Raw genomic sequence first — 57671 nt, 5'->3', positions numbered from 1 at the left:
GCTGTTCATTTGGCCTAGTTTTATCGTGGTTGTCTTTTTGGCATAGGGGGCAAAGTCTTTCTCATAAGCGTTGTTTTTGGCGCAAATGACGTATACCTCCACGCCTTTTTGATTGGCTTCTTTTGCGATATTTATGGGAAATTTCCCTTCGCCCGCTATTATGCCGAGTTTTTCTTTATTCGTCATCCTGGCTGCCGCTGTGATGAAATTTCATTCTGGCGGGCGTTATGCCGCGTTTCGTATTCTCGCAGAAGGTTATAAGTTCCATAACCTCGGGCGTGGGATTTGACTTCTTTAACAATTCCAAAGATTCTTTTAAGGTCCTGTTGGAGAGGAACAATTCCTTATAAGCCATCTTTATGGCGCGTATCGCCTCTTTGCTGAAACCGTTTCTCACCAAGCCTACGGTGTTTAATCCTACAAGTTTGGCTCTGCCGCCCGTAGCTCTGCAGAAAGGCGGCATATCCAAAGGAAGGCCGCTTAAACCCGATACCATCGCGTATTTGCCCACCCTTACGAATTGATGGGCCGCCACCATGCCGGAAAGTATCGCCCCGTCGTCTACCTGTACATGGCCAGCTATGCCCACGCTGTTGACAAGTATTATATTGTTGCCCAAAGTGCAGTCGTGCGCGACGTGCGAGTTCGCCATTAAAAGGCAGTTGTTGCCGATTTTCGTCGGGTGGTCAAGCGAGGTGGAACGGTGTATAGTTACGCATTCGCGTATTTTGTTGCCGTCGCCCATTATTACCATGCTGTCTATCCCGTTATAGGAAAGATCCTGTGGTTTTACGCCGATGAATGCGCTGGCTATAATATCATTATTCTTGCCCATTACGGTGTTTTCTATCACGCAGAAAGGCCCGATTTTGGTATTATCGCCTATGGTAACGTTTTTTCCTATTATAGTATACGGGCCGACCTCGACATTATTGCCGAGCTTCGCCTCAGCGTCTATGATTGCCGTCGGATGTATTTTAGCGGGTTGCATATTCTTTATTTCTCTCCTAGAATAAAATTTAACTGGGCTTCGGAACACAGGCCCTTGTCGGTGTAGGCCTCGGCGTAAAGTTTAGTCACTTTGCCCAGCCTCAGTACTTCTATGGCGATTTTTACCGTGTCGCCCGGCTCTACCTGGCTGCGGAATTTGGCGTAATCTATACTCATAAGAAAACCCACCTTCCCTTTAAAACGCTCGCTCTGCATTATCGCCGTAGCGCCGATTTGCGACATTATTTCAAGTATCAATACCCCCGGAACTACCGGATGAGTGGGGAAATGCCCCTTAAAAAAATCCTCCTCGCCGGTAAACTTCCTGGATCCTGATATGTACTTCTCATCGTCTAAAATGTAAGTTTCGTCCAAAAGCAAAAAAGGATCGCGGTGCGGCAAATACTGCTCCGATTCTTTCTTGCTTATTACCCGTATTACGGGCTTTTTTAATACAAATTCTAACTTCCCTGCCATTATTCCTCACACTGCTTTAATAACATCTTAGCAAATTCTACATTAGTTTTATGGCCCCCGCAATGACATACAATATGCATCGGCCCCAATATTTTGCCCGTCAATTTTAAATCGCCGAACAAATCTAATATTTTATGGCGGACCATTTCGTCGTTAAATCTTAAAGGTACGGAGAATCCGTCCTTTTTTATCACCACACAGTTGTCTATCCGCCCGCCTTTGGCCAAACCGTTGGCTTGCAGAAAGGCTATTTCCTCTTCAAAACCGAATGTCCTGGCCGGGGCTATCTCTTTAAGATAGCCTTCTTCGCTGTATTCAAAAGTGTATTCCTGCCTGTTTACAAGCGGGTGATTTCTCAAATACAAGAAGGTTACCGTCAGTTTCTGCGCGGGTTTGGCGATATATAAAATATCGCCTTCTTTATATTCTATATCTTTATTAAGCGTAAGAACAGAAGCCTCTTGCTCCAATTCCCTAAAGCCCGCTTCCGCAATAGCTTGCGCGTAAGGCAGGGAAGATCCGTCCATTATCGGCGGTTCCGGCCCGTCCATTTCCACCGTCATATCCGTTATGCCCAGACCATTAGCCGCGCTTAATACGTGTTCCACAGTGTGGACTTGCTGTTTGCCGTTGCTTAAGTTGGTGCCGCGCATAGTGGAACTTACTTTTTCTGCCAAGGCAAGGATAGGTTCAGCGTCTTTAACGTCCGTCCTCAAAAACTTTATTCCGCCTTCCTGGGAGGGCTTAAAGGTCATCGAGCACGGCTCGCCCGTATGCAGGCCTATGCCTTTTATTGTTATTGGTTTGATTATGGTTTTTCTTTTCATCTTTGCTTCCTTAGAAAAGTTTAAATTTTTTCTTTAAGTTTGTTATCTCTTTATATAGTTCCGGCAGTTTCTTGAAGATTACGTTAAGCCTCATAAAATCGCCGTAGGGCATGGAGGGGGAGCCCATTATCTTTTCGCCCGCTTTTATGTTGCTTATTATTCCGGTTTGCGGGCCGACCACTACGCCGTCGCCCAATTTCAGATGGCCAGATACACCCGCCTGGCCCGCCAAAACTACGCCGTTGCCAAGCTCCGTAGAGCCCGCTATCCCCACTTGCGATACTATAATGCAGCTCATGCCAGTCTTTACATTGTGGCCGATTTGCACCAAATTGTCTATTTTGGTGTTGGCGCCGATTATCGTATGGTTTATCTTCGCGCGGTCTATGGTGGTATTGGCGCCGATTTCCACATCGTCTTCCAAAATGACGTTTCCAAGCTGCGGTATCTTTTCGTGCTTGCCGTTAAATACATAGCCGAATCCGTCGGAGCCTATAACGCAGCCCGGCTGTAAAATTACTTTGTTTTTCAATACGCATTCTTCCCGTATCGTTACATTGGGGTAGATTAAGCAGCCTTGCCCTATCTGAACTTTTTTGCCGATGTATACGTTGGGATATATTATGGTGTTATCGCCGATTGCGGCGTCATCTTCCACTACGGTATTTGCGCCTATAAAGACGTTTTGCCCTATCTTGGCACTGGGGGAAACCACGGCTCTTTCGTGAATGCCGGGTTTGATGTCTTTGTTAAGGGTGGAAACCTCCCTCATCACCAAGGTAAAAGCCCATTCGGGATTGTCGGCGTAGATTATATTGCCGCCAAACGGAATTTCCTTATCTTTGGCCGATTTGGGCAAAATCAAAGCGCCTAATTTTAAATCTTTAAAAGTTTCGGGCTTGTCTATATTATTGCTGTAAGAAATTGCGCCCTCACGTATACTGTCCAAACCGCAGATGCCGGAAGGTACGAAATTCTCGTCCCCTTTAAGTTCGCTTTTGCTCAGTTCGGCTATTTGTTTTAAGGTAAGGTTCATAACAGGTCTCCGTTTTCTTTCGTGTATTTTTTATTATAGCTTTTCATCCATTTTATAAACTCCGGCGTTATATCCAAAGGTTTGCCGAAGATTAAATCTTTTTTGTCCACCACTATGCCTATATTTCGGACGGTGGCGTATTCTTTTATCCCGCTGTATATCTGCTTTAGTATTTGCTGGACTATATAATCCTGCCGGGAGAGTATTTCCTCTTTGGAAAGCTCCCTGTAATTCAGCAGGAAGGCCTCTTTTTCTATTATCGCTTTTTTTGTATCCTCTATCGCGCTTTTGAGTTGTTTAATCTTTAGCGGGATATTAAGAGGGCTGTCCACCTGGGTGGCTGAGGAGCAGAAAAGCAAATTCTTGCATATTTCCTCTATTTTGTCGGCCTTGACCGAGGGATATGTTTTATCGCCCAGCGCCGGGATATACTGGATATTTTGATAATACGGGGTATAATAAAGCAGTTCCTGTCTCAAATCCGCCAGTTTATTTTTAAGCTCCTGCAGCTGGCTTTGCATTTGTACATATTCAAGTTGCTTAGTTTCCAAATCTATCTTTATGTTGCGTCTGGCTTTTATGGTCCAAGGGTTATTATTGAAGGCTTCTTCTATGTCTATATATACAGCCAAAGTACCGGGCGGGATATCGTTTTCTTCCTGGTTGGCACCGTCTAATTTTAGGCCGAAGTGTCCTTCTTCCCACAGTTTGGCGGGGGTGGCGTTTTGGGTAATGGTATTGCTTTGCTCTTGCGCTTGTTCCAGGGCTTCCTGCGCTTCGGATATGCCCAAAGCATTATCCACCGGTGTTTGCAAAGCCGCTGCTTGCGGGTCCTGTACCGGCGCAAGCGTCTGCGGTGTTTGGTCGCCCGAAGATGAACCCTCCGGCATTTGGGAATTGGAGTCAAAATTGCCCGCGGGCCTGCTCTCGCTAGGCGACATTACCGGTATCTGCACTATTGCGGTAGTATCGTATTTTTCCAAAGGAATGGAACTTGCGCCAGGCAGCTGTTCAAGAGATTGAGCCGTTTCCTGCGAAACTTTCTCGCCCTGAGGCACAACGCCGCTTTGCTGCGCTTGGAGAGTTGCTGTCAGCAATAAAAATACGGCCGAAAATATCAAATGCTTTTTCATCATTCCTTAAATTTAGTTAAGCAGATTTAATCTGCCTGGACAAGACCCTAAAACAAATTTGCCATGGAGAAGTAGATATAGCCTCTCTTTTCGCCTGGTTTATGATTGAGTCCGTAACCCCAGTCTATCCTTATCGGCAAGGACGGCGTTACCAGCCTCAAGCCCAAGCCTACGCCCATCTTGAATTGGTCTTCGGCGGTGCCTGTCTGGAATTTTATGTCGTTGAAATCCATCCAAGAGTTCCCTATATCAAAGAAAGCTGCTATCTGCGCTATTGTTCTGCGCCCTTCCCTGGCCAGCGGGAATTTAAGCTCCACATTGCCTATATAGTAAAGTTCGCCGCCGGTGGCCGGCCCGATTTGACCGGTGGTATCATAACCCCTTACGGTATCGGCGCCGCCCAAAAATACTCTTTCATAAGCGGGCACTTCGTCTGTCCTGCCGTAGGGTTTTACCAAGCCCGCGCGGTTGCCTATCATAAGTACTATCGGATAATCTTTGCCGATATTTATTAAAGTCTTATTGTATGAGGATTTAAATGTAAGCCTGTATATATCCAAATCGCCGAACATCGGCCCGCCGGAGAGATCTACCGCGAGGGAGTTCCTCATGCCGCTTGTGGCGTCCCAAATATTGTCGCGCGTGTCTATCGCAAAGCTTGCCCCCAAGGTGGAAACATTTGTCGTACCCTGTTCCAGCTCGTTTTTGTATTGCTCTTCTATATCGTAGATATTGATGTTTTCAAAAGTATAGGAGAAATTAAGCTGGTAAATATCGTCGTTGAATCTCGGCCCGATATTGAGCCTGCCGCCCTTGCGTTTTTCGGTATAGGCGGAGCTTGTGCTTCTGTAAGAGCGGTACCTTCTGGTGTTGAAAACGTCCACGCCGAAACTTATCGGTTTTTCGCCTATCCACGGGGTGGACCAACTTAGGGTGTAATCCAATATCCTGCTGCCGAACAATGCTCTTAAAGAGAGTCGCTGCGCTTTGCCAAACAAGTTAAGATGGTTTAATGATACATCGCCGTAAAGACCGTCTAAAGAGGACATCGCTATACCCGCCGTAAACATTCCCGGGCGGCCCTCCACCACGTTATAGGCGACGTCCACTTTGCTTATGTCGTTTGTGGGCGTTATGTCTATTTGCGCGTCGTTTAAAAAGCCGAGGTTCATAAGTTTGTTTTGGCTTCGTCTTACTTTGTCGTAATTAAAAATTTCGCCTTCTTTTATAGTTAACTCTCTGGCAAAGACATAGGTTTTTGTCTGTTCGTTGCCGGTGATGTCTATATGGTCGATGTAGACGCGGTTGTTTTCCAATATGTCAAAATTTATATTTAGTTCGCCTGTTTCCTCGTCCAAATTCTTTTGAGGTGTAATATCGGCGCGTAAGTATCCTTTATTGGCGTATTTCTCCTGCAAATCCCTTACGGTGATATCGAATTTCTGCTGATTGAATTTTTTGCCTTTCTTGTAGAATACCACTTCTTCCAGTTCGGGCGTGGTGTATACGGTATTGCCCTCAAAAGTGGTATCGCCGAAAACGACGTCGTGTCCTTCGGTCACTTTGTAAATTAGGGTGACTTCGCTTTTGTCTTCGTTAAATTCCGTGGAAAAATCGTCTATTTTAAAATCGAAATAGCCCAAATTCCTGGCATAAGTTATCGCTTTGTATTGGTCTTGCGCCAAGTTCTGCCCTTTGAATACTTTTTTGGGGCGGTTGGACATTTTTTTTATAAACTTTTTGGCGGGAATGTCGTTTAAACCTTCAACTATTACTTCTTTAACCCTTGTTCTGGAGCCTTCGTCAAGATTGATTGTTACCGTGACGGTATTTGTGTCTTTGTCTTCCGATACCGAGAAAGTCGCTTTTGTATTGGTGTAGCCTTTAGCTGCGTAAGCGGCTTCTATCTTGGCCATATCCGATTCCAGTTTTGACTCGCTGTACGGATCTTTTACTTTAAGCGCCATGGCGTTCTGTATGGCCGTTTTGGAGAGGGCCTTCCTGCCGACATAATTTATTTTGTCGACGATAGGCTTTTCCGTCACTATAACCGTAAGCGTATGGCAGGGATACATTTGTTTATCTTCTTTGTCTTTTTTCTGCCCTTCGGTTTGCTCTATGGAGATTTCCATATTATCGAAATTACCCAAGGCCATAAGGGCGGATACGTCTTCCTGAATGGAGCCTTTGTAATATAGCTGGCCTTCTTTAGCTGATATATTTTTGGTTATGGTCTTTTTATTGATGTTTACAAGGCCGTCTGCCGTTATTTTGCATATCATCCAAGGGCCGTTGGGGTCGGTTTTTGATTCCTGTTCCGTACTTTCTTGGTTTTGTTCAGCCTGAGTTTCGCCGGGAAGGCCAAGAGTTTCGGCGTATTCTTCCGGGCTGACATAGTTATCTCTGGTAAAATTCAAAGGGCTTCTTTTGATTCCCTGGTCTATGCCAAGGCCCTGCGCCGCACAAATTGCGGGTAGTAATGATAATAAAGTTAAAAGTGGTATTGGTCTTAAATGTTTAAACATATAAATATTATATCATTACTTAGGCTTAGCGTTATATAATTTGGATAGCGGAAAATATATCTCGGTAAATATTGCCTTTTGGCTATGTATATCTCTGCATGGATAAAAAAGGATGCAGCCCGGGTAAAGGCTGCATCTTTTGTAGGCCGTTTTTATGTATCGCCGTCTTATAGGAAACGGCGAAGATCGTTTGTTTTGTAGCTGTATTTATCACACGATTTATTTCTTGGCCGGTTCTTCTTTTGCGGACTTTTCGTCTGCCTGCGAGGGAGGCGGAACCAAATCCCCGGCACGAGCCGGCCCGCCTTTGGGCCCTTTTAGGCAGGGACAGTCGCAGTCATTTCTTTTCATCTGAGGGCGTCTGTCTTTGCGGCGGTCGTCTTTGCGGTCAAACTTCTTGCCTTTTTGCCTGTCGGGTGGCCCGAAAAGAGTCGGCTTTTCGCCGGAAAGTATCTTCTTCGTTACCTCATCGATATGCTTTTCCTTTTCTTTAGGGTCATTGGCTTTGTTGAGTTTCTCTTTAGTTTTTGCGAGCCTTTCCTCAGAATCGGCAACCAATTCCTCCAGGAATTTTATGTGCCTGTCATAATTGGCGGAAACCTTTTCCTTAATTTGTTCCTCGATGGCGGCTTTCTTCTTTTTATTCTTTTCACTCTTGTAATTTTCTACAAGCTGGTTCATTTCTTTGAACTCTTTCCTGCGCTCTTCCCTGTTCTGCATAGGCTGGGCGGAAAGGATACCTGCTCCAAATACAACTGCTAATGTTGCTATGAATACTCTTTTCATTTTGCTCTCCTTTATAAGCTGTCAATGTAGTCTGCCAGATTGTAGACTTCGTCTTCAAGCGTATATACGCTGTCGTACATATTGTCTATATACTGCAGCGACGCTTGACTGCGGCGCTGGGAATATATATTGGCCACTTCATAAGTTCCCAAGGCCATTACCAGCATAACCGCCGCCGCGCCGAGCGGGGCCAAAAGTCTGAATCTGAAGTTAAAACCCAAAAAGGAAAATAAAGAGCTCTTCTTTCGCTTAAAAGCGCTTAAATCCGGTATGGGCAGATATTCCGGTGCCTTAAGCTGCGGCAAAGCCGCGTTTATCAACGAAGAGGTTTGAACAATCCGCTGACATTCTTTGCAGTCTTTTAAATGCTTGAGGAACATCGCTTCGCGCTCTTGCGGCAGTTCGCCGTAGGCGTAAAGGAGTGCGTCTTGCTGCATTTTATTTTCGTGTTTATACGGCATATTCCTCTCCCATAAATTCCTGCAATTTCTTTATTGCTCTGTTCATCCTGGCAAGTACCGTCCCAAGCGGGCAAGATAAAGTTTGCGCTATCTCTTTGAAACTTAAATACTGCCTTAATAATATTACTTCCTTTTGGGCTTGCGGCAATTTGTCTATGAAGGACGAGATCTCCTCCAGCGAGATGTTTGAAAGCGCCTTGGCTTCCGTATTGTCCGAAGAATCGGCCCTTTCGCCCGTTTCATCTTCTTCCAAGCTTACGGTTTTAGAGGCTTTACGGAAATAATCCGTAATTTTGTTTCTCGCTATTGTAAAGAGCCACGCCTTAAATTTGCCTTTCTCTTTATATTTGTTTATTTCCGTCAGCGCTTTGAGCATCGTATCTTGGAAAATATCGCCCGCCGCGCCTTCGTCTTTTACGCTGTAAAAGATATAAGAATATAAAGAGTCCTTATACTTCTCTATGATAAGTCCGAAGTCTTCCGTATTTCCGTTCTTGACATTGTAAATAACCATATCTTCGTGTATCATAGGCCCTCACTAATAGAACGCAAAACAAAGCGGGATTATTGCATATTCTTTTAACAACTAAAAACTTCCCTTTATTTGGATATATTTTGTAATAAAAAGCCGTTTTGGGCAATAAAAAACCCCGCCGTTAAGCGGGGTTTAAAAAGTTAAGAACATTATATCGCGGGTTTTACCACTTTGCCCGACTTCATGCATTTGGAGCAAACATAAGCGGTTTGCGTTTTACCGTCCAAAACGAGTTTCTGTTTATGGAGATTCGGTTTGAAAGTTCTTTTGGTTTTCAAATGGGAATGGCTGTAAGAACCGCCGCTTACAGATTGTTTCCCGCAGATTTCGCATTTGTATGACATATTTTCTTCTTCCTGGCTTATAAATTTGTTTACTATATTGTACTAAAAAACCGTTTTAAAGTAAATCCGTTTTAGAATATCGCCGAAATTTTGCTCTTGAGTATCCGCCAGGATTTGGCGCAATGTTCCTTCAGTCTGCCCCATACGGTATTTTCATAGACTTTCTTTTGTGGCATGGGTACAATATAGCCGTTTTTACGCATCATCTGCATCAAGTAGTTTGACGGTATGGCGAAATTGATATTTTGTATGTCGGTGCCTTTTAGGCTGGAAAGAGCCATCGCTATGACTCTGCCGTCTTTGTCAAATACCGGCGAACCTGACGATGAGGGGGAGATCGGCGCGCTTATTTGCAGCCAAATGACGCCCTTGCTTACCCTTCTTATCTGGGATATAAGTCCGTCTGTAACGGTGTTTTGCAGTCTTCTGGGGTTTCCTATTACTATAATGGGGTCGCCCGCTTTTACATAGTCGGCATTTTTGAACTGTACATATGGCAGATTGCGGTTGTTTATTTTAAGCAGGGCTAAATCTATTTCTTTGTTAGGGCTTTTGTCTATTACGATGGCCTCTTCGGAAACTACACCGTTCTTAAAGGTAAGATTTATAAAGGCGGCGTTTTCAACGACATGCCCGGCCGTGGCTATAAGTCCGTCGGAATTGGCGATAAAGCCCGTTCCGCTGTATGTCGAGCCGTCTTCCTTAAGTACGTTTACCGATACTATGGCATTGCCGTACATTTCCGCTATTTCGGCGGGCGTTTTTTGTGCGTTTGTGACGGCGGCCGACAATAAGAATAATAAGACGATGTATTTCCTCATAAAAGTACCGCACGCAAACTGCGTTTGTGCAAAGAAAGCCGAGGATGGGACTCGAACCCACAACCTACGGTTTACAAAACCGTTGCTCAACCATTGAGCTACCTCGGCGTTAACTGACTAGTTAAAATTATAACAATTTTTACTTTCTATGCCAAGGAAAGGCCGCCCTTCTTCCCGGACTTTTTTACTTGGCAAAAGAAAACTCTTTTACTCAAAGCAGTTTTAAAAACGGCAGGATTTGCTGTAAATTTCAAACCGTTTCTTTATGTCCTGCGGTTTTACCTGAGCCAGTTTCTTTATGCTGAAGCTTTCTATCGCGAAAGAAGCCAAAACCGTTCCGTAGGCTAAGGCTTTCTTTATATGCTTTATATTATTCCAATTTTTTACCGAAGCCAAATATCCCACGAATCCCCCGCCAAAGCTATCGCCCGCGCCGGTGGTGTCAACCGGTTCTTCGATAAGGAACGGCGGAACCTGGAACATAGCGTCTTTGGTCAGCAGCAAAGCGCCGTTGGGCCCGAGTTTTATAACAACTACCTTCGGCCCCATTTTAAGTATCGCTTTGCCCGCCTTTATAAGATTGTATATGCCGGTAAGCTGGCGCGATTCGGCCTCGTTTACGAAAACGATGTCTATCGACTTTAACAGCTTAAGCAGCTGCGCTTTATTGTTTTTTATCCACAAATTCATGGTGTCGCAGGCGATAAGGCGCGGCTTCTTGACTTGTTTTAATACGTCAAGCTGCAGCTTGGGCGAGATATTTGCAAGGAACAAAGCTTCGGGTTGTGTATCGGCGGGTTTTAAAGCCGGGGCGAAATCGGCAAAGACATTTAAATCTGTGGAGATAGTAGTCGCGTTTTTGAAATCCTTGTCGTATTCGGCGGCCCAAGTAAAGGTTTTGCCGTCTCTAACCTCTATGCCGGAGGTGTCTACCCCGCGGTCGTGGAAGGGTTTGATGTGCTTTTTCGTGAAGTCGCTTCCGACCACCGCTATTACTTTGGGTTTGGCAAAGAAGCTTGCCGCTATCGACGAATAACTGGCCGATCCGCCCAAAACATTCTTAACCGACGATTTGTGCGTTTTTATATTGTCGAAAGCCATCGAGCCGACTATTATTACCTTACTTTTGTTCTTTTCCATTTTAGTCCTTATAGAACAACTTTATTTTGTTCTCGCCGTTGATTTTATCTGAATAAGATTTAAGCAGATCCTGCGCTTTTACCTGGATCGCGGCCAATTGCAGAGCAGCTTGCGCGGTATCGGCGTCGGAGCTTAATTTTTTAGCGGCCTCTTTATCCGAAGCAAAGACCTTGTCAGTTTCTTCTTTCAACAGTTTTTCTTCCTGCGGGGTTACCTTCGCCGCGAGGATTAAAGTATTTTGGAATTTGGAGGCTAACTTCTCTTTTTTAAGCTGCGCCTCATATTCGGCGGGGTTTAAATGGAATTGGTTCCTTACCACCCAAATATAAGCGTTTTTATTGAAGCCGTTGCCGTCGTTGAACGCGGGGGAGTTTTTTATTTCGTAGCCTATTTCCAAATCCGATACGCCAATGCCGAACTTTTCGGCCGCCTGCGCCATGGTCTCCTGGGTTATCATAGCTTGCAGGACCTGCTGTCTAATGGCCTTTTCGGTGTCTTCGGTATAATCTTCTTGGTTTCTGGCTTCCTGCGATACCAACTCGACATTTCTCAAAAAGTCTTTATATTTTATCGGTTCTCCGTCGACTTTGGCTACCGCCGCGTTGGGGCCGTATTCTTCCATAAACACGCCCGCGCCGACAAATCCCAAGCTGCCGACAAAAAATAAAATGGTTATGATCAATATGGGGTTTTTGTACTTGTTGAGAATGGAAATCATTTATTTATCTCCTTTTTTATTGTCTTTCTTTTCGTGTTTTTCCTGCTTTTCAATCTTTTCCGTTTTAGCGGGTTTATTTTGCGGTTCGTCGGCGGCTATTTCCTCCTCATCAAGAGAAGCCTCTTCCTCTCCTACTACTTGTATAGTCGCGCTGACTTTTGCCCCGCCTTCTATCAAAATGCTCTTTGATCGTATGTTACCGGTAATTTTGGCGTCGGCTAAAATTTCCACGCTGTCGGCCACGATGTCGCCCGTCATTTTCCCTATTACCACTACGCCCTGTGCGGTAATGTCGCCTTTTACCGTTCCGCTTTTGCTTATCGTAACGTATTTGGCGTTATCTACATTGCCTTCCAAAGCGCCGTCTATTCTTAAAGATCCCTGTAAATCCAATGTCCCCTGGAATTGGCATTGTTCGCTTATTACGGAAACATATTCTCCCGTTTTATCGTCTTTGCTTAAAAAACCCATAACTCCTCCGAAATAAATTAAAAATATGATCTGGGATTGACGGGAGTACCGTCTTTCCAAACTTCATAATGCAAATGCACGCCAGTAGAGCGGCCGGTCGTACCCATATTGGCTATGAACTGCCCTCTTTTTACCACATCGCCGGCTTTTACTTTAATATCTGCCAAGTGGCCGTAAAGCGTTGAATAGCCGAATCCGTGGTCTACAAGTACCGCCTGGCCGTAGCCCTGCGCCCAGCCCGCGTGTCTTACCACTCCGTCGGCAGTCACTCTGATTCTGGAGTTCGGCTTGCCCGCGAAGTCCAGCCCCTTGTGGAATGACGCTATAAAAGAGCCGAACGGCGAAAGCCTGTATCCGAAGCCTGAAGTTATAACCGCGTCCGTCGCCGGTTTGATTGACGGCGTGGAGTCGCTTATATTCTTTTGGTTGGCGTAGAACCAGGCTATCTCCTGGAAGCTTGCCAAACGCGCCTGCGCCAGCTCGGTGGTGTCTTTAAGATATTGGTTTATTTGTTCTTCGTCAATATCTTTGGCTTCTTTGGCGAGCATTTCCTTAAAATTGATTTCTTCGCTTCCTTCAAACGGTCTGTTTACGTGTTTGCCGCCTTTCATTCCGAGCATTTGGCGCATCTGTTCATCCGTTTTTTGGGACATTTCGATATACTTTCTGTTTCTTGAAAGTTCTTCGGCTATCATAGCGAATTTTGTCTTCATTACCTTGTTGTCGGCTTTTACGATTTCGTAATCTATATTTTTAGAAGCTATAAATACGGCATATACCGTTACGGCCAGCCAAGCCAACAGTATTAAAATCAGCAAAAGCGGATATACGGAAAATTTTATTCCCGAGCCGAAACGCGGCATAAGGACTATTTCCATACGCTCAAACAACAGCCTTGAGATTGAAGATTGACTTTTTCTCACAATTTTAATTCTATCATTTTTGGCCCGTTTTATAACTTAAATAATAAACATAGTGCAAAGGAATTAAATAAAAACTATAATAGAGTTATGAAAAAACTGTTAATATTAACCTTTGCTGTATTAGCTTTCGCGGCTTGCGCCAAAGAAAGTTCCCAACAGCAGCCGGTCCAGACCGATAATACGGTCGCGCAAGCTCCGGCTGCCTATACTTTGCCCGCCGTTTTAGGCGGAGAGGATTTCGTCTTGGAAAAAGAGAATCCTTCCAAACCGATATTGGTCGCTTCGATGGCGGGTTTTTGCAGCTATTGCAAAAAAATGCTGCCTTTGATTGACGAAATGGCCGGCAAATATAAAGACAAAAACGTCGATATCGTTATAGCTTTCGTGGATCCCGCCAATGACCAACTTAAAGAAATGGACGTGGTAAAAAACGCCAAGAACGCGAAAATCCACTATAATGCCGCGCATTTCGGGCAGGATATGGGCGTAACCGGTTTCCCGACGATGTTCTTTATCGGCACAAACGGCGAAACCAAGAAATGGATCGGCGCCGATCCGGCCTATATAGAGTTGATGTCGGCGACCATAGACGAATCTTTAAAATAAGGAGTTGAGCTTAACAAAAAGCCTCCGCAAAAGCGGGGGCTTTTTTATTTTCAGAAAATCCCGGCCCGGCGGGGGGAGTTTTCAAATCTGGTCGCAAGTTCCGCGGGGAATTTATATTTGCAAATCGGGCTCTTCCATACAGAGATAGACATAAGTTCCGGGAAAGGCTTTTTTTAATGCCGGCGCCAAAGTTTCGTAAACCTGTTTACGAAGGGCTTTGGGATAGCGCATTTTCCCGTCGAAATCCAACAGGAATTCACCGTCCAGTATGGTATTGCTTTTAAATCTGCTTTCTATGCATTTTTTAAGTTCCCTGCTAAAGCGCAGGGTGCCGATGCTTATCCAGGCTATGCTTTCTGCGGGTACGGTGTTTTTTATCTTCTCTATTACCGAAAGATAATTCGCCCGCCAGCCTTCGTGGATAATTACGGGATCGAAGTGAAAGGCAGTCTTATAGCCGTGCGCGGCTATTTTTGCGGCGGCGGCCAGGCGTGCGTCGAGAGGGGTTGTCAGCGATTCGGCGTCGTCTATTACGTTTTGAGGATTGACGCTCCAGCCCACCACGATATTTTTGGCGGCGGGTATTTTTAAAAGATTGTCGATATTTGTGCTTTTTGTTTTAAACTCAAAATATTCTTCCCGCCCTCTGAAAAAATCAACTATGTCAAAAGAATAGTTTGTTATGTGGTCAAACAGCAGGGAATCGGTAAATTCCCCGCTGCCTATGCGGATATGGGGGAAAGGGCCTTTTCTTAAGGGCTTCTTTTCTATTTTATCCAAAAAATCTTTGATATTCGCCGGCAGTACTATGGCGTGCAGGTTTTGGTATTGCTGAAGAAAGCAATAACTGCACTCGTAGGCGCAGCCGAAACCTAAATTAACCAAATTGTATCCGCAGCAAAAGCAGTTTTTGGTGCAGGGGCAGGGTTTGACGAAATCAAAATTTTCCTTTATTATTACCAAGTTCTCTTTGCGTTTGGAATAGTTTTCGCTTCCGCAGAAAGTTTTCTTTTCCAATATTTCGGTTTTAGCTTTTGGGAAAAGTTTTAAAGCTCTTTGCGCCAAGGGAGAATTGAGGACTTCCTTCTCTATAAATATATTTTTGGGGTAAAATTCTTCTCTTTTGATTTCGGCGTCGGGCAGGGCTTGCAGGTCCAGTTTCGGAAGATAGAAATTTTCCCGTTTCGCCGTTTTAAAGGAAATAGGATATCTTAGGGCCAGCAGCTCTTTTTTTGCCTGCTCAAAATTTTTGGCGTTTATCCTTGCGGAAATATCGGCGGGGGCGGTATCGTCGCGTTTGCAAATTTCAAAAATCAGGCGCGATATTTCGCGCTGTTTGTTAAGGCCGGCTTTGGGCAGAAGCGCTTGCGCGGCGGCGCGGGCGGCTTCTTGCAGGTTAAGCATATCTTTCATTCAAAAACTCCAGTTCTTTAGGGTTAAAACTCCAATCTGCGGCGCGGGCGTTTTGCAGGGCTTGGCGCGGATTTCTCGCGCCGAACAGGGCGATGTCTACGCCCTTTTGCGCCAAAGCGTAATTCAGCGCCGCTTGTGCGGGATCTCCGTTGTATTTTTGTGCCGCTTGCGATAAAAGTTCGGCGGCTTGCCGCGCTTTTTCGAAAGCCGCGCCTTTGTAAAATTTGTAGAAAAACGATTTGACGCTGTACTTTGGCAGACAGGGTTCCTTTTTGTATTTCCCGCTTAATATTCCGCCGCCCAGTACGCCGTATGCCATAAAGGTTTTGTCGTTTTGCCCGCAGAAGGCGATTATCTCTTTGGACTGTTCGTTTTTCAAGAGCGAAAATTCGTTTTGAACAAAACTTATGTCGGTTATTTCGCAAGCCTCTTTGAGTTGAGAGAGGGAAAAGTTGCAAACTCCGCAAAGGCGGATTTTCCCTTCCCGCTTGATTTTTTCAAATTCGGACAAGGTATCGGCAAGGGGCGTGTTTCTATCGGGCCAGTGGATAAAGTAAATATCTATGTAATCGGTATCAAGTCTTTTTAGGGAGGCTTCTATTTCCGCACGTACGGCTTTTGGGGAAAGGTCAAAACGCACCGCCCTTTGTCCTGGCTGAAGGCCGCATTTCGTCGCCAAAACAACTTTATCTCTTTCGCCTTTAATAGCTTCGCCTACTATAAGTTCCGAGCGGAAATTGCCGTATATCGGCGCGGTATCTATCAAGTTTACTCCCGCGTCGAGGGCGGCATGTATCGCGCCGATACAATCGTTTTTGTCGGCGGGGCCCCAGTCTTTCCCCGCGCCCATCGCCCACGTTCCAAGCCCCAGCCTTGATATTTTCAGGCCTGATTTTTGGGTATATAACATCTACCAAATCCCTTTCTGGACCATAAAGCAGGCATTATGTACGCTTATGCCGGCCTCTTTTGCGGTTTTTGCGGAAGTTTCGTCATAAGTTCCGGGCTGGAACCATAATTCCTTGACGCCGTTTTCTGCGGCGTAAGCTGCTATCTCGGCGGTGAGTTCGGGGCGGACCACTATTATTATGGTTTGAGGCTTGCGCGGGAGGCTTGCCCAGTCTTTATATATATTATTTTGCGGGTCGGCTTCGGTTTTCGGATTGACGCAGCAGACGTCAAAGCCGGCGGCCTTTAAATCCGCGAAGATTTTATGCCAATATTTGCTTTTGTCCGAGGACGCCCCCACAACCGCTATTGAGCCTTCCCGCATAATTTTTACAGCCCCAAGTTTGCCAATCCGCCCATGGCCTGCGCGGCCATAGCCTGTGAATCTTTTACCGCTTTGTTAAAAAGCTCGGTCAAATCCTTTTCTATATCTTCTTTTGAAACTTCTTTTAAATCCTTAAGGACTTTAAGTTCCCGCACCTGCTGGGAGCCCGATATCGTCATCTCAAAATTTTTGGCCGGGCTTTCAACCTTGATTACCATTTCGTCCAAGCGTTTTTTTACCTCGGTCATTGTTTTTTTAAGTTCCATAAGTTTCTTTAAGTTGTCAAACATTTAATCTTCTCCTAAAGGGCAAATTTGTTTACTCCGCAAAAATATCAATGCGCCGTTTACTTTCCTGCCTTTAAATATAACGCGTGCGGCGTTTAGATAGGCCTCAAGCTGGGGCATGTATTTTCCCGCGGTTTCTTTCTGCCGCTCTTTATTTATCTTATCAGATTTAAACTCCGCTATAAATATGCCGCCGAACTTGTCTTCAAAAATGGCGTCTATTATTCCGCTGCCGTAAACTTCCGCCGAGCCCTCTTTCAGCGAAAAGGGCAATTCGCAGGCGAGCGTTTTCATAGAGGTTAATTTTTTAAAAGCCTCGCTTTGTTTAAAATCTTCTATAATATCTTGCGCCTCTTTAATCGCTTCGGCGTCGGCTTTAGGGTCCGCGCCTTCTATTACTGCGGCATTGTTTAAGGAGATTTCCCGCCCCAGCAAAATTTGGCAAAGCAATCTGTGGCATATTCGGCCGATGAGCATGGCTTTAGTTCTTTCTTCGCTCTCATATCCGCTTTGTGCGGCGGCGCTGGGGCGCGGAGTACGGAGGGCGGCTTTTTTGTATTCTTCACTTCTTTTAAGCCAGATTTCTTTCCATTCCGTAAGGAAAGCCGGATCGCCTTCCCCGGGGTGTACGCCGAAGCCCGGCGCGCCCGCGCCGCCTTCGCCATAGGGGATATAGGAAACTTCGCAAACGCCTTCTTGCAGTATCGGCGGCATATCTTCGCCCGGGTAACAGCCCGCCTCCAAAAGCGGTTCGGCCAAGGTTTTTGCCGCTTTTGCCGAGCCTAAAATTATAAGCCTTTCTTTAGCCCTGGTAAGCGCGACGTATAAAATGCGCCGCTCTTCCGCTTTTGCGTGTTTCTTGTTGGTCTGTTCCAGGATGGAATAGGTCAAATCCTTTATTTTGCCCAAGCGCGGCGCACCTGCGCCCGAGAGCCAATCGCTTAGATAAGAGCGTTCTTCCTTATTGCCTTTTTTGTCCTCTTTGGCTATGTCGTAAATTAGGACCACGGGGAACTGGAGCCCTTTGGATTTGTGTATGCTCATCAGTTTGACGCTGTCCAAAGAGTCTTCCGCCAAAGGCGACTCCCCTTCCTTCTCCTTTTTCTTGAAATATACTTCGATATGGCGTATAAGCTGGGGCAAGGCCAGCATTCCGTTTGAGGCGAAACCCCTGGCTATATCCATAAATTTTGATATGTTCGCGCTTGTCTGTTCGCCCGCGCCGCATAAAAGCTGCATTTGCTTAAAGCGCGTTTGGTAGAGAATATAGTTTATAAAATCTTCCAGCGGCGAGGTTTGGGCGCGGCGGCAAATTTCTTTCAGCATATCAAAGCAGGCTTTTATGTGGGGAGAGGAAACTTCGGCATATATGTTTAAGGAGCCGCTTTCGGCCAAAGCCAGGATTTCGTCGTCGCCGATAAGGCACAAGGGGCTTCTGAGCACGCCGATAAGCGCCGTTTTGTCCATCGGGTTTTGTGCCAGTTTTAACAGGTTTAAAATATCCTTTATTTCCTGGGTCTGATAGAAATTTTTGTTTTCCTCCACGCTGTAAGGAATGGCGGCCTGCTTTAGGGCATCTATCAGAAGCGAAAGCCCGGTCGCGCTGCGGTAGAGTACGGCGATGTCTTTATAAGTCATAGCGCGGCCTTCGGAAAGTTCCGTTTTGAAGGCGTTTTCGTTTATCCATTTGACGATGAGATCAGCCTGAAATCGGCGCTGCCGTTCGGAATGGATTTTTTGTCCGTTGTCGGTAATTGCCAAAATGCGCACCGGTTCGGCTTTGTAATTTTTAGTATGTTCTATGGGGACATACTTGGGCTGTATGCCGTGTTCTTCCTCTATCGCTTTTTGGCCGAATTTATTGGCGTAGGCGACTATTTCGCGCGAGCTTCTGAAATTGCTTTGCAGGAAATATTTCGCCGCGCCTTGTTTTAACAGGGTGTCTATAAAGACGTCATAGGCCGATATATCCGCGCCGCGGAAGCGGTAAATGGACTGTTTGGGATCGCCTACTATAAAAAGTTTGCCTCTCTCCAAAAGGACGTCGCGCCAGTCTTTGGCTTGGCTGTCTTGCGTTTCGCTGAGGTATAGGAATATTTCGCCCTGTTCTGGATCCGTGTCTTGGAATTCGTCAAGCAGAATACTCTGATATTCTTCTTTTAAAATCTGCCTTACGTGAAGGTGTGTTTTTACCAAATCCCTTGTTTTGAGTATCATGTCGTCAAAATCTATAAGGTTGGATTTTTTTAGCGCTTCGCGCGCCAAAGGCAGAAATTCGCTTAAAACAAGGTGCGCCTTTTTAAGAAGCTCAATGTTCTTTACCGATGCATTATTGGCCAAAGCTATTATTTCGCCCGCTTCCAGGAAGTCTTCCTCCGAGGTCCAGCCGCTGGGGCGGCGGGAAACTTTCTTGGTTTGATCCATATTGACGTCGCCGTATTCGCCGCCTTCGTGGTATGCCACGGTATTGTTTAAGACGGCAATCGCCTGCTCCAAATTCCGGTCGAAGGCGTTTCCTTTTTTACTGGTGTTTTTATATTCTTTTAAAAAATTTTCGGCGCGTTGGGCTTTTTCGCGCAGGATTTTGGCCTTTTCCCTGCTTTTCAAATCGGGGCGGTAATCGCTCAAGGGCTGTTTCAAAAGAGTAAAGGCGAAGGCTTTTATCTCCTGCAAAGTACAGGCGGAGAGTATGTCTTCCCATAAATCTGCGCGCGGGGAATGGTAATTAAGCTGTTCGTCCAAAAATGCCGTCCATACTTTATCTAGTATCGCCTCCGACGAGTTTTGCGCGTCCGCCGTAAGATCGGGCGCGGTCCCGGCTTCGGCGGGGAATCTCTTTAAAATCTTAAAGCAGAAGCCGTGTATGGTGCTTATTATTGCGCGCTCGGCCAATTCCAAATTCTTTTCTATATGTTCTTTGAGGCTTTTGTCGTCGCGTGCGATTTTATTTCTAAGTTTTAAAGTTTCCTTGCGTTTTTCCTCTTCGCCCTGTTTGGGGGGCTCGCCTTTTATCAGCAGGAGCATATCGTTCATTTTATCTAGCAGGCGCGCTTTGATTTCCGCGGCGGCCTTTTCGGTAAAAGTGAGCGCGATTATTTTGTCTATGGCTATGCCCTTATTCAAAATAAGGTAGCAGAGCCTGTCTGTCAAAAGCGTGGTTTTACCCGTGCCGGCCCCCGCCTCCACTATTACGTTGTTGGACGTTTCCGTTACGGCGGCGTCGCGCGCTTTTTGGTCCGGCGCGATAAAAAAATCGTTATTTTGGGGCATTGAAACTCCTTAGTTTAACCGCTTGCGCCGAAAGCGCCGCGCGCCTTAAACTGGGGACGTGGTCTTTGCGGCAAATATCGGCAAAGGCGCAATATTTGCAGGTATCTTCGCAGGGTGTTATTAGGAAAACACCCTCTCGCGCCAAATCCAGACGGTATTTTACAGCCCGTTCAAAAGGTTCTCTTACGGCTTCGTATTCGGAAAGGGAAAAGCTCTTTTCCGGGTTGCCCTCTTCCTCAACCGCCAAAAGCGATGCCGATTGGGCTTTGCAGCCTTGCAGATTTTTATCTTTGCTTTCGTTTATCATAAGCATATAAAGCGGCGGCTGCAAAATGCCCTTTTCAAAAATGGCTTTGAGCATGGATGAATCTTCCTTGCCGCTCTTATAGTCCACCACGCGGCAGAAAAGGGTTTCTTTGTTGATGTCTATGCGGTCGGTTTCGCCGTGCAGTTTAAGTTTGACGCCGTCAAAATCGGCTTCGGCCTCCAAGTGGTATTCAAAAAAAGAGGGCGTTAAATTATTTTGCTGGAGGACGGGCAAATCGGCCTCTATCAAGTGCCTTAAATTCTTTTTGATGTCTTTGCAAAGGTCTTTCCAGACGAGCGGATAAAGGCCGTATTCCTTATAACGTTCGGCAGTGAGGCTGGAGTTTGAAAACTCCTCAAAAATATCACCCGCCGCGCCCGTAAACAACTTATCCAGCAGTTTGTTCTTTGTTACGTAAATGTAGAACTTTTGCAAAATCTCGTGGTGCAGGGTTCCTTTCGCGTTTGCGGGTATTTTGGCGCGGTCGTATTCCGGCGGCTCGTTTGAGCGGATAATGTTTTTGAACATATAACTCGCGGGGCATAGCCATAAAGCGCGCAGATTGCTGGGCGAAAGCCCTTTGATGTTTATTTTTTCCGCCAAGGCGTTGGAGTGCCCTATCACGCCGTCATAGGCGTTTAGGCCGGGCGATTTAAAAGCTAAAAAGGGTGCCTTTTCAAGTTGGTTTTCCAACAGAGTATCGGGCAGTTCTTCCGGGTTAAAGGCCGTATAAAGCGCTTGTTTGGCGGCGGGGAATTTTAAAGCCGCGAGAGAGGCCGCCTCCTCCTGATTTAAAAGCTCAAAGGGCCATTGGGCCAGCTTCTCGCTTTCCCTGCGGCTTAAAGAAAGGTCCGGACTCTTTAGGTTTTTGCCCGCGCTTTGCGCCAAGCGGCTTAGATAGAGAGATGGTATTTTTGTCTTTCCGTCGTCGCCGCTCCTCTCAAAGATAAAAGAGCATTTTTCTGCCACGCTTGAAAGAGCCAGCGAGAACAGCAGCTTTTCCTCAAAATATCTTTCGTTTTGATTATGTATCAAAAAACCAACCTTTTGGAGTAAGGTACGGTATTCCTCTTTTAATATCGGGTCGGGCGCTGGTGTGGCGGGCAAGAGGCCCTCGTTCATGCCAAGAAATACCGCCGCTTTAAAGTGTTGGCCTCTTAAGGCCATTATGTCGGCGGCTTGTACGCCGTCGGAGTATTCGGAGGTTTTGGCGAAGGTTTCTTCTTTCATCGCCCAGAGCAATTCGTCCAGAAATTCGCCCTTTTGCGCGCGGCGCCGCACTTGCGAGAAAGAGGCCGTTTGGCGAATAATTTTCCTTATTTTTTCAAGGATATTCCGCTCGTAGTCCTCAATATCTTCACGTGTGAAGGCTTCTATAAAAGAGTTTGCCTTTTCCGCCAAGAACTCAAAATCGCCCGCTTCTTCCAAGGTGGGATAGAAGTTGGCCAAGGCTTGTATCGTTTGGGTTATTTGCGCGGCATTTGCCCTATAAAGGCGTTTTTCTTCTTCGTTTTTGCTGTTGATGTAGAGATTCGCCAGGCCCGACCATTGGGATAGTCCGCCCGTTATGCCGCTGTTTCTTATTATGTCTCGCCACTCGCGCCTGCCCTCTTTGAAATACGGCGAAGCCACCACCGCGGCTGCGTCCGCGCTGTAAAAATCGTTTCTGCCGAGATTAAGAAGATTGTATATATAGGCCGCGAAAGGGTGGCTTAAAAGCGGAAATTCAAAAGAGTAGTTTACCGGTATCTTGTTGCGTGCGAATATGGCCGGGATATCGTATTTGTATGGGTCCATTGTTCTGGCGAAAAGGGCAATCTCGCCAAAGGCGATGTGGTGCTTTTCCTTAAGCGTCAGAATTTCTTTGGCCGCGGCGTTTACCTCGTCGCGTACGCCCGAAACGCCTATAATCCTTATATCCGGATTTAGCGCTTCGTTATCGGAGGGAAGGAAGATATCGCAAGCCGCTTGACGGAAGGGGGAATTGTCCGGGGGAAGAGCCTCCTTATATTGCGCCAAAGGAAGGATAGAGCCTTCGTAAAAATTCTTGACGAATGAATAAGCGGGCGTATCTAAATATGGGAAATATACCGATACCTCAAAATCGGCCGCTATCTCTTTAAATACATTGTATTGCAGGGCGGTCAAATCGTAAAAGCCGTAAAAGATTATATATTTGAATTTTTTTAAATAGGCATTGTTTTTTACCGTGCCCGCCGCTTTTTTGAAAAAGTCTCCGTAAGAATCAAAGCCGTCTTTTCGTATTTGGCGGAGATATTGATCGTAGCAGACTATAAATTCGGAAAGTTGTTTTTTTTGTTCCTGTGAGGGAATTTCGTCCGACTCCATTAAAAGCAGCAGGTCTTTGACGGTTATTTCTGCGGCGATAAGGTCCCTAAATGCGGATTTAAACAGAGTTCTGTATCCGCGGGAAACGGGCAGGGAACTGTATTGGTTAAGTATGTCTTTAATTATAAAATCCTGCAAAGCGTTTGCCGGCAGCAGCGCATTGGCTTTATCGGGCGAATATGCATTAAGCGAGGCGGCCAAATTTTGGAAATCGGCGAAATCCACTGCGCTGATAAAACCGCTTTTGCGCGCCAATGCCTTGGAAAGCGAATTTTGCAGCCTTGCGGAAGGCAAAACGACGAGCGCTCTATCCAAAGGATTTTGCTTTTCCTTTGAGATAAAGTTTATAAAATGCTCCTCAAGAGCGCGGAAACTTCCCGTAAACAGACGCATATATAAATAATATATAATTTATGTAATGTTTTGATATTTTAGATAAAGGCGGTTACTTTTATGACGCTCGGCGAAGCGGTTTTTTTGGGTATATTGCAGGCTCTGGGAGAGTTCCTGCCGATTTCAAGTTCGGCGCATTTGGCGCTTTTTCCATTTTTTTCGGGCGGGGTTTATCAAGGGCTGACTTATGACGTCGCTCTGCATTTAGCCACTTTGATAGCCGTATGTGCCTACTTTTGGAAGGATTTGCTTAAACTTACCATTAACGGGTTGAGCAGGCCAAAAAGCGAGGAAGGCCGCCAATTTTGGTATATCGGTCTGGCTACTATACCTGCGGCTTTGGCGGGCTATTTTTTGCAGGACGCGGCGGAAAATGTTTTCCGCTCCCCTCTTATGATAGCCGTTATGCTTATGCTTTTTGCGTTGTTTTTGTTTTTGGCCGACAGGTACAATGCCAAACTTAAAAGTTATAAAACCGTTTTCCCGCTGGCGGCTATGATGCTGATAGGCTGCGCGCAGGCTTTGGCGATAATGCCGGGCGTATCGCGCTCCGGCGCCACTATTACCGCCGCTTTGCTGCTGGGTTTCAGCCGCGCCGCGGGCGCCAGAATTTCCTTTTTGTTGTCCATACCCATAATAGCGGGCGCGGCCGTACTTAAATTGAAGGATATTTCCCTTTCGGAAATAGACGGCCCGTTTATGGCGGGCTTCTTCGCGGCGATGATTTGCGGCTGGTTGGTAATAAAATTCTTGATGAAATATATCCAAAGCCACAGCTTTGACGTCTTCGTTTATTACAGGTGGATTTTGGGCATAGTGATAATAGCCCTTTATTTCCTAAAATAAGAAAAATATCTTTTTGGGCGTTTGAGCTTTGCCCTTTAATATTTCTTTAAAACAGAAACTCCCGCTTATGAACGGGAGTTTTTTTATAACAAATTATTGTGCCGAACGGCGGCGGAGAGTTGGTTTGAGAGTTTACCAGTTTCTGTGTTTCCAGTATATCGCCGTCAGCCAGACCGACATTATCGCCAAACCCATTACCATCCAGAAAGCCTGCGGGTGCTCCTGAAGCGGTATCATTACGTTCATCGAGAAAGCACTCACCACGAAAGTCGGCACCATAATCCAAATGGTAATGACGTTTAGGCGTTTCATCAGCAGGTTTAAATTGTTGTTTACGATTGAGGCTCTGGCGTCCATAAGGCCTGCTAAAATGCTGGAATAAATTTCCGCCTGCTTTTGGGATTGAGTGTTTTCAATGATGATGTCGTCAAGCATTTCGCGGCAGCGTTCGTCAAAGCCGATACGCCCGGAAAAGTTTCTCAACTTTTCAAATACAAAACCGTTTGATGTTATCGCGCTAAGATAATACACCAAGCTCTTTTCCAGACTGAAAAGGTTTATCAGATATTTATTGTCTACCGAGCCCGTCATCTTGTCCTCTATTTCTTCCGTTATCATATTGATGACGCGCAAATGTTCCAAATAGTGCGCTATGGCGTTATAGATTATTTTCAGGAAAGCGTCGTGCAGAGAAAGCACCTGATTGAACCTCTTGCCTATGAACAGCGGAATGTCTTCCGTCATTACTATTACCAACTTGTCTTTGAACAGGAACATTCCCATCGAGGCTACCTTAAACACCAGCTGCTCTTTGCCCGAATAATTGCGCGGGCGGTTTAAAATCAAGGCGGTATGATCTGGTTCCGTTTCAAGACGGGGCAGTTCTTCAGGGTCCATGGAAGATGCTAAAGTATGCTCGTCTATTCTAAGATGATCTATAAGATAACGCTGTTCGCTTGACGTAGGGTCTACGAACAGGAGTATATCGCAACTGGAGGCGGACGCCGATTCGTCTTCAGTAATTTTGCCGTTCTTGATAAGATAAGTTCTCTGCATTTTCGCCTCCTGTTCTAATTATATATTATCTATTTCCGATTTAAGATAGAGATTTGTTTCTTTCACCACTCTCTTTCTAAGCATAAAAATCATAATAAGGTTGGGTATGGACATCATGGCGGTTATCGTCACCACCAGCGCCCAGGCCAAAGACGGCGATATGAATACGCCCGAAAGCATAGATATTATCCAGAATATGCGGAAGGGTTTTACTATTTTGCTGCCGCCCAGAAACTCTATAAATTTTTCGCCGTAGTAGGCCCAGCCGATTATCGTGGTAAGAGAGAATATCGTCAAAGAAAACACCAAAAGCGGTATCCCCACATAAGGAATGGTTTGGAATGCGCTGTTGCACAAATCGCCGGCGAATTTCTCTCCGCTTTGCCAATCGCCCGCGACTATTATTACAAGGCCCGTCAAAGTGCAGATGAAGAATGTCCAAAATACCGAGGTGCTGGCTACCAAGCCCTGCCTTACGGGGTTCTTTGTTTTCGCCGCCGCCGCCACTACGGACGCACTGCCCATGCCGGCTTCGGTCGAAAGTACGCTCCTGCTAGTTCCTACATGCAAAGCCGTAAGTAAAGCCGCGCCCGAAAATCCGCCGCCTACGGCTTTAAAACCGAACGCGCTCTTTATTATCAAAGCTATTGTTGCCGGCATTTCCTGTATGTTCACTATGAATATATACAAAGCGGCAATCAAATATAAACCGCCCATTATCGGCACCAGCCATTCGCAGACCGCGGCTATGCTTTTTACTCCGCCTATAATAACTATCGCTACCAAGAGCGAAACTATCACGCCGACAAGCAACCCGTTTATGCTGTAAGCGTCACCAAGCACGTCGACAATCGCGTTTACCTGCAGAAATCCGCCGCCGCTTATCGCCATTAAAAGGCCGCATATCGCGAAGATTACTCCCATCCATTTCATTTTAAGGGCATTTTTCATTATATACATCGGCCCGCCTACGTATTCTTTGGTCTCTTTAAGGCGCACTCTGTATTTTACCGCCAAAAGACATTCGGAATATTTTGTAGCTATGCCGAATATCCCTATAAGGATCATCCAGAACACCGCGCCAGGCCCTCCTATCGCTACGGCCGTGGTCATCCCGAGAATACTGCCCGTTCCTATCGTGGCCGCCAAGGAAACCGCCAAAGCCCCGAAATTGCTTACCATACCCGCGGAATTGTCTTTTTTTACCGACAATTTCATCGCTTTAAATATATACTTCTGTATAAATTTGAGTTTAAAAGTTAGATATAAGTGCGTAGCAACGAGCAACAATATCATCGGATAAGTCCAAATAAGCTCGTTGAAATAATTTATTGCTTTTTCCAGTTCCTGCATAGGCCGACTCCGTTCCCTTTATTTTTATATAATTTTTGTATCTTTATATTTTATCATTATTGGAAGGTTTACAGTGCCGATATGCGATAAAGCAGACAAAAAAGATGCGCCCCTTTTTTCCGCCGCGGATTTTTTGGCTGCCAAAAACATCAATTTCCCTTTGCCTAAAACCCTTATTATGGCGCCTTGCGTAAATTGGGGCGGCGCATTTTCCGCTTTGAGCAGGAAAACCTATAAACTTATGTCCGATATCGAGATCATCAACGACGATTTGGCGCTTATGCACAATTTTTCTTTGGGAGCGCCCTTGTGCGTTGTTTTGGCGGAAATGGCCGCCGCTTTGGGGGCCGAGAATTTTATTTTGCTAGGCAGCGCCGGCGCCTTGAATGAAAATTTGACCTTTGGCGACCGAGTTCTGTGCCGTGGCGCTTTTTGTGACGAGGGTACCGCTCGGCATTATTTTGACGGCGAATATATCCCGGCTGACAAAATGCCCGCGCTTTGCGATTTACCCGTTAAGGCCGAAGGCGATACTTGGACTACGGACGCTCTTTTTAGGGAAACGCTTTCGGCCGTACGGCATTATGATAAAAAAGGGTGCCTTACGGTAGATATGGAAGCCTCGGCTTTGTTTGCCTTTGCCAAAGCGCGCGGCCTTAAGGCTTCGGCGGTATTTGTTATAAGCGATTTGCTTTTCGGCGAACGCTGGTTGTCGACAAACAAAAACGCGCAAACCGTGAAGGCTTTGCGCGCTTTAACCGAACAAGTTATAAGAAAGTTCCTCTAAGAGTTCACCGCTTGGGAGTTTTTAAGTATATTCCAGAACTGTTCCACCGTCTGTATGCGTTTTGACGGGTCCTCGTTTAAGGAGCGGAATATAAGCTCGTCTATTTCTTTGGGGACATAAGGCGCTATTTGAGAAGGCGGCACTATCTTCTTTGTAGTTACGTCGAACCCTTTGACGCTCCACGGCACCTGCCCCACCAAAGCCTCGTAAAGACATACGGCCAGGGAATATATATCGGACTGTTTGGAGGTAATGCCTTTTTGTTGTTCTGGCGACATATACGCCGGGGTACCCGCCACCGGGTGGGATTTGTCCTCATTGTCATCGGTAATCTTTTGCGCCACGCCGAAGTCCATTACTTTTGCCACGCCGCTGTCGGCTATCATTATATTACCGGGTTTTAAATCGCAATGTACGATATTTTGCGAATGCGCGTAGCTTAGGCCTTGGCATACCGATTCAAAAATGTTTTTGACTTCGTCAAAATCGATATAACTGTCTATGTCAAGGCGGGTTTCCAAGGTCTGTCCGTCTACGTATTCAAACACCAAATACAAGCTGTTTACCGTTTCTATAACGGTATAAATTTCCACTATACACGGGTGGTGCAACATGGCGACCATTCTCGCCTCGGACAAAAACTGCTCGCGCACGTAATCGTTCCTTAACAGTTCCGGCTTAATGCGTTTTACCGCCACCTTGCGCTTAAGGGCGTTGTCGTAAGCTTCGTAGACTTTCCCCATACCGCCTTCGCCTATCGGCCTTATAAAGTGGTATTGCTCTTTTATGTTTACTTCTTTAAGTTTCCTGCCTTTAACGTCTACCGGCCCGCCAAATACATTATAGTATCTAAGCACCACATAGAAAGCTATAACCAGCACTACGCATACGAAATAAACAAAAAACCACGGCGGCAAACGATAATCTGATAGGGACGCCCGCTTCTTTTTGGCCGGTTTTTGCGCCTCGTTTATCAAATCCTGTACGCTTTTTGCCCTTGAGGAGCGAGGATTAAGTTTTAAAGCGGTGTCTATATCTTCGGTTGCGCGCATTATGTCTTTACGTTCAAGGTAGCTGTGCGCGCGGGTGGTATAGGCCTCTACGTTTGAGGGGCTTTTTGCTATCGCTTGAGAGGCAAAATAATAGGCATTGTCAAAATCCTTGGATTCTTCATAAGCGCGTGCCATTAAAGTATATATGCGGGGGTCGTCGTAATTATTGTCCAGCAGGCTTTGGCAGGCATTCAGTACGGTGGTATAGTCGCCCGTTTCAAGCTTGCGTTCTATTTCGTTTAAAGCGTTTTCCAAAGCGGCGGCCTTTTTGATGTTTGAGCCGTCTTCTATATTCTTAAATCCGGCCGAATAACGCCCTTCCACTATTATCGGCGCGGCTTGAGCCGCAAACCCGAAAAGCGGAATAAACGCAAAAAGAACGGCCATAAGCAGTTTCGTCATATAAGATATATTAAATAAAAATAACGATAAATACAATCGTTTTTACTTTAAGATTTTATTTTGTTGCGCTTGAGGCCCTTAAATTTCTATCATATAAACTATGGAAGGGGTAATAATATCACTGGCGATATTGATTTTTTTGTCGCATTTATTTTCGGCCATGTTTGTCAAAACGCGTATGCCCGAGGTGTTGCCGCTTTTGATTTTGGGCATTATAATCGGGCCGATATTGAAAATTGTATCGCCAAGCGATTTCGGTATGGTTGACCAAGTCTTCAGCCGAGTATTGCTGATAGTGATTTTATTTGAAAGCGGGCTTGGCTTGCGCATTTCCCAAATAAGAAGCACCTGGGAGCAGAGTTCAAGGCTTACCGTAATCAGCTTCGTAATAATAATGTGTATTGTTGCGCTTTTGGCAAAAATTGCACTTGGCCTTCATTGGGCTTACGCAATAATACTTGGTTCCATTTTGGCAAATAATTCCTTTGCCATAATAATACCGCTGATATCAAAACTTAACATATCCAATAATATTAAAACCGTGCTCCTTACGGAATCGACCATGGGCGGCGTGATATCAATCGTTGTTACGATGACTTTGCTCAGTATGGCCAAAATACAGTCTTTTGATCCAAGCCTCATTATAGCCAAAATAATATATACCTTTATGGTTTCCTGTACGGTCGGCGGTGCTGCGGCTATATTTTGGACTACCGTACTTAATAAAGTGCGAAAGTTGGAAAACGGGATTTTCTTAACTTTGGCATTCGTTTTGGTGGTGTATTCCGTATGCGAGACTTTGGGCTCTGACGGCTCGATAGGGGCGTTTATCTTTGGGATAGTAGCCGGCAATATAAGGACGATCCGGAAGCTTAACGGTTTTAAATTTATCGAACGCTTTACCAAAAACGTAAAAAGCAAGGCCTTTAATGACGTGGAAAAAAGCTTCTTTAGCGAGGTGGTGTTTGTTTTGAGGACTTTTTTCTTCGTATATATCGGTATATCTATGCAGATTACCAGCATGTACTCTATGCTTTGCGGCTTATTGTTTACGATTGTCATTTTTATGGCGAGGATACCCGTCGTCAATTATGTTCTGGATAAATCCGTCAGCCGTATAGACAGCGCGGTAACTTCCGTAATGGTTCCCAAAGGTTTGGTTACGGCTGTCTTAGCCGCTTTGATTATTAAGTCCGGCGTATCGGGCGGCGCGGTCTTGCAAAATACAATCTATTCGGTGATACTGTTTAGCATTATTTTGGCTACTTTGTTCTCGTTCTTCATAGAAAAGGGCTGGTGTATGCCTGCGATAAATTTCCTTTTCAAGAGGCATCGCGACGTCTGCCCTGAAAACGCCGCTTGGGATTGCCCCGTGAAAAAGACTGAAATTATGCACCAGCAAAAGCATCTTATCGCCAAGGACAGGTAATCCCGCTCGGCTTTTGTCGGCGCCATATTTACCTATAATTTGTAAGCGAAGGAGATAAGCACGTCTTTAGTGTGGTCCCTGCGATAGGAGAAAAATATTTCTTTGTTGCAGCAGGTGCATTCGCAGGAGCAGGGCGATTTTATATCTTCCATCTTTACGCCGCATTCCTTAAGCTGGCGCACTATATCGGCGGTAAGATCCACGAACAGTTTGCCGTCCCTTTTAATTATGGAGGAAGGATCAAACTGCCCCGCCACATCCTCTTGAACCTCAAAACAACAGGCGTTTATGTGGGGGCCGATATAAGCGCAAATCTCGCAGTTTTGGCCGGCCTGTTCTTTAATGAGTTTTGCCGCTTTTTTGGGCATTTGCGCGGCTACTCCGCGCCAGCCGCAATGGCACAGACTTATAAATTTGCCTTGTTTATCCCACAGATACAGCGGTACGCAGTCGGCAGTTAAAATCATTACTCCAAATCCTTTTAAACCCAAGAGCCAGCCGTCGGCCTCATGAACTTCGGACGCGCGGTATGCGGAAAGATCCCGCTCTGTTAAAAGGGGGATTATTTTATCGCCGTGCACTTGTTTCAGCCCCAATATCTTATCTGCGGGTATATTGAGGGAAGAGAAAAATTTATCGGTGTTTTGCTTTTCTCTGCCGCTGCCGCTGTCTTTGGATGCGGTGCCGCTGATAATGCCCAGATTTATAAGTCTTTCGTCGGAAAAAATTTTCATATAAAAAACCTGCTCTCTTTAACTTTTAGCCTTTTGCCGCCGATTATATTAAGCGCCAAGCGGGAAAATCTTTCCGGCAGGTCGCTTGCGTATATCTGCGTCTTGCCTTTGCCTTTAGTTTTTAAAATACGTTTCCTTTCAAGCAAATCTTTGGCGCGTTTTGCAATTTCTTCGGCGGAATCGATAAGCATTATTTTCTTGCCTAGAAATTCCGCTATCTCGTTTTTGATTACCGGATAATGCGTGCAGCCCAAAATTACAGTATCGGCTTTGCCGCCTTTAAGAGGAGTAAGATATTTTTTTATGGCCAAGCGGGAAATATCGCTTAAAGCCAAGCCTTCCTCTATTATAGGTACGAAAAGCGGGCAGGCATATTGCGTGACGGAAATGGATTTATCCGTCCTTTTTATACTCTTGATATAAGCCTTGCTTTTTACCGTAGCCTCGGTGGCCAGCACAACTATATTTTTATTCTTCGTCGTATTTACGGCGCAGGCCGCGCCGGGTGTTATTACCCCGAGTACGGGCACTTTTATATGCCGTTTTAAAGTGGGCAAGGCAAGCGCCGATGCGGTATTGCACGCGACCAAAATCAGTTTTACTTTTTTACTTTCCAAGAATTTGGCTACATTTAGGGAATATTCCGTAACAATCTCTTTGGATTTGGAGCCGTAAGGAACATGAGCCGTATCGCCAAAATAAATAATATTTTCTTTCGGCATTAGCTTTTTTACGGCTTTTAAAATGGTAAGGCCGCCCAATCCGGAATCAAAGATACCGATGGCTTTTTCGTCTGATTTCATATAATAAAATATTATACACTATTCTAATTTTTTCGTAAAAATGCTAAAATATTGATGTAGAAATTTTTCCGGGATGGTGTAATGGTAGCACAAGCGCCTCTGGAGCGTTTAGCCTAGGTTCGAGTCCTAGTCCCGGAGTGGTTTTTATTGTGGCCTCCGATAGATCGGGGGTTTTTTATTTGGCATACATATTTGGCGTATAAATTTTATGCCTGCCGATAATTGGCTAAAAGGGTTTTGTTGTTTTCCCGTGTTTGATTATTTTTAAAAGTTTGTTGTCTGTAATATTTGCAGGCGCGTTTAATGGAAATGAAAGTGTTTTTTGGATGCGCCTGCGCGGTATTGCTCTTAAAAGGGAAAAGCCGACCGTAACGGTCTTATATAATTTTGTATAATTCTATTATTCGGGGCATGGCTCAAAGGTAGAGCGCCCGCTTTGGGAGCGGGAGGTTCCCGGTTCGAGCCCGGGTGCCCCGATTTTTCATAGGAGGCCGAGCCGATGCAACCGCTGAGCAAAAAGCAAATCGCCCTATTGCCCGTATACAACAATATCTTCCCTAAAGAGAAACTGGCGCCAAGCGCCAAATTTAAAGGTTTTTACGTAATAGCCTCAAAACCGATTAAAGGCCCGTTTGAATTTGATTCGCTAGCCTTATCTCTAAGCGTGCGTTTTGAGGAAGGATCCGCCGCTTTGGCGGAGGCGGCGGTAAAAACGGAAGACGGTTGGAGCGGCCTGTATAAATTATTTTATGTAAGTCCTAATTACAAAAAAACTTTCAAAGAGCAGAGCGACGCCTTCGCTAAAGTTGAGTGCGACACTCTAATACCCAAAAAGCCCGCTTTGGCTTTTAAGTATCAAATAACAGTACTGGGCCGAGCGAAGATAGATTTCCTTGCCGCGGCATTTACGCGCGCCAAAGCCGCTTATGATGATTCTCTTGGGTTGGAAACTTTGGATCTTAGGGATTTTGAAATACCTTTAAAGCCGGTCAGCCAAATGCTTTACGCGGATAAGAAACTGCGCCGCCGCATTTGTTCGCCGGCTTGTCTTAAAATGGTTTTGGCCCATTACGGCAAAGATTTGCCGCTTGAGGAAATATTAAAAGGCGTATATGACGAAGGCGCCGAAATTTATGGCAGTTGGCCGCTTAATACCGCCTTTGCCGCGCAGCTTGGCCTTGCGGCGGCGGTTGTAAGGTGCAGTTCTTTGGCGCAGGCCGAAGGTGAGCTTTATAAAGGGCGGCCTTTGATAGTTTCCATAGCTTATAAAGATGGCGCCTTAAAAAATGCGGCTGTTAAAAAGAGCGAGGGGCACTTGGTGGTAATTTGCGGTTTTGACGCGGAGGGTAATGTAATTGTTATGGATCCCGCCGCCTCCAAAGAGCAAAATGTGCGGCGGGTATACGACAGGAAACAATTTGCCGCGGCTTGGCTCAAAAACAAAAAAGGAATAGCTTACGCGATAGGTGAATAAATGAAAAGAAACAATATAATTTTTACGGCAGCGCTTTGCCTTGCGGCCATATTTGGCTGTGCGCCCAAGCAGGAAACAAACAATCTTACTGTGGCGATTATTGGGGAGGCGGAATCTTTCGATCCCGTCTTTTCTTACGACGGCTTTACGCACGGTGTTTTGCTTAATATTTACGATACTTTAATAAAATTTAAAGGTTCTTCCCTTACGGAGTTTGAACCTCTGATAGCGCAAGAAGTGCCTTCCGTTGAGAACGGCCTTATATCCCAAGACGGCAAAACTTATACCTTTAATATAAGAAAAGACATAAAATTCCACGACGGCACCCCGCTTACCGCGCAGGACGTGGAATATTCCTTAAAACGGTTTTTGATATCCGATGCCGTCAGCGGCCCCTCAACACTGCTTTTGGAGCCTATTTTGGGCATAACTTCCACCCGCGACAATAAAGGAAATATAATACTCGATTACCAAGACGTGGAAAACGCTATAAAAAGCGACGGCGATAAAGTAATAATAACTTTAAAAAGGCCGTTTGCGCCGCTGCTTTCAATACTTGCCCGATGGTCTTATATAATAAGTAAAGACTGGGCGATAAGCCACGGCGAGTGGGACGGCACGGCGGGAACTTGGCGGCAATACAATAACCGCGGCAAGAACGAGTCTTATCTTTTCGATAAAGCCAACGGCAGCGGGCCTTTTATGCTTGAGCGCTGGGACAATGCCGCCAAGAGGATATATTTAAGGGCGAACAAGGATTATATATTGGGCGCGCCGAAACTTGAAACTATCCAGCTTATAACCGTACCAGAGCAAAGCACCATGCGCCTTATGCTGGAATCTGGCGACGTGGACATAGCGGAAATCGCGCCTACTTTTACCGATCAGATCGCCTCCAACCCGGATTTGGTGGTGCAAGACAGGCTCCCGCGCCTTAAGACCGATCCGGTCATCTTTTTTACTTTTGACATCAATACGGAAGCCAACCCCGATATAGGCAGCGGCAAGCTGGACGGTGCGGGTATACCGGCGGACTTTTTTAAAGATATAAATATAAGGAAAGCGTTTTCCTACGCTTTTGATTATGATGCTTTTGCGGAAGAGTCTATGGGCGGTAAAGCTCCGCGCGCGTGCGGGCCGGTGCCGCCTGGCTTGGCCTCTTACGATAAAGACGCGCCTTGTTATGAGTTCGATTTGAAAAAAGCGGAAGAATATTTTAAAAAAGCTTATGACGGGCAAGTGTGGGATAAAGGGTTTTCCTTTACTTTGACTTACAATACCGGCTCTCAAATGAGGCAAACCTCGGCCGAGATATTAAAACGCAATATAGAAAAATTAAATCCTAAGTTTAATATAGAGCTGCGTGGCGTGCCTTGGGCTTCGTTTTTGGAAAAGACTCAAGCCTCCAAAATGCCTTTGTGGGTGCGCGGCTGGATAGCCGATTACCCCGACGAACATAATTTTGTATTTCCGTTCCTGCATTCTAAAGGGCGTTATGCGGTGGCGCAGTCCTTCGGCAATGCCGACTTGGACGCTATGATAGACAAGGCAGTGCGTTCCACCGATAAGAGCGAGAGAATAAAACTATACCGCCAAATCCAGCGGGTAAGCTATGATACCGCAGCGCAGATTTATACTATCCATTCGCCCGGAGTGTGGGTATTCAGAAAGGACGTAAAGGGCTTTTTGGATAATCCCGTGTTTATGGGTATATATTTCTATCCGATTTATAAAGAGAAGGATAGTATTTAAATAAAAATTATGGCCGAAATATCGATATTAAAATAAAAATAATGCTAAAAATTTTACAAGCCTCGATATTTTTGTTATAATATTCCTGTTGCGCCCTTAGCTCAGTTGGTTAGAGCAATCCGCTCATAACGGATGGGTCGCAGGTTCAAGTCCTGCAGGGCGCATTTGAATTTGTTTAATAAACCCCGTTTTTTCGGGGTTTTTTTATAGAGGCAGATATGGAAAATAAAGAGCGGGAAGTAAATCAGGAACAAAAAACAACGGGTTTGGACGATATTATAAAGAACAAATATCGTGAAGCGGGCGAATTGAAAGCAAGCGGAATAAATCCCTATCCCGCGCATGTTGAGGTAAAAAACACCTGTCTGCAAGCAAAAGAAGCGGCGGAAGGAACGGAAGTAACTACCGCGGGCCGCTTAGTGCAGCTTAGGCTTATGGGCAAAGCGGCTTTTGCGCATATCAGGGACGTAAGCGCGAAAGTGCAGATATACGTCCAGCGCGATTTACTGGGCGATGATGCTTACGCCTTCTTTAAAAAACATATAGCGGTGGGCGATTTCGTGTTGGTAAAAGGGCATATGTTCATTACCAAAACCGGCGAGAAAACGATAAAAGCCGATAAAGTGGATTTGATATCTAAAGCCATCAGGCCCATGCCGGAAAAATTCCACGGCATACAGGATACGGAAGTGCGCTTCCGCAACCGCCATTTGGACCTTATCGCCAATGAAGACGTCAAAGATATTTTTATCAAACGCGCCAAGATTATATCCTCTATCCGCAAAACTTTGGACGAGAAGGGGTATCTGGAAGTCGAAACCCCTACCTTGACGCCCAGTGCCGGCGGCGCGATAGCCAAACCGTTTGAGACTTACCACAATGCTTTAAAAATGCCGCTGTTTATGAGGATAGCTTTGGAACTTTACCATAAACGTCTTATAATCGGCGGACTTGATAAAATTTACGAAATCGGCAAAATGTTCCGCAACGAGGGTATAGATACCACCCATAACCCGGAATTTACCATGATGGAACTTTATCAGGCTTACGGTGACGTAAACACCATGGCCGATTTGTTTGAGGAAATTATCGGCAATGCTGCCAAAGCGATAGGTGCGGAAAAGGTGACCTACCGCGGCAAGGAAATCAATTTGAAGCCGCCCTTTAAAAGGGTGTATATCCCGCAGGCGTGGCAGGAAACTTTCGGCGAAGATATCCACGAGATTTTAAACGGCCGCGAATTTAACCGCGAAAAACTTATCGCCTTAGCCAAAAAGAGCGGAGTATCCTTTAAGGAGGACGAACCTTCCGACAAAATCTATGATGTACTGTTTGAGGAGAAAATCGTCAGCAAATATAACGACCCTGTATTTATGATGGATTATCCTACGGCGGTGAGCCCGTTCTCCAAGAATAAACCGGGCGACCCCGAGATAGTGGAACGTTTTGAGGCTTTCGTCGCGGGCGGGCAGGAAATCGCCAATGCTTACAGCGAGATTAACGACCCTGCCGATCAGTATCAGCGTCTTAAAGACCAAGCCGAGGCAAAGGCCAAAGATAAACAAAACGAGGACGCCGACATTGTGGATATAGACTATATAAAGGCTATGGAATCGGGTATGCCCCCGACCGGCGGAATGGGTATTGGTATTGACCGCATAACGATGATGCTTACGGGGCAGGATTCGATAAGGGAGATAATATTGTTCCCGACCTTAAAGGCGGTGGACAAATAACTTTTCCGTTTGATTGAGAGCAATATTTAAGTATGAAAAACCCGCTAAAAAGCGGGTTTTTTATTTTATGTGTTAATTATTTTGATATAGTTATATTACTCGGTTTTAAAAATAAGGGGGATTTTATATGGGTAAAGTTTTTTCTTTCGATTTGGGCAGCGGCAGTATAGGCGAGTGTGTAAGGGAAAAGGAAAATGTTTTGCATTTGCAAAGCCTTTTGATAGACAGCAAGTTCGCTTCTCTTGAAGAAATAAGAAAACAGCGCAGGGCTTATAGGACGCGTCTTTCGCACAAAGCGCGGGAAGCTTGGTGGATAAAAATAGCAATAGAGGCGGGCTTGGATATCCCCGGCGATAATATCCGCAAAGACAAATACGGCAATTATGTATTTGATTGCGGTCCTGATATGCTTAGGGAGTTCCCTCAAAAAGGCGATGAAACTATCTACAATTCCGCCTTGCTGAGGATTATGCTTGTTCAAGGCAAAAAACTTGCCGGGTGGCAGATTTTTAAGGCGGTATGGTCATCGTTCCAGCACCGTGGTTACGACGCTAATGTAGAGTGGGGCAAAGGGGATAAGGACGAAGAAGATATAAAAGCCTCCAAACTCTATATTGAAGAAATTACAAAAAGCCTTCCCCAAGAATATTGCCTGCCTTGTTATTATGAAGCCTTCAAAATGGGGTTATGGGATTATAAAGACAATAAATTTAATTTAAGACTTTCTTCCTGCCCCGGAAATGCCCGCAATAAAGAGGGACGCGGGCAAATCGTTGCTCCTAGGGAAATGGTGGAAAAAGAACTTCGCCTGCTTTTGGAAAATGCGAGGAAGTTCTATCCCAATCTTCCAAATACGGATTATATTTTATACGGTTCTAACGCTAAGCCTTATGCCGCAGTCAAAGATCCTTCAAAAAGGAAATATGAAACTGAAGGAATACTTGGGCAAAAAACGCCCCGCTTTGACAATAGAATTATATCCAAATGCTGTTTAATACCGAGGCTTAATGTTTGCAAATCGGAAACACCGTTGAGCAAAGAAGTCAGGCTTTTAATGGCTTTAAAGAATTTTAGATTTATCAAAGGCGACGAAATAGGCTCTTTTGATTTTGAGGAAGTAAAAGAGCTTTTTGACGAGCATAAAAGCAAATTGTTTGACGGCTCTTCTCACGCCAATTTCGTAGATAAAGGCGCAATAAAAAAATATCTTAATGCCAAAGGCTATTTAATGCTTGAGGGGCACGAAAAAATACCCGCTCCCAAAGATAGCGGGCGCAGCCGCTTTTGCCGCCCCGCTTTAAGAATATTGAAAGAGCTGATACTTTCCGGCAAGAATCCGCACGATTTTTATTTGGAACTTACGGAGAATATCAGCAACAGCGATATAAACAAAGGCCTCGTGAAGGAGGACTATAATTTCCTACTCAAAATGCCCAACGACTGGTACAAAATCCATATCCTTGATGAAAGAGAAGAAAATAAAAATTTAACCAAAGAACAGCGTATGGAAAAGATAGATAATATTTTATCTTCCATAACCAATGCTATTGTTCGCAGCCGCTTAACTCTTTTGCTGGGGCGGCTTAAAACTTTGAGCGAAAGATACGGAGCCCCAGACTATTGCATACTTGAAATCGGCCGGGACGAGTTTATCGGTGAGGAAGAAAAACGCCTTCTTGAGAAAGTAAACCAAGAGAATTTTAAAAACAATCTCGAGGCCTATGACGAGTGTATAAAATATGGTTTAAGCGTTTCGCGCGAAAGCGGCAATTTGGAGAAAATGAAACTTTTCAGATTGCAAAAAGGGATTGATATATACAATGTCTTTGACGAGAACAGAACCATAATCCCGCAGGAGCTTGACGCCTATGACGTGGACCATATCGTGCCTATATCGCGCGGAGGGGCAGACAGTTTTGTAAACAAGGTGCTTACCTCTAGGGAGTTAAACCAAAATAGGAAAGGCAATAAAACGCCATACGAGTGGCTTTTTGCCGACCGCGCTTTATGGGCGGAATATCAGGAGAATTTAAAAAAGGCGGGGATTACTTCTTCCCTTAAATTGGATTTACTGACCTCCGATAAAGCAGTGGAGCTGGAAAAGAAAAGAAATGACCTCCAAGCCACCAGATACATAGAAAAACTGGCGCAAAAAATAATAAGCCTCTACTTCGGCTGGGGGGAGCAAACGTCAGGCGATTTAAGAAAAATGTATGTCTGTACTGGCGGACTCACTGCCAAAATCCGCGCTCAGCACAATCTTAATCGTTTGTTGCACCAAGATTTGAACAAAGAGGAATATCAAAAACTATATTTAAGCGGCAAACTTGACGAGAAGAACCGCGCCAATAAACGCCACCACGCTTTGGACGCCCTGGTAATATCCTTAGCGCGGGAAGTTAAATATAATGAAAAAGGCAAAATAGTATTGCCGGATTTTGCCCAAAAACCGCCCTTTTATTCCGAAGCGTTGGATAAAGTTTTTCCGATAGAGCTCAAGAGCAAGCCTCCTCTCCTTAGGGAAACTGTGTATGCCTTACGGGCCCGCCAAGAGGGGAAAGAAGTTAAATATTATATGACAACTCGTTTTAATACTTCGCTGGCGGACCAATTTAAGAAACTTGCCGACGCTAAAAAGAACGTTAAAAATATTTTTGATTTGTCAGTAAAGAAAGAGTTTGAAGAAAAGCTCAATTCTTCTCCGTCGCAGGAAGAGTGGGAATCTTTCCTGCGCGATTTCAGAGTGGCGGGTAATACTCCGGTATATAAAATATCTATGACAGCTTCCAGAGCCTTTAAAAAGTCGGAAGTGTTAAATGAGGACGGCACTTACAAAAAAGCCATAGGCGAGTATAGGGCTATGGGCAAGATGCCGGGGCAGTATTTTATGCCTAAAGAGGGTAATTTGGGGCAGATAATCTACAATAACGGCAAAAAATGGGTTGTGGAACAGGTGTATCCCTTTGATAGTTTAAGCGCCAAACTTAAGGACGGCAAGGCAAAATACGGCAAAGTAATATTTTGGAGTACCGGTATTACATTATTCCTTCCCAATGGAACCGAAGATGCCAGAAAAGTGATTAAAACTGAAGATAAAAAAAACAAAAGAATACCCTGCGCTATAAAATCCGGCAAATATAAACTTAATACTATTTCCGGAGATGTCACTATAACGGCACTTTCTTCCGGGGTAAAATATGCAGTTTCATTAAAATGTCTGTTGGAGGATTGCAAAGCCTACAAAGAAAGGGGGTAAATATTACAACTCATATTGTGCATATATTAAAACACGGCAGTTTTATAGGCGTAGACAGGGGCTGCCTGGTATGTACTTTGCCGGATAAAACGGAAAAGAGGCTTCCTCTCTGCGATATTTTGGCCGTAATAATAGCGGCGAGGGGTGTGTCCTTTTCTGGGGAGAGTTTCTCTCGCCTTATAGAAAATAATGCCGTTATAATGCATTGTGATTCTTCCTATAAGCCGATAGGATACAGTATCGGTTTACACAGAATAGTCCATAATGAAATATTTGAAACTCAAATGAATATGCCACCCTATTTCAGGGCCGCTCTGTGGGATATTATTCTTAGGGCTAAAAGCGAAAACCAGGCCTGCCTTCTTGACGCCTTGTGCAAAGAACATAAAATATGGCGCTATCTGGAGAAATCGAACTTGGCGGAAGGCAATATCGCCCGCCATTATTGGAAGATATTTTTTAAATCTTTCGGTAAAAACGCCCCCAAGAAAAGGGAATATCAAAATGCCGAAAACCCGATAAACGGTATGCTTAATTATTGTTATGCTGTAATGTCAGCCTTGGTGCACAGGAGCATTTTGATACACGGCCTAAGCCCCGTATTGGGGATATATCACCGCTATCGCTTTAGAAGTGCGCCGCTGGTTTACGATTTGATAGAGCCGCTGCGTCCATTCTGCGATTATATATTGCTGCGCTATCATAAAGACAATCCCCGTATGAAGATAGAAACCTTCGTCAAGCATTGCGCCAAAGATCTGCTTAAAGCAAGGATAGATATATCTTCCGCCAGAAAGTTAAGCCTTCCCGCCGCGGTGGATTTTTATGTAAGTTCCATAAGCAAGGCCTATAAATACGGGGATACCAAATACATAAAACTGCCGTCTTTGAGAGGAGTTTCTTTTGAGGAGTAATTGCCCAAGGAGCAAATATTATATGGGTTGGCTGATAGTCCTATTTGATTTACCCACCGATACCAAAGAAGAACGCCGTGAGGCCGCCCGCTTCCGCCATGCTCTTTTGGACAGCGGCTTTTTAATGCTGCAGTATTCCGTCTACGCCAAGAATGCCATAAGTACGGAAAAGAAAGATTCCGCCATTCATAACCTAAAAATAATCAGCCCGACGACAGGCAATATCCAATGCTTTTTTATAACGGATGCCCAATGGAAGGCCAGCATTACAATAAGCGCCGCTGAAGCTAAAAAAAGGCGCCAAATCAACAAGGATGATAATTTAGGTGAGCAGCTGCAATTTTGGTAAAGACAAAATATCTTTCATACTAAAAGGTTGAAAGGTTAACCTTACGTATAAGATTATTCTTACAGAGGTACGATTTCCTTTCCTGTGTTAAGACATAACTGAAAATAAAACGGATAAAGTATAAAATACAGTTGTTATCTATACAATGCTATTGAAACAAATCTGTTTTTTCAGTCCTGTCAAAACTTACATCTATAACATTCCGGTATATTGTGAATTGAAACAAATCTGTTTTTTCAGTCCTGTCAAAACGCCCAGCAATCTCCGACGATTACTAGGTTTATTGAAACAAATCTGTTTTTTCAGTCCTGTCAAAACGAATACGTTGTGCGGCAATAGCTTCTCTTAATTGAAACAAATCTGTTTTTTCAGTCCTGTCAAAACGGAAGCAGTAAGCGGTTTTCCTGCCATTACATTGAAACAAATCTGTTTTTTCAGTCCTGTCAAAACCAATGTGTAAAAATATATCATTTGTAATATATTGAAACAAATCTGTTTTTTCAGTCCTGTCAAAACAACGCTTCTTTTATCATAATAAGTTCGCCAATTGAAACAAATCTGTTTTTTCAGTCCTGTCAAAACAAACTTCCAAGCTGATAATAATCAAGTCTAATTGAAACAAATCTGTTTTTTCAGTCCTGTCAAAACTCATATTATTTCTAGGGCGGTAAAAACCGATTGAAACAAATCTGTTTTTTCAGTCCTGTCAAAACACTTTTGTTTTTTCAGAAAAATTTGAAAGAATTGAAACAAATCTGTTTTTTCAGTCCTGTCAAAACCGCCAGCTGGAGTTCTCCAAGCATTTTAATTGAAACAAATCTGTTTTTTCAGTCCTGTCAAAACTCGAGCTGTACGAGAGGCTTGGTTGTTTGGATTGAAACAAATCTGTTTTTTCAGTCCTGTCAAAACACGCGCTTAATCCTATCGCAGGAAATGCTTATTGAAACAAATCTGTTTTTTCAGTCCTGTCAAAACAGGCAAAAAACCTCAGTTGCGTGTTATCACATTGAAACAAATCTGTTTTTTCAGTCCTGTCAAAACAGCGTGTTCATTATCATTGTGCGCACGCCCATTGAAACAAATCTGTTTTTTCAGTCCTGTCAAAACATAGCCGCCCTGTCCAATTTGCGCGGACAGTATTGAAACAAATCTGTTTTTTCAGTCCTGTCAAGGTGATATGTTTCAAATTTTGTTATGACAGTATGAAAGATAAATTGTCAAATAGCTATACCAATATTATTATTTTATATTAGTATTTGTCAACCTGGGTAAAAGTGGATTAAAACAAAGAAGGCGCTTTTAGTAAGCGCCTTTAAAACTGGTGCGCCCAGCGGGAATCGAACCTGCACCAACGGCTTCGGAGGCCGCTATTCTATCCATTGAACTATGGGCGCTTTTATTCAATTTTACCATTTTATACAAATGCATTTGTATAGGCTCGGTAAATCCGTATAAATATTGCGCCGAAAAAACAGCTTCCGCGTACTTTTCCGCATTGTTTTTTATGATATAATCTCTTTATCGTATGACGGAGGAAATATGAAGGGCATTATCCTTGCCGGCGGAACGGGCAGCCGTCTGTTCCCGGCGACTTTCGCGGTGTCAAAACAGCTTATTCCCGTTTATGACAAGCCGATGGTTTATTATCCGCTTTCGGTGCTGATGCTTGCGGGCATAAGGGATATCGCGCTTATTTCCACCCCGAGAGATTTGCCCGCTTTCAAAGCGCTTTTTGGCGATGGGCGGGAACTGGGCCTCAATTTTACCTATATAGAACAGCCACAGCCCAAAGGTATAGCGCAGGCTTTTATTTTGGCGCAGGATTTTATCGCAGGCGATAATGTCGCTTTGATATTGGGCGATAATATCTTTTACGGTTCGGGCTTGGAAGATATGCTCTTGCGGGCGGCGGCGCTTGAAGAGGGGGCGGAGATTTTCGCTTCCCGGGTAGTCAATCCCGCGGCTTACGGCGTCATAGGCTTTGACGATAAAGGCAAGCCGACGAAGATAACGGAGAAGCCTTCAAAGCCGGCCTCGCCCTGGGCGGTAACGGGTTTGTACTTTTACGACGGCTTGGTATCGGAAATAGCGCGCGGGCTTAAATTTTCGGCGCGCGGCGAGCTTGAAATAACGGACATCAATAACGCCTATCTGGAAAAAGGCCTTATGCGTGTTAATTTTATGGAGCGCGGCATAGCCTGGCTTGATACCGGTACGCACGAGGATCTGATCAAAGCCTCCACTTTTATAGAGAGCATAGAAGCCCGCCAAGGCATAAAGACGGCCTGCCTTGAGGCTATCGCCTTTGAAAAGGGCTGGATAGACCGCGCCGCTCTGCTCAAGCGTGCCGAGGGGATGAAGGGCACCCCTTACGGCGATTATCTTTTAAGCTGCGACGCCGAGGGCTTATGGAAATAATAGGGAAATTTTTAAACGGCGCGAAATTGCTTAAGCCGCGTATTTTTAAAGACGCGCGCGGATATTTTTTTGAAAGTTATAATCAAAACACTTTCTCCGAGCTTGGCATAAACGCGCGGTTTGTGCAGGATAACGAATCTTATTCCGCGCGCGGCGTTCTGAGGGGTTTGCACTTTCAAAAAGGGGCCAACTGCCAAGCAAAGCTAGTTAGAGTTTTAGAAGGTTTGATAGAAGACGTAATAGTGGATTTGCGTTTAGGCAGCCCGAGCTTCGGGCATTTTAAGAAAATAACTTTAAACGGGGAAGAAGGACTGACCCTTTTTGTGCCGCGGGGATTCGCGCACGGCTTTTTGGTTTTAAGCGACGGCGCGAAAGTATTTTATAAATGCGATAATTTCTATAATCCTTCCTATGAGGGGGGAATAAAGTTTGACGATCCCTCTTTAAACATTGATTGGAGCCTTGAAGGCCTCAACCTTTCTTTAAGCGATAAGGACTCTGCCCTCGCCTCTTTTGAGGATTACAGAAAAGAGCCGATATTTGAATATGGAAAATAAATTCGAAAGGAATATTTTAGTAACTGGCGGGGCGGGCTTTATCGGGGCCAACCTTATTTGTCTGCTCGCGCGTAAATACAAAAATTACCGCATAATAAATTTGGATAAACTCACCTATGCGGCGGATTTGAACAATTTGAAGGAAGTTTCCTCTTTGGATAATTACGTCTTTATCAAGGGCGATATTTGCGACGAGGTTTTGGTAAAAGATATTTTTAGGCGATACGGCGTCGACGGGGTCTTCCATTTGGCGGCGTGTTCGCACGTGGATAATTCCATAAAGAGCCCGAGGGAATTTATTAAGACCAATATAGAAGGCAGTTTTAATCTCCTTTCGGCGGCTTACGAGGCGTGGCATAAGGGCCCTTTTGAAGTTAAAGAGCGGTACCGCCATGCGCGGTTTCATTTGGTGTCTACCGATGAGGTTTACGGCTCCTGCGACAGCGGCCTTTTTACGGAAAGCTCCCGCTTTGAGCCCAATTCGCCCTACAGCGCCAGCAAAGCCTCTGCCGATTTGATAGCCCGTTCTTACATTAAAACTTTCGGGCTTAACGTTACGATAAGCAACTGCTCCAACAATTTTGGGCCGTGTCAACATGGCGAGAAATTTATTCCCACCGTCATACGCTGCGCCTTAATCGGGGAAAATATACCCGTCTACGGCGACGGCGGAAATATCAGGGATTGGCTTTACGTGCGGGACCACTGCCAAGCTTTGGATTTGATTTTCCATAAAGCGCGCCTTGGCGAAACTTACAATATCGGCGCGGGCAACGAAATTGACAACCTTACTTTGGCAAAATGCCTTTGCGCTTTGCTTTCCAGGTTTAAGCCGAGCGGAGGCGATTATTCCAAACTGATAAAATTCGTCGCAGACAGGCCGGGCCACGACAGACGTTACGGTATAGACTATTCCAAAATAAAAAGAGATTTGGGCTGGAGCCCGAATACTCCCTTTAACTATGCGCTTGAGCATACCGTAAGGTGGTATATAAACAAATACGAAAGGCTTTCCTAAGCGGTTAGTTTGCCGCAGCTTCTTCCTTTTTCTTTTTGAACGGGACTCTTATTTTCTGCGGATAACCCAGCCAAATTGCGACCAAAGTGCCAAGCCCCAAAAGCAAAGGATAATAAAGATATTTCATAATGGCGACCGGCGTCAGCGAAGCCAAAGCCGCGGCCATAAGCAGCTGCGCGCCATAAGGTATAAGCCCCTGCACGAAGCAGGAGAAAATATCCAGTATGCTTGCCGAGCGGCTTGCCGGTATTTTAAAGTTGTGGGCTATGTCTTTTGCTATCGGGCCGGACATAAGCAAAGCTATGGTATTGTTTGCCGTACAGAGATTTGCGAAACTTACCAAAGCCGCTATACTTAGTTCGGCCGCTTTTCTGGATTTTATGTTCTTTGTAAGTTTTTCAATAATCCAAGCCATACCGCCGTTTATGCGGATAGTTTCCAGCATACCGCCCGCAAGCAGGGTTACTATAATCAATTCGCCCATGCCGACAATGCCTTTGCCCATGGCCTGCGTCCAGCCCCAAAGGGAGAAGGAAGAAGTGGCTAAGCCTGTAAGCCCCGCCAGCACGGTGCCGCCGGCCAATACCAGCATTACGTTCAGGCCCGATACAGCCGCGCCCAAGACTATCACATAAGGCAGGACTTTAAGCCATTGTACGTCCTGCAGCTGGTAAGGTATTTGGGAAGAAGAAGCCGAAAAATAATATAATACCGCCGTCAGCACGGCGAAGGGCAGAACTATCAAAAAATTGGTTTTGAATTTGTCGGACATTTTACAGCCCTGCGTTCTAGTAGCGGCTATCGTAGTATCGGAAATGAAGGAAAGATTGTCGCCGAACATCGCCCCGCTGACTATTACCGCCGTCATTAAAGCGGGGTTCAGCCCCGTCTTCGCGGCTATGCCAGCGGCCACCGGCACCAAAGCGACTATCGTGCCTACGGAAGTGCCAACCGATACGGAAACAAAACACGCCGCCAAAAACAGGCCCGGCGCAAGTAAAGCCGGCGGCAGCAGAGAAAGCGTCAAATTGACAGTCGCGTCTACCGCGCCCATATCTTTCGTCGTCTGTGCGAAAGCGCCCGCCATTATAAATATCAGCACCATAAACAGTACATTGGCATTGGCCGCGCCTTGGCAGAATACTTCCGTCTTATGCTGGATGTTGCCGCCTTTTATCATTGCTATCCCTACGGCCGAGGCCAAAAGGAAAGCCACGGTAATGGGCATTTTATAAAAATCGCCCGCTATTATAGACACCGCCAAATAGGAAAGCAGAAACACCGCTAAAGGCGCCAGCGCTTTATAATTGGGTTTTACGGATTTGTTTGAAATAGTATTTGTTTCGTCCATATCAATAAAAAAACCAAGCCGTTAACTCGGTTTGAAATGTAATTAAAATTAACTGTTTATACTTATATTATATAAAATGCGGAAGGCTCTTTCAGCCGGCGCTGGAGAACCTTTCAGCAGAAGGAAGCCTTTCTTTTACAATAGCCTTAAATATGTAGTATGATATACATATGGAAGAAAAAGGCGTGGACTCTACAAACGAATATTTTAAGAATATAAGTTCGCTCGTCAAGAAAATAGACAGGGAACAGGAAGGCGCGCTTTGGAAAAAGGCCAAAGCTGGCGATAAGGACGCGCGGGAAAAACTGGTACAGATGCATCTTAGGCTGGTTATCCCTACGGCCAAACGTTTTGCGAGAAGCGGTATGGATTTGATGGACTTGGTGGAGGAGGGAAACCTCGGCCTTCTGCAGGCGATAGACAAATTCGATCCTTCCAAAGGTTTTCGTTTTTCAACCTACGCCATACACTGGATAGAACAATATATCCGCCGCGCGGTGGAAGAACAAAGCGGTACGATAAAAATACCATCCCACGCATGGGACAATATGCGACTTTGGGGCAAAACTTGGGATAAACTTAAAGAGAAACTCGGCCGCGAGCCCAGCCTTAAGGAAATGGCTTCGGAAATGAATATTTCCGCCAGGCAGGTCCGCTCGATTTTGGATACTTTAAGTGCCGCTTACAGCGTAGATTCCCTTTCTTCCGCTCTGAGCGAAGAAGAGGATATGACTTTGGAAGATACGATAACCGATTACGGCAAAGGCAATCCCGATAATTTGGTTACGGACGCTTCTGCCAATAAGGAGCTTTTGGCGATATTGGACGAAATCAATCCCCGCGACAAAGAGATTTTGATTATGCGCTACGGCATAGCTTCCGAGGAACCTCTGACTTTGGCGGAAGTATCGCAGAAACTAGGGATATCCAGGGAGCGCGTCCGGCAGATAGAGGAGCGCGCCGTCAGGACGGTGCGCAAGAAAGCCGAACAGCTCGGTCTTTTTGAGTTCGCGGAGATGGACCATAGCACAAAAAAAGTTCATACGGGCCTGGATATAAAAGAAAAGACTAATATCTTGGGCGATGCGATTTCGGTATATAATCCCAAGGCGACGAAACTTATGAAAATAAAAGCCGCGGCAAAGAAAGCGGCGGAAGGGAAATCTGCCAAGCCTAAAGCCAAGGCGGCCGTGAAGAAGAATTCCGCCGAGAAATCTAAAGTCAAGAAAAGTAAAGCGACGGTTTCCAAAAAGACGGGCGGCAAGAATATAAAGAAAGGTAAAAAGAAATGAAGGACAATACCAATTTATTAAAAGCGCTTCGCGATGTTAAGGATTTTCCCAAACCGGGTATTATATTTAAGGATATAACCCCGCTGTTGGCGGACGCTGCATTATTTAAGCAGGTTATAGAATCTTTTGCCGAGGAATGTTCGGGCAAAGGAATAACGAAAGTCGTCGGGATAGAATCAAGGGGTTTTATTTTCGGCTCCGCTTTGGCCTATGCTTTGGGCGTAGGCTTTGTGCCGGCCAGGAAAAAGGGGAAACTCCCTTACAAAACCATTTCGGCCTCGTTCGCGCTTGAATACGGCACAGACATAATCGAAATGCACGAGGACGCTTTGACTTCCGCCGATAAAGTCGTGATAGTGGACGATTTACTCGCGACAGGCGGTACGGCCAATGCTGCGATAGAGTTGGTTAACCGTCTGGGCGCGGAAGTGGTTTTTTGCGCTTTTGTCTGCGAACTCGGCTTTTTGGGCGGCGGCGCAAAGCTAAAGAAACCGTATAAATCTTTGTTGCCGTTATAGGAATCTAAGTGTTTTGAAAACCGCGCGGAACTTATTGTTCCGCGCTTTTTTATTTGTAAAGCCGAGGATTAAGTATGAAATTTCCGCTTTTAATTCCGCCTGTTTGAATAGAAAGAAACAATTTGCATAATCGGATTTTTTAAAGAGTTAGGCCAGCACTTGTATAAAATGGGCGGGTAAAGTCCCGAAGACATTTTTAAGCGATACGAAAAGGCTTGCCTTAAAATCCGCTAGTCTGTGCTTACTGTTTATAAAGAGAAAAATAAAACCCCTAGGTTTTGCCTAGGGGTTTTATTTAGAACGGTTGATCGGAATAGTCTTTAAGCATTCTCGTTCTGCTGGGGTGGCGCAGCTTCCTGATAGCTTTGGCCTCTATCTGTCTGACGCGTTCCCTAGTAACGTTGAACATCTTGCCGACTTCCTCCAAAGTTCTCGGGTAGCCCGATTCTATGCCGAAGCGCAGCTTGATGATTTTTGCTTCTCTTTCCGATAAGGTCGCCAAGACTTCCGCCACTTCCTGCTTTCTTAAAAAGTCGGTCGCGGAAGAAGACGGATTGGGCCCGTTTTTATCTTCGATAAAGTCTTCCAAATTGGAATCCTCGTCCTCGCCTATCGGGGTGGAAAGGGAAATGGGGTCCTGCATAATCTTCAGTATTCCTTTTACTTTTTCCACCGAGAGCCTTAAAGACTTTACATAATCGTCCAAATCCGGTTCTCTGCCGTGTTCTTGGCGGAATTTATTGGTAACTTTCGTCAATTTGGAAACGAGCTCTTTCATATGCACAGGTATACGTATGGTATTGGCCTGGTCGGCTATGGCTCTGTTGATGGATTGCCTTATCCACCAAGTGGCGTAGGTGGAGAATTTGAATCCTCTCTTATATTCGAACTTCTCTACCGCTTTCATTAAGCCCAGTCCGCCTTCCTGTATAAGATCGGATAGTTCGAGATTGGAATTGACGTGCTTTTTGGCGATTGAAACCACCAGCCTCAAGTTTGCGCGGATAAGTTTAAGTTTATCCTGCAAAATCATTTTCTCAAAGAAGTCTATCCTCTCGTTTAAGGATAGGAACTCCTGCTCCGACATCGGCAGGGTGGAGAGTAATTTCTCGTATCTGGATTTGACGGTGTTTATGTTTTTTATGGCTCTTTCCAAATCCGCGGCGCTTTGCGCTTTAGTCTTTTTGACCAAGGCGCTTTCGGTTACTTTGCCCTGCTGATATTGTTTAAAGAGTTTTACTACATCGTCATATTTGCCGAAGTACTCGTCAAAGCGGGCTATATCTCCTTTGTACTCGTTGATTTTGTCCGCCAGGCCCTTTATCCTGTTGGTAAGACGTTTTATTTTATTCTGGTTGAGGTTCAATTTTATTATTCTGTCTACTACTTCTTTTTGCTTCTCTTCCAGTTTGCTGGTGTATTTGCTTATCAGTTTGTCGCTTAAATTGGGGTTGCGCAGCTCCTTCATCAATGCGGAAATGTCCTTCTCCCTTTTGGCGATGAAGGCGGCGGCTTCCTTAAGTTTTTTGCGCATGGTGTTAAGTTCGCGTGTCGTCCTTTTACCGCGGGGCATGAGCTCTTTCGTTGTCATTTCTTCCTGATCGACGAGTTCTTCCCAGGAGCAAATTTCGCGCATCGTTATAGGGGATTCGAGCACGATTTTGCGCAGTTCCTTTTCGCGTTCGCGGATATTTCTTGCGAGGGTTACTTCTTCGTCTCTGGTAAGGAGCGGCACTTTGCCCATTTCGGAAAGGTACATTCTTATGGAGTTTGATATATCCATATTTGAAGACCATTCTTCCGTATAGGCCTCTTTTTCCGCCATGGCTACGGCTTTGTATTTTTTGCGGTCGACCACCTGTATGCCCAAATCTTCCAAGGTGCCCATTAAGCCGTCGATATCGTCGGCGTTCATGGCGGCCGAAGTCAGCGATTTGTTAATTTCGTCCAAAGTAAGATAACCGTGTTCCTTGCCTATTTCTACAAGTTCTTTAAATGCCTTGTTGTCCTGTGCCATATAATTAAGATTCCCTCGCTCTTTATGATTTTAATTTTTTTTGTATTTCCATTTGCTCTTTAAGTAAATCCAAAGGGGCCGCGCCCGGCTCATAGCCGGCCAGCTGCTGCTGTATACGCTTATACCTTTTGTTCAGCGCAGTTTTGTTCAGCGTATTTAGGCATGCCTCCACTTCCCTTTGGGGACGTATCCCCTCAGGCAGCGGCTGCATGGCGTACTTTAGAGCTTTTTTCGACAAACCTTCGTCTTTTTGCGCCATCAACGGCAGTACTTCCTCTACGTCCGGCCTTTGCAGACGCAGAGTTTCCACCTCTTTAAGTATAAGCCAAATATCTTTATTTTCAAAGTGCTCTTCTTTTAAATCCGCGCATAATTCCACATAACGCGGGAATTTAAGAAGTACTCTTATCAAATCTCTTTCGCTTTGAGGGGTATTGTCCGCTTCTTTTGGCCTTACGGCTTTGGGTTTTGAGGCGGCGTCCGTTTTCTTTATCTTTTGCGCAATTATTTCAGGAGCTACGCCCAGTCTGTTAGCCGCGGTCAGAACCCATTCGTTCCTTATTATGTCGTCGGGCTGTTTTTGTATTATTTCAATCAGTTCGGCGGTAATATCAGCCCTGTCTTTTGGCGATATGCTTTGTACACCTTTCAAAATACAGTCCAGACGGAAATTGATTATGTCTTTGGCGTTGTCCACCACCTCTTTAAACTTGTCCAGACCGTATTTGTTTATGTATTCGTCGGGATCGAGCCCCTCGCTTAAAGCGGCCACTTTTACGTATATTCCGCTTTCCACCAATATCAAAGCCGCCCTCAAAGAAGCTTTCGTGCCCGCCTGATCCGGGTCAAAAAGTACTACGGCGGTATCGGTATATCTTTTTAACAGTTTTGCGTGTTCCGGCGTAAAGGATGTACCCAACGGCGCCACGCAGTTGCACGCGCCCGCCTGGTGGCAGGCTATTACGTCCATATAACCTTCCAGCAGTATTACTTTGCCCTCTTTCCTTATGGAAGGCCCCGCAAAGTTTAAAGCGTAAAGCACCTTGCTTTTGGAGAAGAGGGGCGTTTCGGGCGAATTTAAATATTTGGGCTGGCCGTCGCCCAAGGTTCTTCCGCCGAAAGCGACGCAGTCGCCCCTATGGTTGAATATCGGGAACATAAGCCTGTTCTTAAAATAATCCGTTCCCGATGAATAGGCGCTTAACCCCAGCTTTTTCAAATCCTGCAAATTATAGCCGTTTTTCGTCGCGGCTTTGGTAAGCCCGTCAAACAGGCTTAAACCGAGTTCAAATTTTTCCGCCGTTTCTTGGGTGATCTTCCTTTCTTTAAGGTAATTTCTGGCGGCAAGGCCTTTATCGCCCATGAGCTGTCTTCGGTAGAAATCCTTGGCGGAGTTCATAAGTTTATAGTCGGCGATGCGGCTCTTTTCCTGTTCGGATAGGGAATCTTCCTCCTGCCACGGTATGCCCGCTCTTTGGGCTAGGCGTCTTGCGGCCTCGTTGAAGGAAAGATTTTCCATTTTCATTAAGAAATCGAAAACATCTCCGCCCGTTTGACAGCCGAAACAGTAAAAAAATCCCTTTTCCGGGCTTATGGAGAAAGAAGGCGTCTTTTCCTGATGGAACGGGCAGCACGCCTTATAAGTTCTGCCCGAACGCCTGACTGCCGGGACATATTCTTTGATAAGTTCCAATATATCAATACTGTCTTTAATTTTTTCAATCAAGGCGTTGTTCATAATAACACATATAGGCACAATAGCCCGCCGTTTAGCGGACTATTGTGCTGATTTTTTTGTCTAAAAACTAAAAGCGTTTTCTTTTAGTGCGTCTCATTCTGCGCTGCGCTTCCTGAGATTTGAGTTTTCTTCTCACGCTTGGCGGAGTATAGGTTTCCCTTCTTTTGATTTCTTTAAGGATACCGTTCTTCTCGCACTCTCTTTTGAAGCGTTTCAAAGCTTCCTCAAGATGTTCGGCGTCGCGTACTTTTACGAATACCATTTGATTTTCACCACCTTATCTTGCAAAGACCTTAAAAATAAAAAACTTAAAAATTAACCCGCCGGCCACAGGAACCGTCTTCCGCCCATCAAATGATAATGCAGGTGGAACACGCTTTGGCCCGCGCCCTTGCCGTTATTGGCGACAAGTCTGAAATCTTTCAAGCCGAGTTCTTTTGCTATTTTAGCCGCGGCGAGCTGAATCTTGCCCAGCAACAAGGCGTCTTGCTCTTGCGCGCCGGCCAGATTTTCTATATGCTTTACGGGTATAATAAGTATATGGGAGGGGGCCTGCGGGTTTAAATCCTTAAACGCGACAAGGTCTTCATCCTGATATATTATCTGTGCCTGTATTTCGCCGTTGGCTATTTTGCAAAAGATACAATCGCTCATACCTGTACAATTATATCAAAAAATAGCGCGCTTTTGTAAATAAATATATAATAAGGTACGCGCGAGCGCGTTTTAAGGGCTTGGCAAAAGGGCGCAAAGTTGATAAGAATCTCATAATTTAATATCATTTATATATGAGAAATTCTACAAAGCCTACAAGCTTTATAGTTGTATCTTCCTATTTAAAATCCAAAAAAATTTTATCAGGAGTCATTTAGCTATGTCTAAAAATAATCTGGAACCCATAGCGGTTATAGGTATTGGCGCAATTATGCCGGGCGCGCTAAGCAAAGACGAGTTTTGGAAAAATATTACGGAGGGCAAGAATTCTATTATAGAAGTTCCTCAAGACAGGTGGGACTATCGCCTGTTTTACAGCGAGGACAGGAGTATACCCGATAAGACTTACAGCAAGATCGGCGGTTTTATTACGGGCTTTAAATTCAATTCTTTAAAATACAGGATACCGCCCTCGGTAGCCAAGCAGATGGATTCTATCCAGCACCTTGCTTTGGAAACTGCGAGCATGGCGCTTGAAGATGCGGGATATGATAAAAAGGATTTCGACCGCACTCGCACGGCGGTTATTATCGCCAATGCTGTGGGCGGTATTAAGAACGAATACAGCAATACCCGCATATATAAAGCCTTTTATTACGATATGTTAAAACACGCGGAACATTTCGCTTCTCTTCCGCCTGCCCAGCAGGAGGCTATAATAGAGGAAGTGGAAGCCGCGGTGAATCAGAAATTCCTTCCGATAACGGAAGACAGTATGCCTGGCGAATTGCCCAACGTAATAGCGGGCAGGGTGGCCAATGTCTTTAACCTTAACGGCACCAGTTTTTCGATAGACGCGGCTTGCGCCAGTTCTTTGGCGGCGTTGGATCAGGCCGTAAACGGATTAAGAGTAGGCAACTACGATATGGCTTTATGTGGCGGCGTGGACCAAATGATGTCGCCCGCGGCCTATATTAAATTCTGTAAGATAGGGGCTTTATCTGCTGACGGTTCTTACGCGTTTGATGCGCGCGCCAACGGTTTCGTAATGGCGGAAGGCGCAGGCATAGTACTGTTAAAACGCTTAAGCGACGCGGAGCGCGACGGCGACAAAATTTACGGTGTAATAAGGGCTATCGGCGCGTCGAGCGACGGCAAGGGTAAAGGAATAACGGCGCCCAACCCCAAAGGGCAGAAGCTGGCGATAGAGAATACTTTCAGGCAGTTGGATTATACGCCGGGCGATATCGGCCTTATGGAAGCGCACGGCACGGCTACGAAAGTGGGCGATGCGGCGGAACTTTCCGCTTTGGACGATGTTTTTAAACCGTATGCGCCGGCGGGCTCGATAGGATTGGGCTCGGTAAAATCGCAGATAGGCCACGCGAAAGCGGCTGCCGGCATAGCGTCCGTAATAAAAGTAATGCTGGCTTTACACAATAAGGTGCTGCCGCCTTCAATCAATTTTGTAACGCCCAACCCGATAGTGGATTGGGCATCCACTCCGTTTAAGGTTATAACGGAAGCGCGCGAATGGAAGAGCGACAAGATAAGAAGGGCGAATGTATCGTCATTTGGCTTTGGCGGGACGAACTTCCACTTGGCGGCGGAGGAATATAATCCCTCGCTTAGCGCGAAAAAGGCTTCAATACCCGCAGCGGCCAATGTCGTAACTTCAAATAATGAGGAGAAAGAAACAATGTCACAAACCCAAAACACGGCAAGCAAATATGAACTTTTGGTGCCTATGGAGAAACTGCAAGGCGATATGATGGTATTCTCCGGCGACAGCAAACAGGATCTGTTTAACGAGCTGAACGCGGCCGTGCAGAGCATACAGGGCGATCCTTTATATTTGGTGAAAGCGGCATATAAGAATCATACGGCGAGCTATAAACAATATGCGGTAAGCATAAATGCGGAATCTCCGGAAAAGCTTAAAGAGAAAATACAATTCTTCATTAAAACAGCCAGCGCATCTGACGTATGGAGCGAGTCCTCTTTATATTTAAAGATGAAAGGTATATATCCCTTCTACAATCACAGCGAGAAGCCTAAGGTATGCTTTATGTTCCCGGGCCAAGGTTCGCAATATGTGGATATGATGAAGGATTTGGCCAGCAAATATAAAGTGGTGCGCGACACATTTGCCGAGGCGGACGTAATTTTGAAACAGCTTGCCGGCACTACTTTGACCGACGTCATCTGGAGCAAGGAAGGCGAAAGCAAAGAAGAGTACAAGAAACGGGAAGAGGGGATAAAACAGACGCAAATAACCCAGCCCGCTATACTTACGGCCAATGTGGCTATGATGAGGCTTTTGTATCAATTTGGCATTAAACCCGACGTAACCATGGGCCACAGCTTGGGTGAATACGGTGCGGCGGTAGCGGCCGGGGTGCTCAGCTTCCCCGATGCTATCAGGGCGGTAACCACGCGCGGTACGGCGATGGCGAACATAAAAGTACCCGACTGCGGCAAGATGGCCGCCATAGCCGCCCCGGTAGAGAAAATAGAGCCCGAACTTAAGAAAATATCCGGTTATGTTGCGGTAGCCAACAAGAACTGCCCCACGCAGACGGTAATAGCGGGCGAGAGCAAACCCGTGGAAGACGCAGTGGCTATGTTCACTGCGATGGGCATACAGTCGGTATTGGTGCCGGTATCGCATGCTTTCCATTCGGCGATAGTAAGGCCGGCGTCTGCGGTATACAGAGAATTTTTGAACGGGCTTGAAATACATGCTCCCAAATTGCCGATAACCTCTAACGTATCGGCGGACTTTTATCCTTCAGATCCCTCTAAGATAAGGGATATGATGGTAGAGCAGATAATGAGCTCGGTAGAATGGATAAAACAGGTGGAGCTTGCCTACGCGCGCGGTGTGAGGCTGTTTATAGAAGTTGGGCCGAAGAGAGTGCTCAGCGCTTTTGTAACCAGCACACTTTCGGATAAGAAGGACATTAGAGTCTTGGCGTCGAACCACCCCAAACGCGGCGGCATAACGGAATTTAACGATTTAATGGCAAACCTCGTAGCGGCGGGGATATGGATAGATTGGAGCAAAACTGACATGAATAAAGGAGATACAATATTTAATCCGGCCTTTGTAGCGGCGGCCGGCGGAAAGGTTGCGGAAGTTAAAGAAGCGGCCTGCACCGAAAGCTGCTCAGCAGCGGCCGGCAACGGCGATATACAAGTGGCAATAAGCGGTATAGCGGCGGGTACGCCCGGCAGCTGGGAGAAAGTTTTCCGCGATGGCAACTTGGACGAAATTTTACAAGGAAAGAACTTTATTGAGAATATTTCCGTCAGCGAACAGGAAAAACAGATAGAGAAGAATATAGAATACGTAGTCAAATCCAGAGTGGGCAATCACCGCGTGGAGAAACTTACGGACGTATCTCAGTCGGTAAAACTTGCGGCTAAGAAAGGCGAATTTGACTTGGAAAAGGAATTTGGCGTACCTGCCAAATGGGTAAAATCGATGGATCCTAGCTTTACTTTAGCCGTAGCGGCGGGCATTTTAGCTTTGAAAGACGCCGGTATACCTTTGGTGCTTTACTATAAGCCGACGACGGCTGGTACGTATTTGCCCGACAGATGGGGCTTGCCGCAGAGCATGATAGACGATACGGGTGTAATATTTACCTCGGCTTTCCCGACGGTAAACAGCTGGGCGTTTGAAGTATCCACGAAAATGGCCGACGTGCTGATGGGCAAGACGAAAAAGGAAGTCAGAGCGTTTTACGAGCAGATAATCAACAGCATAAACGACGAAACTTTAAAAGCGCAGATAAAGGCGTGGTTTGAGGAGCGCTTTGCGGAATATGAACATCATAATCCAAGAGTATTTTCTCAAGACTTCTTGTTGAAAGCCATACCAATAGCGCACAGCCAATTCTGCCAGTGGATAAGAGCCAGGGGCCCAGCGACGCATTTAAGCGGCGCTTGTGCATCTACCGCTCAGGCTATAAGCGTAGCGGAAGACTGGATAAAACTCGGCCGCGCAAAGAGGGTAATAATTATAGCCGCCGATGATGTAACCAATAATGTGATACAAGAATGGATTTTGGCTGGATTCTTGGCGTCGGGCGCGGTAAGCCGCGAAGCTGACGTAACTAAAGCCGCTTTGCCGTTTGACAGAAGAAGAAACGGCATGATAGTCGGTATGGGCGCGGCGGGCCTTGTCGTAGAGGACGAGTCCGAAATCCGCAAACGCGGCATGACGCCCCTTACCAGACTTTTGGCTACCGAGATAACCAACAGTGCCTTCCACCCGACGAGATTGGACGTCAACCACGTCGCGGAAGTAATGGACAGAATGGTAGGCAGGGTAGAAAAGAAATATCATCTTAACCGCTCTGATATGTCCAAAGAGATGGTATTTATCTCACACGAAACTTATACTCCCGCCCGCGGCGGCAGTGCCAGCGCAGAAGTATTCGCTTTGAAGAATACCTTTAAAGGTGACGTACAAAACGTAATAGTAAGCAACGTTAAAGGGTTTACGGGACACTCGATGGGTGCGGGCCTTGAGGACGTTATAGCGGTTCACTCCTTGAATACGGGCAATGTCCCGCCGATAGCCAATTATAAGGAACCCGACCCGGAGCTCGCCGGCATCAACTTGAGCAAAGGCGGCCATTATAACTTTAAATACGCTTTAAGATTGGCGGCGGGATTCGGCTCCCAGCTGTCTATGACTTTGCAGGAGAAGACTTGGAGTGTAGGCCAGCCCAGAATAGTGGACCAAGCCAAATATACTCAGTGGCTTAAAGAGGCTTCCAACCAGGATAACCCCGTTCTTGAAGTAGTAAATAATACTTTGAGAATAAAAGATAATTATCAAGCCGGCAAAAGACCCGCTTTGGTGATGGAAGCCTCGCAGGCTTTTGTCGATAAAGCGGCTGCCGGTCATTTGCATGCGGCACCGGCGCAAGCCTCTGCCCCTGTTGCAACCCCCGCGGCTGCACCGGTACAGACTGTAACGGCCCCTGTACAAGCGGCGCCTGCGGTTTCCGCCGCGCCCGCCAAGAAACTTGACGAAGCTACGGTAACGGAAGAAATAGTCAATTTA

General features: G+C 45.5%; 48 protein-coding genes, 5 tRNA genes and 1 CRISPR repeat array (1 of these 54 running past the window's edge). Of the genes, 19 read left to right on the top strand and 34 right to left on the bottom strand.

The annotated features are described in order from the left end of the window. The 17 genes from ACQY3M_RS04770 to ACQY3M_RS04690 all read right to left on the bottom strand — a co-directional run. Window positions 1-186 carry the 5' portion of an LpxI family protein gene (locus ACQY3M_RS04770; protein WP_428066397.1) on the bottom strand. The gene continues 645 nt to the left of window position 1, outside the view, so 186 of the gene's 831 nt are visible here — the first part of the coding sequence; the start codon lies at window positions 184-186; the stop codon falls past the left edge of the window. Continuing rightward, complete coding sequence (gene lpxA, locus ACQY3M_RS04765) at window positions 176-991, bottom strand: acyl-ACP--UDP-N-acetylglucosamine O-acyltransferase (RefSeq protein ID WP_428066395.1); 816 nt, start codon at window positions 989-991, stop codon at window positions 176-178. The genes ACQY3M_RS04770 and lpxA overlap by 11 nt, the downstream gene beginning before the upstream one ends. Window positions 992-996: 5 nt before the next feature. Beyond that, on the bottom strand, window positions 997-1467 hold the full coding sequence (gene fabZ / locus ACQY3M_RS04760; RefSeq protein ID WP_428066394.1) for a 3-hydroxyacyl-ACP dehydratase FabZ: 471 nt from the start codon (window positions 1465-1467) through the stop codon (window positions 997-999). Then, window positions 1467-2294, bottom strand: coding sequence for a UDP-3-O-acyl-N-acetylglucosamine deacetylase (lpxC, locus tag ACQY3M_RS04755; protein ID WP_428066392.1), 828 nt, complete (start codon window positions 2292-2294; stop codon window positions 1467-1469). The genes fabZ and lpxC overlap by 1 nt, the downstream gene beginning before the upstream one ends. A gap of 10 nt (window positions 2295-2304) precedes the next feature. Beyond that, complete coding sequence (gene lpxD / locus ACQY3M_RS04750; protein WP_428066391.1) at window positions 2305-3330, bottom strand: UDP-3-O-(3-hydroxymyristoyl)glucosamine N-acyltransferase; 1026 nt, start codon at window positions 3328-3330, stop codon at window positions 2305-2307. Next, complete coding sequence (locus ACQY3M_RS04745; RefSeq protein ID WP_428066389.1) at window positions 3327-4466, bottom strand: hypothetical protein; 1140 nt, start codon at window positions 4464-4466, stop codon at window positions 3327-3329. The genes lpxD and ACQY3M_RS04745 overlap by 4 nt, the downstream gene beginning before the upstream one ends. Window positions 4467-4510: 44 nt before the next feature. Then, window positions 4511-6988, bottom strand: a complete 2478-nt coding sequence (gene bamA, locus ACQY3M_RS04740; RefSeq protein WP_428066388.1) for an outer membrane protein assembly factor BamA — start codon at window positions 6986-6988, stop codon at window positions 4511-4513. A gap of 219 nt (window positions 6989-7207) precedes the next feature. Continuing rightward, window positions 7208-7774: a hypothetical protein gene (locus ACQY3M_RS04735; protein WP_428066387.1), complete on the bottom strand. Its 567-nt coding sequence runs from the start codon at window positions 7772-7774 to the stop codon at window positions 7208-7210. 11 nt (window positions 7775-7785) lie between these two features. After that, the gene (locus ACQY3M_RS04730; protein WP_428066385.1) at window positions 7786-8235 is read right to left on the bottom strand and encodes an anti-sigma factor family protein; all 450 of its coding nucleotides are present in this window, start codon (window positions 8233-8235) and stop codon (window positions 7786-7788) included. Further along, a complete protein-coding gene (locus ACQY3M_RS04725; RefSeq protein WP_428066384.1) occupies window positions 8225-8764 on the bottom strand; it encodes an RNA polymerase sigma factor in 540 nt (179 codons plus the stop codon). Before ACQY3M_RS04725 ends, ACQY3M_RS04730 begins: the two co-directional genes overlap by 11 nt. Before the next feature lie 155 nt (window positions 8765-8919). Then, window positions 8920-9114 carry a 50S ribosomal protein L28 gene (gene rpmB, locus ACQY3M_RS04720; RefSeq protein WP_428066383.1) on the bottom strand — a complete coding sequence of 65 codons (195 nt, stop codon included), beginning with the start codon at window positions 9112-9114 and terminating at the stop codon, window positions 8920-8922. 71 nt (window positions 9115-9185) lie between these two features. Further along, entirely contained in the window at window positions 9186-9935 is a 750-nt protein-coding gene (locus tag ACQY3M_RS04715) for a S1C family serine protease (protein ID WP_428066381.1), read from the bottom strand. A gap of 36 nt (window positions 9936-9971) precedes the next feature. Next, window positions 9972-10043: transfer RNA gene (locus tag ACQY3M_RS04710), tRNA-Thr, on the bottom strand. Between the two features lie 114 nt (window positions 10044-10157). Continuing rightward, window positions 10158-11075, bottom strand: coding sequence for a PfkB family carbohydrate kinase (locus tag ACQY3M_RS04705; protein WP_428066379.1), 918 nt, complete (start codon window positions 11073-11075; stop codon window positions 10158-10160). A gap of 1 nt (window position 11076) precedes the next feature. After that, window positions 11077-11793, bottom strand: a complete 717-nt coding sequence (locus ACQY3M_RS04700) for a SurA N-terminal domain-containing protein (protein ID WP_428066377.1) — start codon at window positions 11791-11793, stop codon at window positions 11077-11079. Beyond that, window positions 11794-12264, bottom strand: a complete 471-nt coding sequence (locus ACQY3M_RS04695; RefSeq protein ID WP_428066376.1) for a bactofilin family protein — start codon at window positions 12262-12264, stop codon at window positions 11794-11796. 17 nt (window positions 12265-12281) lie between these two features. Further along, window positions 12282-13187 carry a M23 family metallopeptidase gene (locus ACQY3M_RS04690; RefSeq protein ID WP_428066375.1) on the bottom strand — a complete coding sequence of 302 codons (906 nt, stop codon included), beginning with the start codon at window positions 13185-13187 and terminating at the stop codon, window positions 12282-12284. A gap of 87 nt (window positions 13188-13274) precedes the next feature. Here ACQY3M_RS04690 and ACQY3M_RS04685 point away from each other — a divergent pair, with 87 nt between their 5' ends. Then, window positions 13275-13793 carry a thioredoxin domain-containing protein gene (locus ACQY3M_RS04685; RefSeq protein WP_428066373.1) on the top strand — a complete coding sequence of 173 codons (519 nt, stop codon included), beginning with the start codon at window positions 13275-13277 and terminating at the stop codon, window positions 13791-13793. Between the two features lie 111 nt (window positions 13794-13904). On the opposite strand, the gene ACQY3M_RS04680 is transcribed toward ACQY3M_RS04685, so the two are convergent. Genes ACQY3M_RS04680 through ACQY3M_RS04655 form a run of 6 tightly spaced genes read right to left on the bottom strand, consistent with a single transcriptional unit; the run spans window position 13905 to window position 23085 of the window. Next, window positions 13905-15206: an SPL family radical SAM protein gene (locus tag ACQY3M_RS04680; RefSeq protein WP_428066372.1), complete on the bottom strand. Its 1302-nt coding sequence runs from the start codon at window positions 15204-15206 to the stop codon at window positions 13905-13907. Further along, the gene (locus ACQY3M_RS04675; RefSeq protein WP_428066371.1) at window positions 15190-16116 is read right to left on the bottom strand and encodes an aldo/keto reductase; all 927 of its coding nucleotides are present in this window, start codon (window positions 16114-16116) and stop codon (window positions 15190-15192) included. Before ACQY3M_RS04675 ends, ACQY3M_RS04680 begins: the two co-directional genes overlap by 17 nt. Next, the gene (locus ACQY3M_RS04670; protein ID WP_428066370.1) at window positions 16117-16479 is read right to left on the bottom strand and encodes a CoA-binding protein; all 363 of its coding nucleotides are present in this window, start codon (window positions 16477-16479) and stop codon (window positions 16117-16119) included. A gap of 5 nt (window positions 16480-16484) precedes the next feature. Then, window positions 16485-16769 (bottom strand): YbaB/EbfC family nucleoid-associated protein, encoded by a 285-nt coding sequence (locus ACQY3M_RS04665; RefSeq protein ID WP_428066369.1) that lies wholly within the window; start codon window positions 16767-16769, stop codon window positions 16485-16487. After that, entirely contained in the window at window positions 16770-20036 is a 3267-nt protein-coding gene (locus ACQY3M_RS04660) for a UvrD-helicase domain-containing protein (RefSeq protein ID WP_428066368.1), read from the bottom strand. Further along, complete coding sequence (locus tag ACQY3M_RS04655; protein ID WP_428066366.1) at window positions 20023-23085, bottom strand: PD-(D/E)XK nuclease family protein; 3063 nt, start codon at window positions 23083-23085, stop codon at window positions 20023-20025. The genes ACQY3M_RS04660 and ACQY3M_RS04655 overlap by 14 nt, the downstream gene beginning before the upstream one ends. 60 nt (window positions 23086-23145) lie before the next feature. Between ACQY3M_RS04655 and ACQY3M_RS04650 the strand changes: the two genes are divergently transcribed. After that, a complete protein-coding gene (locus ACQY3M_RS04650) occupies window positions 23146-23931 on the top strand; it encodes an undecaprenyl-diphosphate phosphatase (protein ID WP_428066365.1) in 786 nt (261 codons plus the stop codon). Between the two features lie 132 nt (window positions 23932-24063). On the opposite strand, the gene ACQY3M_RS04645 is transcribed toward ACQY3M_RS04650, so the two are convergent. Both ACQY3M_RS04645 and ACQY3M_RS04640 read right to left on the bottom strand, forming a co-directional pair. Further along, on the bottom strand, window positions 24064-24987 hold the full coding sequence (locus ACQY3M_RS04645) for a magnesium transporter CorA family protein (RefSeq protein ID WP_428066364.1): 924 nt from the start codon (window positions 24985-24987) through the stop codon (window positions 24064-24066). An 18-nt stretch (window positions 24988-25005) separates the two neighbouring features. Next, a complete protein-coding gene (locus ACQY3M_RS04640; RefSeq protein WP_428066362.1) occupies window positions 25006-26340 on the bottom strand; it encodes an alanine/glycine:cation symporter family protein in 1335 nt (444 codons plus the stop codon). Between the two features lie 73 nt (window positions 26341-26413). On the opposite strand from ACQY3M_RS04640, the gene ACQY3M_RS04635 reads away from it, so the two are divergent. After that, on the top strand, window positions 26414-27127 hold the full coding sequence (locus tag ACQY3M_RS04635) for a nucleoside phosphorylase (RefSeq protein ID WP_428066360.1): 714 nt from the start codon (window positions 26414-26416) through the stop codon (window positions 27125-27127). On the opposite strand, the gene ACQY3M_RS04630 is transcribed toward ACQY3M_RS04635, so the two are convergent. After that, window positions 27124-28581 (bottom strand): protein kinase domain-containing protein, encoded by a 1458-nt coding sequence (locus ACQY3M_RS04630; RefSeq protein ID WP_428066358.1) that lies wholly within the window; start codon window positions 28579-28581, stop codon window positions 27124-27126. The two genes, ACQY3M_RS04635 and ACQY3M_RS04630, sit on opposite strands and share 4 nt — an antisense overlap. A gap of 100 nt (window positions 28582-28681) precedes the next feature. Between ACQY3M_RS04630 and ACQY3M_RS04625 the strand changes: the two genes are divergently transcribed. After that, window positions 28682-30010: a cation:proton antiporter gene (locus ACQY3M_RS04625; protein ID WP_428066356.1), complete on the top strand. Its 1329-nt coding sequence runs from the start codon at window positions 28682-28684 to the stop codon at window positions 30008-30010. A gap of 32 nt (window positions 30011-30042) precedes the next feature. Here ACQY3M_RS04625 and ACQY3M_RS04620 read toward each other — a convergent pair whose 3' ends face one another. Next, window positions 30043-30744 carry a polyphenol oxidase family protein gene (locus ACQY3M_RS04620; protein WP_428066354.1) on the bottom strand — a complete coding sequence of 234 codons (702 nt, stop codon included), beginning with the start codon at window positions 30742-30744 and terminating at the stop codon, window positions 30043-30045. Next, window positions 30741-31547, bottom strand: a complete 807-nt coding sequence (murI, locus tag ACQY3M_RS04615) for a glutamate racemase (protein ID WP_428066352.1) — start codon at window positions 31545-31547, stop codon at window positions 30741-30743. The genes ACQY3M_RS04620 and murI overlap by 4 nt, the downstream gene beginning before the upstream one ends. A 67-nt stretch (window positions 31548-31614) precedes the next feature. On the opposite strand from murI, the gene ACQY3M_RS04610 reads away from it, so the two are divergent. From ACQY3M_RS04610 to cas2, 9 genes are all read left to right on the top strand, one after another. Then, a tRNA-Gln gene (locus ACQY3M_RS04610) sits at window positions 31615-31685 on the top strand. 267 nt (window positions 31686-31952) lie between these two features. Further along, window positions 31953-32024: transfer RNA gene (locus ACQY3M_RS04605), tRNA-Pro, on the top strand. 22 nt (window positions 32025-32046) lie between these two features. Beyond that, on the top strand, window positions 32047-33021 hold the full coding sequence (locus ACQY3M_RS04600) for a C39 family peptidase (RefSeq protein WP_428066351.1): 975 nt from the start codon (window positions 32047-32049) through the stop codon (window positions 33019-33021). Further along, window positions 33022-34773, top strand: a complete 1752-nt coding sequence (locus ACQY3M_RS04595; protein ID WP_428066350.1) for an ABC transporter substrate-binding protein — start codon at window positions 33022-33024, stop codon at window positions 34771-34773. Between the two features lie 90 nt (window positions 34774-34863). Continuing rightward, window positions 34864-34937: transfer RNA gene (locus ACQY3M_RS04590), tRNA-Ile, on the top strand. A 54-nt stretch (window positions 34938-34991) separates the two neighbouring features. Continuing rightward, window positions 34992-36509: a lysine--tRNA ligase gene (lysS, locus tag ACQY3M_RS04585; RefSeq protein ID WP_428066349.1), complete on the top strand. Its 1518-nt coding sequence runs from the start codon at window positions 34992-34994 to the stop codon at window positions 36507-36509. Between the two features lie 127 nt (window positions 36510-36636). Next, entirely contained in the window at window positions 36637-39765 is a 3129-nt protein-coding gene (gene cas9d, locus ACQY3M_RS04580) for a type II CRISPR RNA-guided endonuclease Cas9d (RefSeq protein ID WP_428066348.1), read from the top strand. A gap of 17 nt (window positions 39766-39782) precedes the next feature. Next, window positions 39783-40679, top strand: coding sequence for a type II CRISPR-associated endonuclease Cas1 (gene cas1, locus ACQY3M_RS04575; protein WP_428066347.1), 897 nt, complete (start codon window positions 39783-39785; stop codon window positions 40677-40679). A gap of 22 nt (window positions 40680-40701) precedes the next feature. Then, entirely contained in the window at window positions 40702-41028 is a 327-nt protein-coding gene (gene cas2, locus ACQY3M_RS04570) for a CRISPR-associated endonuclease Cas2 (RefSeq protein ID WP_428066345.1), read from the top strand. A 150-nt stretch (window positions 41029-41178) separates the two neighbouring features. Continuing rightward, a CRISPR array of direct repeats spans window positions 41179-42202; the repeat unit is 36 nt; unit sequence ATTGAAACAAATCTGTTTTTTCAGTCCTGTCAAAAC. 145 nt (window positions 42203-42347) lie between these two features. Here cas2 and ACQY3M_RS04565 read toward each other — a convergent pair. Then, window positions 42348-42422 (bottom strand) — tRNA-Arg (locus tag ACQY3M_RS04565). Window positions 42423-42567: 145 nt separating this feature from the next. On the opposite strand from ACQY3M_RS04565, the gene rfbA reads away from it, so the two are divergent. From rfbA to rfbB, 3 genes are read left to right on the top strand one after another with little or no spacing between them, the layout of a single operon-like run. After that, the gene (gene rfbA, locus ACQY3M_RS04560; RefSeq protein WP_428066344.1) at window positions 42568-43446 is read left to right on the top strand and encodes a glucose-1-phosphate thymidylyltransferase RfbA; all 879 of its coding nucleotides are present in this window, start codon (window positions 42568-42570) and stop codon (window positions 43444-43446) included. Then, complete coding sequence (gene rfbC / locus ACQY3M_RS04555; protein WP_428066342.1) at window positions 43437-44003, top strand: dTDP-4-dehydrorhamnose 3,5-epimerase; 567 nt, start codon at window positions 43437-43439, stop codon at window positions 44001-44003. Before rfbA ends, rfbC begins: the two co-directional genes overlap by 10 nt. Next, window positions 43993-45021: a dTDP-glucose 4,6-dehydratase gene (gene rfbB / locus ACQY3M_RS04550; RefSeq protein WP_428066341.1), complete on the top strand. Its 1029-nt coding sequence runs from the start codon at window positions 43993-43995 to the stop codon at window positions 45019-45021. Before rfbC ends, rfbB begins: the two co-directional genes overlap by 11 nt. A gap of 4 nt (window positions 45022-45025) precedes the next feature. On the opposite strand, the gene ACQY3M_RS04545 is transcribed toward rfbB, so the two are convergent. Beyond that, window positions 45026-46372, bottom strand: coding sequence for a Na+/H+ antiporter NhaC family protein (locus ACQY3M_RS04545; RefSeq protein ID WP_428066339.1), 1347 nt, complete (start codon window positions 46370-46372; stop codon window positions 45026-45028). Between the two features lie 170 nt (window positions 46373-46542). Between ACQY3M_RS04545 and ACQY3M_RS04540 the strand changes: the two genes are divergently transcribed. Together ACQY3M_RS04540 and ACQY3M_RS04535 are read left to right on the top strand one after the other, a co-directional pair. Then, window positions 46543-47664, top strand: a complete 1122-nt coding sequence (locus ACQY3M_RS04540) for a sigma-70 family RNA polymerase sigma factor (protein ID WP_428066338.1) — start codon at window positions 46543-46545, stop codon at window positions 47662-47664. Continuing rightward, window positions 47661-48182 (top strand): adenine phosphoribosyltransferase, encoded by a 522-nt coding sequence (locus ACQY3M_RS04535; RefSeq protein WP_428066337.1) that lies wholly within the window; start codon window positions 47661-47663, stop codon window positions 48180-48182. The genes ACQY3M_RS04540 and ACQY3M_RS04535 overlap by 4 nt, the downstream gene beginning before the upstream one ends. Before the next feature lie 295 nt (window positions 48183-48477). Here ACQY3M_RS04535 and ACQY3M_RS04530 read toward each other — a convergent pair whose 3' ends face one another. The 4 genes from ACQY3M_RS04530 to ACQY3M_RS04515 form a co-directional block, all read right to left on the bottom strand. Continuing rightward, the gene (locus ACQY3M_RS04530) at window positions 48478-50199 is read right to left on the bottom strand and encodes a sigma-70 family RNA polymerase sigma factor (RefSeq protein ID WP_428066336.1); all 1722 of its coding nucleotides are present in this window, start codon (window positions 50197-50199) and stop codon (window positions 48478-48480) included. 22 nt (window positions 50200-50221) lie between these two features. Continuing rightward, a complete protein-coding gene (gene dnaG / locus ACQY3M_RS04525; RefSeq protein ID WP_428066334.1) occupies window positions 50222-51937 on the bottom strand; it encodes a DNA primase in 1716 nt (571 codons plus the stop codon). A gap of 67 nt (window positions 51938-52004) precedes the next feature. Beyond that, the gene (rpsU, locus tag ACQY3M_RS04520; RefSeq protein WP_428048282.1) at window positions 52005-52199 is read right to left on the bottom strand and encodes a 30S ribosomal protein S21; all 195 of its coding nucleotides are present in this window, start codon (window positions 52197-52199) and stop codon (window positions 52005-52007) included. 53 nt (window positions 52200-52252) lie between these two features. Next, window positions 52253-52591, bottom strand: a complete 339-nt coding sequence (locus tag ACQY3M_RS04515) for a histidine triad nucleotide-binding protein (protein WP_428066333.1) — start codon at window positions 52589-52591, stop codon at window positions 52253-52255. Window positions 52592-52811: 220 nt separating this feature from the next. Between ACQY3M_RS04515 and ACQY3M_RS04510 the strand changes: the two genes are divergently transcribed. Then, a partial coding sequence (locus ACQY3M_RS04510) for a beta-ketoacyl synthase N-terminal-like domain-containing protein (RefSeq protein WP_428066332.1) occupies window positions 52812-57671 on the top strand: 4860 nt, incomplete at its 3' end.

The sequence above is a fragment of the Candidatus Proelusimicrobium volucris genome (assembly GCF_959605025.1).
Classification (GTDB): Bacteria; Elusimicrobiota; Elusimicrobia; order Elusimicrobiales; family Elusimicrobiaceae; genus Proelusimicrobium; species Proelusimicrobium volucris.
The sequence above is the reverse complement of the archived record's forward strand: the minus strand, read 5'-3'. Positions and strand labels throughout refer to the sequence as shown.

Coding starts and splice junctions, on each gene's coding strand:
- lpxA (WP_428066395.1), bottom strand. CDS start 991: ATGCAACCCGCTAAAATACATCCGACGGCAATCATAGACGCTGAGGCG.
- fabZ (WP_428066394.1), bottom strand. CDS start 1,467: ATGGCAGGGAAGTTAGAATTTGTATTAAAAAAGCCCGTAATACGGGTA.
- lpxC (WP_428066392.1), bottom strand. CDS start 2,294: ATGAAAAGAAAAACCATAATCAAACCAATAACAATAAAAGGCATAGGC.
- lpxD (WP_428066391.1), bottom strand. CDS start 3,330: ATGAACCTTACCTTAAAACAAATAGCCGAACTGAGCAAAAGCGAACTT.
- ACQY3M_RS04745 (WP_428066389.1), bottom strand. CDS start 4,466: ATGATGAAAAAGCATTTGATATTTTCGGCCGTATTTTTATTGCTGACA.
- bamA (WP_428066388.1), bottom strand. CDS start 6,988: ATGTTTAAACATTTAAGACCAATACCACTTTTAACTTTATTATCATTA.
- ACQY3M_RS04735 (WP_428066387.1), bottom strand. CDS start 7,774: ATGAAAAGAGTATTCATAGCAACATTAGCAGTTGTATTTGGAGCAGGT.
- ACQY3M_RS04730 (WP_428066385.1), bottom strand. CDS start 8,235: ATGCCGTATAAACACGAAAATAAAATGCAGCAAGACGCACTCCTTTAC.
- ACQY3M_RS04725 (WP_428066384.1), bottom strand. CDS start 8,764: ATGATACACGAAGATATGGTTATTTACAATGTCAAGAACGGAAATACG.
- rpmB (WP_428066383.1), bottom strand. CDS start 9,114: ATGTCATACAAATGCGAAATCTGCGGGAAACAATCTGTAAGCGGCGGT.
- ACQY3M_RS04715 (WP_428066381.1), bottom strand. CDS start 9,935: ATGAGGAAATACATCGTCTTATTATTCTTATTGTCGGCCGCCGTCACA.
- ACQY3M_RS04705 (WP_428066379.1), bottom strand. CDS start 11,075: ATGGAAAAGAACAAAAGTAAGGTAATAATAGTCGGCTCGATGGCTTTC.
- ACQY3M_RS04700 (WP_428066377.1), bottom strand. CDS start 11,793: ATGATTTCCATTCTCAACAAGTACAAAAACCCCATATTGATCATAACC.
- ACQY3M_RS04695 (WP_428066376.1), bottom strand. CDS start 12,264: ATGGGTTTTTTAAGCAAAGACGATAAAACGGGAGAATATGTTTCCGTA.
- ACQY3M_RS04685 (WP_428066373.1), top strand. CDS start 13,275: ATGAAAAAACTGTTAATATTAACCTTTGCTGTATTAGCTTTCGCGGCT.
- ACQY3M_RS04680 (WP_428066372.1), bottom strand. CDS start 15,206: ATGAAAGATATGCTTAACCTGCAAGAAGCCGCCCGCGCCGCCGCGCAA.
- ACQY3M_RS04675 (WP_428066371.1), bottom strand. CDS start 16,116: ATGTTATATACCCAAAAATCAGGCCTGAAAATATCAAGGCTGGGGCTT.
- ACQY3M_RS04670 (WP_428066370.1), bottom strand. CDS start 16,479: ATGCGGGAAGGCTCAATAGCGGTTGTGGGGGCGTCCTCGGACAAAAGC.
- ACQY3M_RS04665 (WP_428066369.1), bottom strand. CDS start 16,769: ATGTTTGACAACTTAAAGAAACTTATGGAACTTAAAAAAACAATGACC.
- ACQY3M_RS04660 (WP_428066368.1), bottom strand. CDS start 20,036: ATGCCCCAAAATAACGATTTTTTTATCGCGCCGGACCAAAAAGCGCGC.
- ACQY3M_RS04655 (WP_428066366.1), bottom strand. CDS start 23,085: ATGCGTCTGTTTACGGGAAGTTTCCGCGCTCTTGAGGAGCATTTTATA.
- ACQY3M_RS04650 (WP_428066365.1), top strand. CDS start 23,146: ATGACGCTCGGCGAAGCGGTTTTTTTGGGTATATTGCAGGCTCTGGGA.
- ACQY3M_RS04645 (WP_428066364.1), bottom strand. CDS start 24,987: ATGCAGAGAACTTATCTTATCAAGAACGGCAAAATTACTGAAGACGAA.
- ACQY3M_RS04640 (WP_428066362.1), bottom strand. CDS start 26,340: ATGCAGGAACTGGAAAAAGCAATAAATTATTTCAACGAGCTTATTTGG.
- ACQY3M_RS04630 (WP_428066358.1), bottom strand. CDS start 28,581: ATGACGAAACTGCTTATGGCCGTTCTTTTTGCGTTTATTCCGCTTTTC.
- ACQY3M_RS04625 (WP_428066356.1), top strand. CDS start 28,682: ATGGAAGGGGTAATAATATCACTGGCGATATTGATTTTTTTGTCGCAT.
- ACQY3M_RS04620 (WP_428066354.1), bottom strand. CDS start 30,744: ATGAAAATTTTTTCCGACGAAAGACTTATAAATCTGGGCATTATCAGC.
- murI (WP_428066352.1), bottom strand. CDS start 31,547: ATGAAATCAGACGAAAAAGCCATCGGTATCTTTGATTCCGGATTGGGC.
- ACQY3M_RS04600 (WP_428066351.1), top strand. CDS start 32,047: ATGCAACCGCTGAGCAAAAAGCAAATCGCCCTATTGCCCGTATACAAC.
- ACQY3M_RS04595 (WP_428066350.1), top strand. CDS start 33,022: ATGAAAAGAAACAATATAATTTTTACGGCAGCGCTTTGCCTTGCGGCC.
- lysS (WP_428066349.1), top strand. CDS start 34,992: ATGGAAAATAAAGAGCGGGAAGTAAATCAGGAACAAAAAACAACGGGT.
- cas9d (WP_428066348.1), top strand. CDS start 36,637: ATGGGTAAAGTTTTTTCTTTCGATTTGGGCAGCGGCAGTATAGGCGAG.
- cas2 (WP_428066345.1), top strand. CDS start 40,702: ATGGGTTGGCTGATAGTCCTATTTGATTTACCCACCGATACCAAAGAA.
- rfbA (WP_428066344.1), top strand. CDS start 42,568: ATGAAGGGCATTATCCTTGCCGGCGGAACGGGCAGCCGTCTGTTCCCG.
- rfbC (WP_428066342.1), top strand. CDS start 43,437: ATGGAAATAATAGGGAAATTTTTAAACGGCGCGAAATTGCTTAAGCCG.
- rfbB (WP_428066341.1), top strand. CDS start 43,993: ATGGAAAATAAATTCGAAAGGAATATTTTAGTAACTGGCGGGGCGGGC.
- ACQY3M_RS04545 (WP_428066339.1), bottom strand. CDS start 46,372: ATGGACGAAACAAATACTATTTCAAACAAATCCGTAAAACCCAATTAT.
- ACQY3M_RS04540 (WP_428066338.1), top strand. CDS start 46,543: ATGGAAGAAAAAGGCGTGGACTCTACAAACGAATATTTTAAGAATATA.
- ACQY3M_RS04535 (WP_428066337.1), top strand. CDS start 47,661: ATGAAGGACAATACCAATTTATTAAAAGCGCTTCGCGATGTTAAGGAT.
- ACQY3M_RS04530 (WP_428066336.1), bottom strand. CDS start 50,199: ATGGCACAGGACAACAAGGCATTTAAAGAACTTGTAGAAATAGGCAAG.
- dnaG (WP_428066334.1), bottom strand. CDS start 51,937: ATGAACAACGCCTTGATTGAAAAAATTAAAGACAGTATTGATATATTG.
- rpsU (WP_428048282.1), bottom strand. CDS start 52,199: ATGGTATTCGTAAAAGTACGCGACGCCGAACATCTTGAGGAAGCTTTG.
- ACQY3M_RS04515 (WP_428066333.1), bottom strand. CDS start 52,591: ATGAGCGATTGTATCTTTTGCAAAATAGCCAACGGCGAAATACAGGCA.